Annotated in this window: 46 protein-coding genes and 1 rRNA gene (2 of these 47 only partly in view); 25 read left to right on the forward strand and 22 right to left on the reverse strand. The window is 31.2% G+C overall.

The features are described from left to right. Positions 1-1,217, reverse strand: a 16S ribosomal RNA gene (locus MED152_RS05815) (it extends 303 nt beyond the left edge of the window). Positions 1,218-2,045: 828 nt separating this feature from the next. Between MED152_RS05815 and thrS the strand changes: the two genes are divergently transcribed. The 11 genes from thrS (at position 2,046) to MED152_RS05875 (ending at position 16,904) form a co-directional block, all read left to right on the forward strand. Then, positions 2,046-3,989, forward strand: a complete 1,944-nt coding sequence (thrS, locus tag MED152_RS05820) for a threonine--tRNA ligase (RefSeq protein WP_015480929.1) — start codon at positions 2,046-2,048, stop codon at positions 3,987-3,989. 131 nt (positions 3,990-4,120) lie between these two features. Continuing rightward, positions 4,121-4,618 carry a translation initiation factor IF-3 gene (gene infC / locus MED152_RS05825; RefSeq protein ID WP_148284800.1) on the forward strand — a complete coding sequence of 166 codons (498 nt, stop codon included), beginning with the start codon at positions 4,121-4,123 and terminating at the stop codon, positions 4,616-4,618. Between the two features lie 118 nt (positions 4,619-4,736). Continuing rightward, positions 4,737-4,934 (forward strand): 50S ribosomal protein L35, encoded by a 198-nt coding sequence (gene rpmI / locus MED152_RS05830; protein ID WP_015480931.1) that lies wholly within the window; start codon positions 4,737-4,739, stop codon positions 4,932-4,934. Between the two features lie 95 nt (positions 4,935-5,029). Continuing rightward, positions 5,030-5,374, forward strand: coding sequence for a 50S ribosomal protein L20 (gene rplT, locus MED152_RS05835; protein WP_015480932.1), 345 nt, complete (start codon positions 5,030-5,032; stop codon positions 5,372-5,374). Positions 5,375-5,454: 80 nt separating this feature from the next. Continuing rightward, positions 5,455-6,036 (forward strand): hypothetical protein, encoded by a 582-nt coding sequence (locus MED152_RS05840; RefSeq protein WP_015480933.1) that lies wholly within the window; start codon positions 5,455-5,457, stop codon positions 6,034-6,036. 212 nt (positions 6,037-6,248) lie between these two features. Further along, positions 6,249-7,454 (forward strand): glycogen synthase, encoded by a 1,206-nt coding sequence (glgA, locus tag MED152_RS05845; protein ID WP_015480934.1) that lies wholly within the window; start codon positions 6,249-6,251, stop codon positions 7,452-7,454. 6 nt (positions 7,455-7,460) lie between these two features. Further along, a complete protein-coding gene (locus MED152_RS05850) occupies positions 7,461-8,729 on the forward strand; it encodes a glucose-1-phosphate adenylyltransferase (RefSeq protein WP_015480935.1) in 1,269 nt (422 codons plus the stop codon). Between the two features lie 28 nt (positions 8,730-8,757). Next, positions 8,758-10,695 (forward strand): alpha-1,4-glucan--maltose-1-phosphate maltosyltransferase, encoded by a 1,938-nt coding sequence (locus tag MED152_RS05855; protein WP_015480936.1) that lies wholly within the window; start codon positions 8,758-8,760, stop codon positions 10,693-10,695. 6 nt (positions 10,696-10,701) lie between these two features. Beyond that, the gene (locus tag MED152_RS05860) at positions 10,702-12,327 is read left to right on the forward strand and encodes a hypothetical protein (protein ID WP_015480937.1); all 1,626 of its coding nucleotides are present in this window, start codon (positions 10,702-10,704) and stop codon (positions 12,325-12,327) included. 4 nt (positions 12,328-12,331) lie between these two features. Next, the gene (gene glgB / locus MED152_RS05865; RefSeq protein WP_015480938.1) at positions 12,332-14,239 is read left to right on the forward strand and encodes a 1,4-alpha-glucan branching protein GlgB; all 1,908 of its coding nucleotides are present in this window, start codon (positions 12,332-12,334) and stop codon (positions 14,237-14,239) included. Positions 14,240-14,498: 259 nt separating this feature from the next. Next, on the forward strand, positions 14,499-16,904 hold the full coding sequence (locus MED152_RS05875) for a glycoside hydrolase family 31 protein (RefSeq protein ID WP_015480939.1): 2,406 nt from the start codon (positions 14,499-14,501) through the stop codon (positions 16,902-16,904). Between the two features lie 371 nt (positions 16,905-17,275). Here the strand turns inward: MED152_RS05875 and MED152_RS13725 are convergent, their stop codons facing one another. After that, entirely contained in the window at positions 17,276-17,425 is a 150-nt protein-coding gene (locus tag MED152_RS13725; RefSeq protein ID WP_015480940.1) for a hypothetical protein, read from the reverse strand. A gap of 153 nt (positions 17,426-17,578) precedes the next feature. Then, a complete protein-coding gene (prfA, locus tag MED152_RS05880; RefSeq protein WP_015480941.1) occupies positions 17,579-18,655 on the reverse strand; it encodes a peptide chain release factor 1 in 1,077 nt (358 codons plus the stop codon). A 216-nt stretch (positions 18,656-18,871) separates the two neighbouring features. Here prfA and MED152_RS05885 point away from each other — a divergent pair, with 216 nt between their 5' ends. Further along, complete coding sequence (locus tag MED152_RS05885) at positions 18,872-19,273, forward strand: hypothetical protein (protein ID WP_041383415.1); 402 nt, start codon at positions 18,872-18,874, stop codon at positions 19,271-19,273. Here MED152_RS05885 and MED152_RS05890 read toward each other — a convergent pair. The 3 genes from MED152_RS05890 to MED152_RS05900 all read right to left on the reverse strand — a co-directional run bounded on the left by MED152_RS05890 (position 19,251) and on the right by MED152_RS05900 (position 24,180). Continuing rightward, positions 19,251-20,540, reverse strand: a complete 1,290-nt coding sequence (locus tag MED152_RS05890) for an ATP-binding protein (protein ID WP_015480943.1) — start codon at positions 20,538-20,540, stop codon at positions 19,251-19,253. The two genes, MED152_RS05885 and MED152_RS05890, sit on opposite strands and share 23 nt — an antisense overlap. Before the next feature lie 205 nt (positions 20,541-20,745). After that, a complete protein-coding gene (locus tag MED152_RS05895) occupies positions 20,746-21,927 on the reverse strand; it encodes an AIR synthase related protein (RefSeq protein ID WP_015480944.1) in 1,182 nt (393 codons plus the stop codon). A gap of 69 nt (positions 21,928-21,996) precedes the next feature. Continuing rightward, positions 21,997-24,180, reverse strand: coding sequence for a glutamine synthetase III (locus MED152_RS05900; protein ID WP_015480945.1), 2,184 nt, complete (start codon positions 24,178-24,180; stop codon positions 21,997-21,999). A gap of 164 nt (positions 24,181-24,344) precedes the next feature. Between MED152_RS05900 and MED152_RS05905 the strand changes: the two genes are divergently transcribed. Further along, positions 24,345-25,370, forward strand: coding sequence for a glutamine synthetase beta-grasp domain-containing protein (locus MED152_RS05905; protein WP_015480946.1), 1,026 nt, complete (start codon positions 24,345-24,347; stop codon positions 25,368-25,370). 76 nt (positions 25,371-25,446) lie between these two features. Here MED152_RS05905 and MED152_RS05910 read toward each other — a convergent pair whose 3' ends face one another. Continuing rightward, positions 25,447-25,986, reverse strand: a complete 540-nt coding sequence (locus tag MED152_RS05910) for a DUF4136 domain-containing protein (protein ID WP_015480947.1) — start codon at positions 25,984-25,986, stop codon at positions 25,447-25,449. A 167-nt stretch (positions 25,987-26,153) separates the two neighbouring features. On the opposite strand from MED152_RS05910, the gene MED152_RS05915 reads away from it, so the two are divergent. The 6 genes from MED152_RS05915 (at position 26,154) to MED152_RS05940 (ending at position 33,073) form a co-directional block, all read left to right on the forward strand. After that, on the forward strand, positions 26,154-29,603 hold the full coding sequence (locus MED152_RS05915) for a methylmalonyl-CoA mutase family protein (RefSeq protein WP_015480948.1): 3,450 nt from the start codon (positions 26,154-26,156) through the stop codon (positions 29,601-29,603). 77 nt (positions 29,604-29,680) lie between these two features. Beyond that, positions 29,681-30,208 (forward strand): hypothetical protein, encoded by a 528-nt coding sequence (locus MED152_RS05920; protein ID WP_015480949.1) that lies wholly within the window; start codon positions 29,681-29,683, stop codon positions 30,206-30,208. Positions 30,209-30,250: 42 nt separating this feature from the next. Next, positions 30,251-30,604 carry a DUF3703 domain-containing protein gene (locus MED152_RS05925; protein ID WP_015480950.1) on the forward strand — a complete coding sequence of 118 codons (354 nt, stop codon included), beginning with the start codon at positions 30,251-30,253 and terminating at the stop codon, positions 30,602-30,604. Positions 30,605-30,753: 149 nt separating this feature from the next. Next, positions 30,754-31,293, forward strand: a complete 540-nt coding sequence (locus MED152_RS05930; protein ID WP_015480951.1) for a sigma-70 family RNA polymerase sigma factor — start codon at positions 30,754-30,756, stop codon at positions 31,291-31,293. Positions 31,294-31,353: 60 nt separating this feature from the next. Then, positions 31,354-32,244, forward strand: coding sequence for a dienelactone hydrolase family protein (locus tag MED152_RS05935; RefSeq protein ID WP_015480952.1), 891 nt, complete (start codon positions 31,354-31,356; stop codon positions 32,242-32,244). A gap of 7 nt (positions 32,245-32,251) precedes the next feature. Further along, a complete protein-coding gene (locus tag MED152_RS05940; RefSeq protein WP_015480953.1) occupies positions 32,252-33,073 on the forward strand; it encodes a class I SAM-dependent methyltransferase in 822 nt (273 codons plus the stop codon). 1 nt (position 33,074) lies between these two features. Here the strand turns inward: MED152_RS05940 and MED152_RS05945 are convergent, their stop codons facing one another. Continuing rightward, a complete protein-coding gene (locus MED152_RS05945) occupies positions 33,075-33,752 on the reverse strand; it encodes an NRDE family protein (RefSeq protein ID WP_041383418.1) in 678 nt (225 codons plus the stop codon). 101 nt (positions 33,753-33,853) lie between these two features. On the opposite strand from MED152_RS05945, the gene pruA reads away from it, so the two are divergent. Next, the gene (pruA, locus tag MED152_RS05950) at positions 33,854-35,479 is read left to right on the forward strand and encodes an L-glutamate gamma-semialdehyde dehydrogenase (RefSeq protein WP_015480955.1); all 1,626 of its coding nucleotides are present in this window, start codon (positions 33,854-33,856) and stop codon (positions 35,477-35,479) included. Between the two features lie 62 nt (positions 35,480-35,541). On the opposite strand, the gene MED152_RS05955 is transcribed toward pruA, so the two are convergent. After that, entirely contained in the window at positions 35,542-36,216 is a 675-nt protein-coding gene (locus MED152_RS05955) for a hypothetical protein (RefSeq protein WP_015480956.1), read from the reverse strand. Further along, positions 36,213-39,950 carry a reprolysin-like metallopeptidase gene (locus MED152_RS05960; protein WP_041383420.1) on the reverse strand — a complete coding sequence of 1,246 codons (3,738 nt, stop codon included), beginning with the start codon at positions 39,948-39,950 and terminating at the stop codon, positions 36,213-36,215. Before MED152_RS05960 ends, MED152_RS05955 begins: the two co-directional genes overlap by 4 nt. Before the next feature lie 67 nt (positions 39,951-40,017). Here MED152_RS05960 and lipB point away from each other — a divergent pair, with 67 nt between their 5' ends. Continuing rightward, positions 40,018-40,722: a lipoyl(octanoyl) transferase LipB gene (lipB, locus tag MED152_RS05965; RefSeq protein ID WP_015480958.1), complete on the forward strand. Its 705-nt coding sequence runs from the start codon at positions 40,018-40,020 to the stop codon at positions 40,720-40,722. 1 nt (position 40,723) lies between these two features. On the opposite strand, the gene MED152_RS05970 is transcribed toward lipB, so the two are convergent. After that, positions 40,724-41,776: a nucleoid-associated protein gene (locus MED152_RS05970; protein WP_015480959.1), complete on the reverse strand. Its 1,053-nt coding sequence runs from the start codon at positions 41,774-41,776 to the stop codon at positions 40,724-40,726. Positions 41,777-41,905: 129 nt separating this feature from the next. Then, a complete protein-coding gene (locus tag MED152_RS05975) occupies positions 41,906-42,505 on the reverse strand; it encodes a ribonuclease HII (RefSeq protein WP_015480960.1) in 600 nt (199 codons plus the stop codon). Between the two features lie 99 nt (positions 42,506-42,604). On the opposite strand from MED152_RS05975, the gene MED152_RS05980 reads away from it, so the two are divergent. Both MED152_RS05980 and MED152_RS05985 read left to right on the forward strand, forming a co-directional pair. Then, a complete protein-coding gene (locus tag MED152_RS05980) occupies positions 42,605-44,578 on the forward strand; it encodes a putative porin (RefSeq protein ID WP_015480961.1) in 1,974 nt (657 codons plus the stop codon). A gap of 24 nt (positions 44,579-44,602) precedes the next feature. After that, a complete protein-coding gene (locus MED152_RS05985; protein WP_015480962.1) occupies positions 44,603-44,848 on the forward strand; it encodes a hypothetical protein in 246 nt (81 codons plus the stop codon). Positions 44,849-44,850: 2 nt separating this feature from the next. On the opposite strand, the gene MED152_RS05990 is transcribed toward MED152_RS05985, so the two are convergent. From MED152_RS05990 to nhaC, 3 genes are read right to left on the reverse strand one after another with little or no spacing between them, the layout of a single operon-like run. Then, positions 44,851-45,579, reverse strand: a complete 729-nt coding sequence (locus MED152_RS05990) for a phosphatase PAP2 family protein (RefSeq protein ID WP_015480963.1) — start codon at positions 45,577-45,579, stop codon at positions 44,851-44,853. A 27-nt stretch (positions 45,580-45,606) separates the two neighbouring features. Then, positions 45,607-46,065: a GNAT family N-acetyltransferase gene (locus MED152_RS05995; protein WP_015480964.1), complete on the reverse strand. Its 459-nt coding sequence runs from the start codon at positions 46,063-46,065 to the stop codon at positions 45,607-45,609. Position 46,066: 1 nt separating this feature from the next. Further along, on the reverse strand, positions 46,067-47,536 hold the full coding sequence (nhaC, locus tag MED152_RS06000; protein ID WP_015480965.1) for a Na+/H+ antiporter NhaC: 1,470 nt from the start codon (positions 47,534-47,536) through the stop codon (positions 46,067-46,069). 78 nt (positions 47,537-47,614) lie between these two features. Here nhaC and MED152_RS06005 point away from each other — a divergent pair, with 78 nt between their 5' ends. Further along, positions 47,615-48,637: a metal-dependent hydrolase gene (locus MED152_RS06005; protein ID WP_015480966.1), complete on the forward strand. Its 1,023-nt coding sequence runs from the start codon at positions 47,615-47,617 to the stop codon at positions 48,635-48,637. A 2-nt stretch (positions 48,638-48,639) separates the two neighbouring features. Here MED152_RS06005 and MED152_RS06010 read toward each other — a convergent pair whose 3' ends face one another. After that, positions 48,640-49,839, reverse strand: coding sequence for an aminotransferase class I/II-fold pyridoxal phosphate-dependent enzyme (locus tag MED152_RS06010; RefSeq protein ID WP_015480967.1), 1,200 nt, complete (start codon positions 49,837-49,839; stop codon positions 48,640-48,642). Positions 49,840-49,998: 159 nt separating this feature from the next. Between MED152_RS06010 and MED152_RS06015 the strand changes: the two genes are divergently transcribed. Further along, positions 49,999-50,457: an Lrp/AsnC family transcriptional regulator gene (locus tag MED152_RS06015; protein WP_015480968.1), complete on the forward strand. Its 459-nt coding sequence runs from the start codon at positions 49,999-50,001 to the stop codon at positions 50,455-50,457. 53 nt (positions 50,458-50,510) lie between these two features. On the opposite strand, the gene MED152_RS06020 is transcribed toward MED152_RS06015, so the two are convergent. From MED152_RS06020 to MED152_RS06045, 6 genes are all read right to left on the reverse strand, one after another. Next, positions 50,511-52,550: a DUF3857 domain-containing protein gene (locus MED152_RS06020; protein WP_238559166.1), complete on the reverse strand. Its 2,040-nt coding sequence runs from the start codon at positions 52,548-52,550 to the stop codon at positions 50,511-50,513. Continuing rightward, positions 52,547-54,460 (reverse strand): DUF3857 domain-containing protein, encoded by a 1,914-nt coding sequence (locus tag MED152_RS06025; RefSeq protein WP_015480970.1) that lies wholly within the window; start codon positions 54,458-54,460, stop codon positions 52,547-52,549. Before MED152_RS06025 ends, MED152_RS06020 begins: the two co-directional genes overlap by 4 nt. Positions 54,461-54,541: 81 nt before the next feature. After that, positions 54,542-55,186, reverse strand: coding sequence for a YceI family protein (locus MED152_RS06030; protein ID WP_015480971.1), 645 nt, complete (start codon positions 55,184-55,186; stop codon positions 54,542-54,544). An 87-nt stretch (positions 55,187-55,273) separates the two neighbouring features. Beyond that, positions 55,274-55,729 carry a D-aminoacyl-tRNA deacylase gene (gene dtd / locus MED152_RS06035; protein WP_015480972.1) on the reverse strand — a complete coding sequence of 152 codons (456 nt, stop codon included), beginning with the start codon at positions 55,727-55,729 and terminating at the stop codon, positions 55,274-55,276. Between the two features lie 5 nt (positions 55,730-55,734). Continuing rightward, positions 55,735-56,697 carry a ribosome small subunit-dependent GTPase A gene (rsgA, locus tag MED152_RS06040; protein WP_015480973.1) on the reverse strand — a complete coding sequence of 321 codons (963 nt, stop codon included), beginning with the start codon at positions 56,695-56,697 and terminating at the stop codon, positions 55,735-55,737. A gap of 91 nt (positions 56,698-56,788) precedes the next feature. After that, positions 56,789-57,671, reverse strand: partial view of a bifunctional 3-deoxy-7-phosphoheptulonate synthase/chorismate mutase type II gene (locus MED152_RS06045; RefSeq protein ID WP_015480974.1) — the 3' portion only. It continues 200 nt past the right edge of the window; 883 of the gene's 1,083 nt are visible here — the last part of the coding sequence; its start codon lies beyond the right edge, outside the window; the stop codon is at positions 56,789-56,791.

Here is a 57,671-nt window from a genome sequence, read left to right on the forward strand (position 1 = left end):
GTGTGTGGCCCAGGACGTAAGGGCCGTGATGATTTGACGTCATCCCCACCTTCCTCTCGGTTTGCACCGGCAGTCTCGTTAGAGTCCCCATCTTTACATGCTGGCAACTAACGACAAGGGTTGCGCTCGTTATAGGACTTAACCTGACACCTCACGGCACGAGCTGACGACAACCATGCAGCACCTTGTAATATGTCCGAAGAAAAGTCTATCTCTAAACCTGTCATACTACATTTAAGCCCTGGTAAGGTTCCTCGCGTATCATCGAATTAAACCACATGCTCCACCGCTTGTGCGGGCCCCCGTCAATTCCTTTGAGTTTCAATCTTGCGATCGTACTCCCCAGGTGGGACACTTATCACTTTCGCTTAGTCACTGAGCTAATGCCCAACAACTAGTGTCCATCGTTTACGGCGTGGACTACCAGGGTATCTAATCCTGTTCGCTCCCCACGCTTTCGTCCATGAGCGTCAGTACATACGTAGTAGACTGCCTTCGCAATCGGTATTCTGTGTAATATCTATGCATTTCACCGCTACACTACACATTCTATCTACTTCCATATGACTCAAGTCAACCAGTATCAAAGGCAGTTCCATAGTTAAGCTATGGGATTTCACCTCTGACTTAATTGACCGCCTGCGGACCCTTTAAACCCAATGATTCCGGATAACGCTCGGACCCTCCGTATTACCGCGGCTGCTGGCACGGAGTTAGCCGGTCCTTATTCTTACAGTACCGTCAAGCTGCTACACGTAGCAGTGTTTCTTCCTGTATAAAAGCAGTTTACAACCCATAGGGCAGTCTTCCTGCACGCGGCATGGCTGGGTCAGAGTTACCTCCATTGCCCAATATTCCTCACTGCTGCCTCCCGTAGGAGTCTGGTCCGTGTCTCAGTACCAGTGTGGGGGATCTCCCTCTCAGGACCCCTACCTATCGAAGTCTTGGTAAGCCGTTACCTTACCAACTAACTAATAGGACGCATAGTCATCTTTTACCGATAAATCTTTAATTACAAAGTGATGCCACTTCGCAATACTATGGGATATTAATCTTCATTTCTAAAGGCTATCCCCCTGTAAAAGGTAGATTCTATACGCGTTACGCACCCGTGCGCCGGTCGTCATCTAGTGCAAGCACTAATGTTACCCCTCGACTTGCATGTGTTAAGCCTGCCGCTAGCGTTCATCCTGAGCCAGGATCAAACTCTTCATTGTATATTTTAAATAATATGAATGAATAAGTTTCAAAAGAATTACATTAATCTAAACTAATGTGGTTATTCTACTCTTTGTTTACGCTGTCAATTTCAATATTTTCAATGAACTTATTTGAACTAAAAACTAAATATCTCTCAACCTAATCTTAATATCAAACTTTGTAGAAATGATAGAATCGAACTATCTAAAATTGTTAAATCTTATTCCAAAATCTCTCTGAACTTTTTCGCTGTTTTTGTTAGCGGGTGCAAATATAGAAACTATTTTTATTCTGACAATAAAAAAATAAAAAAAATTAAATTTATTTTTTAACCCCTAAAAAACTGAACTTTTTTCCCGAAAAAATCGGACTGCAAAGATACTATTAAATAACCTTACAAACCTAATTAAAAATGAAAAAAATTCCATCCTAAATCAAAAACCAGAATCCTTTAAACTAAACCCCAAAAACAACATCTTAATGAACTAAACTAACATACTCATATTTCCGTTAGCGGGTGCAAATATACAACTCATTTCTATTCCCACAACTATTTCTTGATAAAAATTATAAATCTTTTTAAACCCAAATCACAAATCTCTCTAAACATGAAACTTACAACATCAAAAAAATTGAAAAAATTATTGAATTTTTAATCAATGATCATCATATAGAATTAAATCATCATTATATATGTAGCAAACTGAAACACACTTTTAGTATGATATTGTTGGAATTCTAAAAAATCATAATAAATGAGGAACTTGACATTAATATAAGTATACATATATATTGTAGGAAAAATTGTTTTCTAATATCTTTGCGCCTCAAACTATATATATTAAATGATTAAGATTACTTTACCAGATGGAAGTGTAAAGGAGTTCGAAAAAAACAGTACTCCTTTTGATGTAGCTAAAAGTATTAGTGAAGGTTTAGCTAGAAATATTATTTCAGCTAGTTTTAATGGTACAACACTAGAAACAACTACTCCATTAAAAACGGATGGATCTTTGGTTTTATATACTTTTAATGATGATGAAGGTAAAAAAGCATTTTGGCACTCTTCTGCTCACGTTTTAGCAGAGGCAATTTTAAGTTTTCATCCAAATGCAAAATTGACCATAGGACCTGCAATTGATAATGGTTTCTATTACGATTTAGACTTAGGTGATGAGACGATTTCTGAAAAAGACTTTTCTGCTATTGAAAAGAAGTTTTTAGAAATTGCCAGAGGAAAACATGAATTTAAAATGAGAGAAGTTTCTAAAGCTGATGCTCTTTCGTTATATAAAGCAGAAAACAATCCATATAAAGTTGAGTTAATAGAAAACTTAACTGATGGTGATATTACATTTTGCGATCATAGCAACTTTACAGATTTATGTAGAGGAGGCCACATACCAAATACAGGTATTATAAAGGCAATTAAAATAATGAATGTTGCTGGTGCTTATTGGAGAGGTGATGAAAAAAACAATCAGTTAACACGTGTTTACGGAATTAGTTTCCCAAAACAAAAAATGCTAACTGAATATCTAGAATTATTAGAGGAAGCAAAAAAACGAGACCACAGAAAACTTGGTAAAGAATTAGAATTATTTACATTCTCTCAAAAAGTTGGAGCAGGTTTACCTTTATGGTTGCCAAAAGGAGCTGCTTTGCGTGAACGTTTACAAAACTTCTTAAAAGCTGCTCAGAAAAAAGCAGGTTACGAAATGGTGATGACACCACATATTGGTCAAAAAGAACTTTATGTAACCTCAGGTCATTATGAAAAGTATGGAGAAGATAGTTTCCAGGCAATAAAAACACCTAAGATGGATGAAGAGTTTTTATTAAAACCTATGAACTGTCCTCATCACTGTGAAGTTTACAACTTTAAACCTTACTCATATAAAGATTTACCAAAACGTTTTGCAGAATTTGGTACAGTATATAGGTATGAACAAAGTGGAGAGTTGCATGGATTAACAAGAGTTAGAGGTTTTACGCAAGATGATGCTCATATTTTCTGTACACCAGAACAATTAGATCAAGAGTTTAAAGAAGTAATCGATTTAGTTCTTTATGTATTTGGTTCTTTAGGTTTTGAAGATTTTACAGCTCAGGTCTCTATAAGAGATATGGAAAATCTAGATAAATACATAGGTGATGTTGAAACTTGGGAAATTGCAGAAAATGCAATTATCTCTGCAGCAAAAGATAAAGGCTTAGACTACGTAATAGAAGAAGGTGAAGCTGCATTTTACGGTCCTAAGTTAGACTTTATGGTAAAAGATGCCTTAGGTAGAAGCTGGCAATTAGGTACTATTCAAGTAGATTACAATTTACCAAAACGTTTTGACCTAACTTATACAGGTTCTGACAACCAATCTCATAGACCAGTAATGATTCACAGAGCACCATTTGGCTCTATGGAGCGTTTTATTGCTGTTCTACTAGAACATACAGGAGGAAATTTCCCTCTTTGGTTAACTCCAGAGCAAGTTATTATACTGCCAATCAGCGATAAATATCAAAAATATACCGAAAAAGTTTTAGAATCGTTAGAAAATTCCGAAATTCGCGCCCTCGTAGACGACAGAAGTGAAAAAACCGGACGTAAAATACGAGATGCAGAAGTAAGCAAAATACCATTTATGGTAATTGTAGGTGAAAAAGAAGAACAAGATGGCACAGTTTCTGTAAGAAAACATGGAGAAGGTGATATTGGAACCTTTACTATTGAAGAATTTAAATCTTTAATAAAAGAAGAAGAAAGTAAAACATTAAAGAAATTTAAGTAAATTTGAATTTCATCATAAAAAATAAAAGACTGGAGAACAGTTATACGTTAAATTTAAAATTATAAGTCATAGCAATTAGAAGAAGCAGGTCTAGGAGACCATTAAGAGTAATCAAAGAAGATCAACACAGAATAAACGACAAAATTAAATATGTTGATGAAGTTCGTGTGGTTGGAGACAACGTAGAAGTTGGTGTATATCCTTTAGCAAAAGCTAAAGAGATGGCAAGAGAACAAGAATTAGATTTAGTAGAGATATCGCCTAAAGCTAAACCTCCTGTTTGTAAAATTATTGATTACAAGAAGTTCTTGTATGAGCAGAAAAAACGTGAAAAAGCTTTAAAATCTAAAGCAACCAAAGTTACCATTAAGGAAATACGTTTTGGACCTCAGACTGATGAGCATGATTATGAATTTAAAAAGAAACATGCCATAAAGTTCTTGCAAGATGGAGCTAAGTTAAAAGCATTCGTATTCTTTAAAGGACGTTCAATCATCTTTAAAGAACAGGGTCAAATTTTATTATTAAAATTAGCTCAAGAATTAGAAGAATATGGTAAAGTAGAGCAATTACCAAAATTAGAAGGTAAACGTATGATTATGTTTATTGCTCCTAAAAAATCAAAATAAAAGTTCTTAAAAGAACTAAAGATTTAGAGTTTAAAAGTTTAGTAAAATAAGCTTTTAAACTTTTTGAGTCTTTAAGAATTAAGAAAAACAATATTAAGCAAGTTAAAACGAAGGAGAAATGCCTAAAATGAAAACAAAATCTAGTGCCAAAAAACGATTTAAAGTTACAGGTACTGGTAAAATCAAAAGAAAGCACGCGTTTAAAAGTCACATCTTAACAAAGAAGTCTAAAAAACGTAAATTAAAGCTAACTCATGACACTTTAGTACACAAGTCTGATGAGCCTAGCATTAAGCAAATGTTAAACTTAAAATAACTAGTTTAACCAGGGAATTTAATTATTAACCATGGAGTTAGGCTTAAATAGAAGTATTCTTAACAGAATCGCCTACTACAAAACACATTGAAATTATGCCAAGATCAGTAAATTCAGTAGCCTCAAGAAATAGAAGAAAAAAAATCTTGAAGGCAGCAAAAGGTTACTTTGGACGTAGAAAAAACGTTTACACAGTAGCAAAAAATGCGGTGGAAAAAGGTATGCTTTATGCATATAGAGACCGTAAAAACAATAAGAGAAACTTCCGTTCTTTATGGATAACGCGTATTAACGCTGCAGCTCGTTTAAACGGAATGTCTTACTCACAGTTTATGGGTAAAGTTAAAGCTAATAACATTCAGCTAAATCGTAAAGTTTTAGCAGATTTAGCAGTTAACAATCCAGACGCTTTTAAGGCAGTTGTAGAGAAAATCAAATAAATAATAATACTTGCTTATAACAAAAACCCAAACGTTACGTTTGGGTTTTTTTAATACATTTACATTTTAAAGTATACCGAATGAAATCTAAAATAATAACATTACTATTATTAATTACAAGTATTACAACCTTTGCTCAGGAAGAAATCAAGGAAGATAATTCTATAAAGGGTCAGTTTGATAAAATATATAGAACTTCTACTACTTATCAAGTATACAAAGTAATTTCTAAAGATAAATATGAAACGTTAAAAGCTAATGTTTTAGATTCTTTACAAATGTCTGAAAAAGTAATTTCTCAAAAAGACATTTTACTAAAGTCTGAAAGAGATAGTATCGAAAAATTAAATGCTGAATTAGAAAAAACGAAACAAGAATTAGAGGCAGCTTTAATTAAAGAAAATTCAATTTCTCTTTTAGGGCTTCAGGTTAGTAAAGTTACTTACAACCTTGTACTTTGGCTTATTATTATCATACTTGCATTGAGCTTAGCGTTTTTTGTGTTTAAATTTACAAGAAGCCATGTATTAACAAAAGAAGCTAAAGAAAACTTAGAAACTGTAGAAGAAGATTTTGAAAATCATCGTAAAAAATCTTTAGAAAGAGAGCAAAAATTAAGAAGACAATTACAAGACGAAATTAACAAACAAAGAAATAGCTAAAGCATAGCTCTTGTTTGCTTAAAAAATTCGTTACTCATTTTTAATTTTGATGATAATTACTCACCAATTGTCATCAATTATATCACAAATTTATCAGTATCATAATTTTATTATAATCTGTTAAATGGTAAAAGTTTTTTCGTTAGTTAATTAGTATTTACCTATCTTAAGGGTCGTAAATCAGCTAACACTTAAAAAACTATTTTACCTTTATGAAAGCCCTTTTTTTTACAAGAGAATTTCCACCTTATGTCTATGGTGGTGCAGGTGTTCATGTAGAATATTTAGCAGAAGAATTAGCAAAATTGATGCAAGTTGATGTGCGTTGTTTTGGAGATCAAGATGAGCATCAAACTAACTTAAATGTAAAGGGTTTTCCTTACGAAAATCCACTTTTCGATAATTCAGACCCAAAATTAAAAGCAGTTTTTCAAACGCTTAGCACCAATTTAAAAATGAACGCTAATGCAATAAATGCAGATGTTGTGCATTGCCATACTTGGTATGCTCATTTTGCAGGTATTGTTGCTAAACTTTGTTATGGCATTCCATTAGTAATTACAACGCATTCTTTAGAGCCACTTCGTCCTTGGAAAAGAGAACAGTTAGGCAATGGTTATGATGCATCTTCTTGGATAGAAAAAACGGCAATTGAAATGGCAGATGCATTAATAGCAGTTTCAGAAGAAACTAAAGAAGATGTGCTAAAACATTTTAATGTTGATGAAGACAAGGTAAAAGTAATTTATAATGGTATCAATTTACAAGAATATGTTACTACTTCAGCAACAGATACCTTAGACGAATATCAAATAGACAAAACAAAACCTTATGTGCTTTTTGTGGGAAGAATTACTAGACAAAAAGGAATTATACATTTGGTTAATGCCATAAAATATATAGATCCAGATACTCAAATTGTACTTTGTGCTGGTGCTCCAGACACAAAAGAAATTGGAGAAGAAATGGAGATTGCTGTTAATGAAGTTCAGAAAACTCGTAAAAATGTTATTTGGATAGATAAAATGGTTACCAAAAAAGAGATCATACAATTGTATTCTCATGCATCAGTATTCTGTTGTCCATCAATCTATGAACCTTTTGGAATTATAAATATTGAAGCAATGGCTTGCAATACAGCAGTAGTTGCAAGTGCTGTTGGTGGTATAAAAGAAGTGGTTGTGCATAATGAAACTGGATTATTGATTCCTGTTGAGCAGCAAACTTCTGCACCTTTTGAACCCGTGAATCCAGATAAATTCTCTAAAGATTTGGCAGAAGGCATTAATTCGCTTATTAACAACGAAGCGTTAAGAGAATCTATGGCTACAAATGGTAGGCAAAGAGTAGAACAATATTTTGACTGGATAGCAATAGCAAAACAAGTAGAAGCATTATATAAAACATTAAAAAAATAAATTGAAATGATAAACAATAAAGTACTTGGTATTATTTTAGGAGGAGGACAAGGCTCTAGATTGTATCCTTTAACAAAAGACAGATCTAAACCTGCAGTACCAATTGCTGGTAAATACAGATTAGTAGATATCCCAATATCTAATTGTATCAATTCAGATATAAAAAGAATGTACGTTTTAACTCAATTTAATTCGGCTTCATTAAATAAACATATCACAAATACCTTTCATTTTAGTTTTTTTAGTTCTGCTTTTGTAGATGTTTTAGCTGCTGAACAAACTATAATGAGTGATAAATGGTTTCAAGGTACAGCAGATGCTGTAAGGCAAAGTATGCATCATTTTTTATCTAATGATTTTGAATATGCATTAATACTTTCTGGAGATCAATTGTATCAAATGGATTTTAACGATATGATCAAGAAACACGAAGAAAGTGGCTCAGAAATAACCATTGCAACCTATCCAGTAAACGCAAAAGATGCTACCTCTTTTGGTATTTTAAAAACAAATGACGATAATATAATTACCTCGTTTATAGAAAAACCAGATGCAAAACTACTTCCTGATTGGACTTCAGATGTAGGTGATGCCATGAAAGCAGAAGGCAGAGATTACTTAGCATCTATGGGTATTTACATTTTTAATAGAGACTTGTTAAAAAAGTTGATGGACAACCCAGACACCAATGATTTTGGTAAAGAAATTATACCACAAGCCATTCAAGAACATAAAACGCTTAGTTATCAATATGAAGGATATTGGACGGATATTGGAAACATCGATTCTTTCTTTGAAGCCAACTTGGGTTTAACAGATGATGTACCAAAATTCAATTTATATGATGATAAAAAAAGCATTTATACAAGAGCCAGAATTTTACCTACATCAAAATTATCGGGTACAATTTTAAATAAAGCATTAGTTGCAGATGGCTGTATTATTCATGCTGAAAAAATTGAACGCTCAGTAATTGGAATTAGATCTAGAATTGGTAAAAATTCGCTGATTTCTAATACATATATGATGGGTAATGACTTCTACGAATCTTTAGAAGATATAGAAAAAAATAAGGTAGATATCATGATGGGTATTGGAGATCGATGCTACATTCATAATTGTATTGTAGATAGAAACAGTAGAATTGGAGATGATGTTCGCATCAATGGAGGTAGCCATATTAAAGATGTAGAAACAGATACATACATGGTTAAAGAAGGTATTGTTGTCATCAAAAAAGATGCAACCATTCCTAAAGGAACAATCATAGGTTAAAAAATTAAATAACTGAATTAGCTTTTTCATGCAAAATCAAAGTAGAATTGTCATAGAAAATATTGCACCACAGTTAAATTGTGGTACTATTTATATAAAACGAGTTGTAAACGAAATTGTAAACATTACTGCAGATGTCTTAGTAGATGGCCATGATGTGTTACAAGCAAGTGTTATGTACAAACATGAGTCAGAAAAGAAGTGGTCTGAAACTAGAATGCAAGATTTAGGAAATGATGGCTATTCAGCGAGTTTCATCACTTCAAAACAAGGATTTTATTCATACAAATTACAAGGTTGGGTAGACTATGCATTAAATTGGCAACATGGAATTGAACGCAAAATTGATGATCATCAACACGTAAGTTCAGAATTATTAGAAGGTGCTGAATTATTAGATAATTTAAAAGGCAAGCTGAGTAAAGATGAAAAAGAGTACATAAATCACCTTAAAAAAATCTTTGGAAATAATGAAGATTATAATGAGGCAATACAAGAAGCTACCTCAGATAAATTGAAAGCTATTTTTATAGCATTTCCAGAAAAGTTTTTAACTCACACTTCAAAAGAATTAAAGGTTTATGTAGATAGAGAGAAAGCTCGATTTTCTACTTGGTATGAGTTTTTTCCTCGATCTTCATCAGAAATTGAAGGTAAACATGGTACATTCTCAGACTGCCACAGATTGCTTCCAAGAATTGCAAATATGGGCTTTGATACGTTGTACTTTCCTCCTATCCACCCCATAGGCGAAGTAAACAGAAAAGGTAAAAACAATACTACCAACGCTTTAGAAGGCGATGTTGGCTCCACTTGGGGAATTGGTTCTAAACATGGAGGTCATAAAGACATTCATCCAGAATTAGGTTCTTTAGAAGACTTTAAAAAATTAGTTACAGAAGCAAAATCGTTAGGTATTGAAATAGCTATGGACTATGCTTTGCAAGCTGCACCAGATCATCCTTGGGTAAAAGAACATCCAGATTGGTTTAAGTGGAGACCAGATGGTACTGTACAATATGCAGAAAATCCACCTAAAAAATACCAAGATATTTTACCAATTTATTGGGAAAGTAAAGATTTTAAAAACCTATGGAAAGAGTGTTTAGACACGCTTTTCTATTGGATAGATTGTGGTATAAACGTATTTAGAGTAGATAATCCTCATACAAAACCATATTATTTCTGGGGCTGGATTATTGATCAAGTAAAAGCAAAACATCCAGATGTAATCTTTTTAGCGGAAGCATTTACGAAACCAAAAGTTATGCATCAATTGGCCAAACGAGGTTACACACAATCTTACACCTATTTTACTTGGAGAGATTCTAAACATGAACTTATAGAGTACATGAACGAATTAACCCAAACAGATCAAAAAGAATATATGAGGCCTAACTTTTGGCCAAATACTCCAGATATTAATCCTTTTCATTTACAGGGTGCAACAGAATCTAAATACATTCAAAGGTATGCTTTGGCTGCAACTTTAAGTTCCAACATCGGAATTTATGGACCTGTATTTGAACAAATGATAGATACACCAATTGTGGGTAAAGAAGAATATTACATGTCAGAGAAATTTCAACTTTGTCATTACGATTGGTCTATAGAAAATAACGTAACAACAATTATTTCTAAAGTTAATCACATTCGTAAAGAACAATCTTCTTTACAACAAACGAATAATATTAAATTTCTTGAGACTGGAAATGATCAATTAATTGCATTTTACAAATGGGATTTAGAGAAAACTAACGAAACAATTACAGTAATTAGTTTAGATGCACATCATTCACAAACTGGTTCTGTACAATTACCAATGCAAGATTTAGGCATTCATCATGGTCAGAAAATTGAAGTAAAAGATTTGGTGACTGGTAATTCTTACAATTGGTACAATGAATGGAATTATATAGAATTACATCCAAATTTACCATTTCACATCTTTAAAATCAACAAATAAAAACATATGAGTAAAACAGCTGCTAAAACAAAAACTTCCTTATTCTCCTCTACAAATACATGGGAAGAACTTATTGAGGATAAAGATTTTGTTGCTGTTTTCTTGTCTGATGTTTTAGAAGATTACATCCAAAAACAACGTTGGTATGGAGGTAAATCTAGTAGGTTAAAATATATAGAATTAAGTGAATACTTTAGAATTCAACAAAATGATGAAGTCTATTTTGGTTTAATTATCGAGGTAAATTTTGTTGAAGCATTTTATCATCATTACTTCTTACCAATATCTTTTGTTTCTGATGAAAAGTTTGCCACTGAAAGTAAAATTTTACCTATTCAATTAAAAAATCAAAAAGGATTTATTATTGATGCTATGCATTTAGAATCCTTTAGAAAAGTGGTTTACCAAAGAATTAAAAACGCTTTACCTATAGATAAAACTCCAGTTCAATACCATAAAACTGAAGGTTTTGAATTTCCTGAATACAAGTCATCAAAATTTTTAGGGGCAGAACAAAGCAATACTTCTATAATTTATAATGACAATTATATTTTAAAATTCTTTAGAAGAATTTATGCAGATAAAAATCCTGATTATGAAATGAGCCGATTTTTATCACACAGAAAAGAATTTAGACATACTCCAAAATATTTAGGCAGTATAAATATTATTGATTCTGAAAATACTAATATTACTATTGGTCTAATGCAAGAAATGGTTCCTAATAAAGGTGATGCTTGGGAGTATTTTTTAAAAGAAATTCATAAAATTTATAAAACCATAGATTATAAAGAAATTTCTTTTAAAGATTTACCAGATATTGAAATGTTTAGCAGAACTAAAATTTCTGATGTTGCTCCAGAAATCATAGATTGGATTGGTCTAAAACTACTATCTAAGGTTAAACTTCTTGCGCAAAGAACTGCAGAAATGCATATTGCTTTGGGCTCAGAGTTTGAAGACACCTCCTTTACTCCTACTCGTTTTAATGGCGATTACACAGTTTGGTTAAAAAATAGATTGACGTATCAATTTCAAAATAGACTAAACTTAACAGAAAATAACCTACATAAATTAGAAGGCTATTCTTTAGAATTGGCTAAAGAGTTTCTAGAAAATAAGAACAATATTAGAAAACGATTGGTCAATTTTGATTGGACCAAGTTAAAGGGAGAACGTATTCGAATTCATGGAGATTATCACTTAGGGCAAATTCTTGTTCAAGATGATGATTTTTGTATTCTAGATTTTGAAGGTGAACCAGAAAGTACTATTAGAGATCGAAAAGTAAAACAACCACCATTAAAAGATGTTGCAGGTTTATTTCGTTCTTTTCATTATGCAATTTATTCTACAATATTTAATCATCAAGATGAATATAAATTAGAAAAAGAAACACTTTTTAAATTTGCAGAATTACTTTATAAATATTTTGTAGCTGTATTTTTAGAAACCTATAGAGCTGTCACACAAGAAAATAACCTTTCTATTGGCTACAGACACGAACGCAGATTTTTATTAGAATATTGTTTATTAGAAAAAGCAATTTACGAGTTAGGTTATGAACTCAATTCAAGACCAAAATGGACTATAATTCCGTTAAAAGGTATTGCAAACATTATGAATTCATAAAATTATGGCAAAAACAAAAGTACACAGTCTTTTCACAGAATTTGATATAGATCTTTTTAAGGCTGGTAAACATTATAGATTATACGAAAAATTTGGATCGCACATTATCACTGTTGATAATGAAGTAGGTACTTATTTTGCTGTTTGGGCTCCAAGTGCAAAAATGGTTTCTGTTATTGGTGATTTCAACTATTGGTTGGGAGATGAGCATCAATTAAATGTAAGATGGGATGGTAGTGGAATTTGGGAAGGCTTTATACCAGGTGTACAAAAAGGTGCTACTTATAAATATAGAATAGAAAATTCTGACAACAATACAAGAACAGAAAAAGCAGATCCATTTGCAAGAAGATGTGAACATCCTCCTAAAACTGCATCGCAAGTTTGGGATGATAATTACCAATGGAAAGATAAAAATTGGATGCAGAACAGAAAGAAAAACAATGCATTAGACGCACCATTTTCTGTTTATGAAGTTCACTTAGGCTCTTGGAAAAAACAAGTAGAAGAGAATAGATTTTTAAGTTATATAGAGCTAGCAGATGAACTAGTTGCCTATGTAAAAGAGATGAATTTTACTCATGTAGAATTTATGCCAATTATGGAATATCCTTACGATCCAAGTTGGGGATATCAACTCACAGGTTATTTTGCACCCACTTCACGTTTTGGATATCCAGATGAATTTAAACAATTGGTAGACACTTTTCACGAAAATGGAATTGGAGTATTATTGGATTGGGTTCCCTCTCACTTTCCTTCAGATGATCATGGTTTAGGCTTTTTTGATGGGTCTCATTTATACGAACATCCAGATAGAAGAAAAGGCTATCATCAAGATTGGAAAAGTTTAATTTTTAATTATGGTAGAAATGAAATAAAGGCTTTTTTAATTAGTAATGCTATCTTTTGGTTAGATCATTATCATGCAGATGGTTTAAGAGTAGATGCAGTAGCATCAATGTTATTTTTAGATTATTCTAGAGAAGAGGGCCAATGGGAACCAAATATTTATGGAGGAAGAGAATATTTAGAGGCTATAGATTTTATAAAGGATATGAATGCTGCAGTCTATGAAGCTTTTCCAGATGTACAAACCATTGCAGAAGAATCTACTTCTTTTCCAAAAGTTTCCAGACCAATTTATGATGGTGGATTAGGCTTTGGTATGAAATGGATGATGGGTTGGATGCACGATACTTTAGGCTACTTTCAGAAAGAACCTATTTACAGAAAACATCATCAAAATGAATTAACTTTTGGGTTAAATTATGCCTTCTCAGAAAATTTTATGCTTCCTCTTTCACATGATGAAGTAGTATATGGTAAAAATTCTATTGTAGATAAAATGCCAGGAGATGAATGGCAAAAGTTTGCAAATCTTCGTTTACTTTATAGTTTTATGTACACACATCCTGGAACCAAATTATTATTTCAAGGGGGTGAATTTGGTCAAACTTCAGAATGGAATTTTGAAGGTAGTTTAGACTGGCATTTACTAAATTATGAGGTGCATAAAGGTGCTCAAACCCTAGTAAAAGATTTAAACAAGCTATACAAAACAGAACCTGCCTTATTCGAAAAACAATTCAGTCATGAAGGTTTTGAGTGGATAGATCATTCAGATCATCAAAACTCTGTTATGACTTATGTTAGAAAAGGTAATAAAGAAAAAGATAATCTACTAGTTATTTTAAACTTTACACCAATTCCTAGAAATGACTATAGAATAGGTTTGCCAAAAAAGGGGACTCTTATAGAGGTCTTTAATAGTGATGCAAAAAAATACAATGGTACAGGAGATTTTGAAACAAGTAATTTAACTTCAGACGCTAAAGAATGGAATGGTAGAGAAAACTCAATTGCCATTAACTTGCCTCCTCTAGCTATGCTTGCATTTAAATACAAATAAAATAGTCCACTTTTTTATTGAAATAGTTTTAGAACAATATCAATTAAAAGTGGTTTTATTGCATTCTTCATAACCAAAACAAGTTATAATTGCGACTTCAAAAAAACTCTCATTTTTAAGGAAAAGAAATGCTATTCTATTTATTTTTAAATAAATAAGCAATATTTTTACAACCAACAATGGTTTATTTATTGGTGCATTTCTACATTTAATAATGTTTTTTTTCACGTAAATACCATCAACATAATCCAAACATATTATGATTGTAAATACAGAACTAGAACAAAAAGGAAATTTATTTCCAAACGAAATTATAAAATACAAAAAAGACGTAGACACACTTTATTTCACTACAAAAAACAATGTGGTACTACAAGTTACAGTGGTTAGAGATAGTGTTATTCGTTTTAGATACTCAACAACAGGTAAATTCGAAAAGGATTTTTCTTATGGAGTAACAATTCACGCATCTAGAGGATATAATTTTTTAAATGTTTCTGAAGATGAAACACATTATATTATAGTAACTTCTAAATTAGTGTGTAAAGTAGAAAAAGAAAGTTTACAAGTAAGCTTATTTGATGCTTTAGATATGAGTTTAATCAATGAAGATGAAATTGGTTTTCATTGGGAAGAAAGCTATGAATTTGGTGGTGATATCGTAAAAATGAGTAAGACTTGCCAAAAAGCAGAAAGTTTTTATGGTTTGGGTGATAAGCCTGTAGAAGTAAACATGAAAGGTAAGCGTTTTGAGAACTGGGCTACAGATTCTTACGCGTTTGGCAAACACACAGACCCTATTTATAAAGCCATTCCTTTTTATACAGCTATTCAAAATAATAAAGCTTATGGTATTTTCTTTGACAATACCTTTAAAACTCATTTTGATTTTGCACAAGAAAGAAGAAACGTAACAAGTTTCTGGGCTCAAGGAGGTGAAATGAATTATTATTTCATTTACGGGCCAAAAATGGAAGATGTTGTTGCAAATTATACAGATTTAACTGGTAAACCTCATGCAATGCCACCTTTATGGGCATTAGGTTTCCATCAATGTAAATGGAGTTATTATCCTGAAAGTAATGTAAAACAAATTACCAAGACATTTAGAGATTTACAAATACCATGTGATGCTATCTATTTAGATATTGATTATATGGATGGCTTTAGATGTTTTACTTGGGATAAAAATCATTTTCCAGATCCTAAAAGAATGGTGAAAGAATTAGAGGATGATGGTTTTAAAACTGTAGTAATTATAGATCCAGGCATTAAAATTGATTTAGAATATGATGTTTTTAAAGAAGCTTTAGATAAAGATTATTTCTGTAAAAGAGCAGATGGCCCATACATGAAAGGTAAAGTTTGGCCTGGAGAATGTTATTTTCCAGATTATACCAAACCAGAAGTTAGAGAATGGTGGTCTGGTTTGTTTAAAGAACTAATAGAAGATATTGGTGTAAAAGGTGTTTGGAATGATATGAATGAGCCAGCTGTAATGGATGTACCTAACAAATCTTTTCCAAATGATGTAAGACATGATTATGATGGTAATCCTTGTTCTCACAGAAAAGCACACAATATTTATGGAACGCAAATGGCACGTGCAACCTATCATGGTTTAAAGAAATATGCATATCCAAAAAGACCATTTGTTATTACAAGATCTGCTTATTCTGGCGCTCAAAGATATACCTCAACTTGGATGGGTGATAATGTTGCAACTTGGGAGCATTTATCTATTGCCAATAACCAAGCACAAAGAATGGCAATGTCTGGTTTTTCTTTTGCAGGTTCTGATATTGGTGGTTTTGCAGAACAACCACAAGGCGAATTATTTGCAAGATGGATTCAATTAGGAGTATTCCATGCCTTTTGTAGAGTACATTCTTCAGGAGATCATGGAGATCAAGAACCTTGGGTTTTTGGTGATGAGATTACAGATATTGTAAGAAAGTTCGTTGAATTAAGATATCAACTATTACCTTATTTATATACTGCTTTTTGGAATCATATTAATAATGGAACTCCAATTTTAAAATCTTTAGTATTATTTGATCAAGAAGATGTACATACCCATTACAGAAGTGATGAGTTTATTTATGGAGAACACATTTTAGTATGCCCTATTCAAGAGCCAAATGCCAAAGGTAGACGCATGTATATACCAAGAGGTAAATGGTATAATTTCTGGAACGATGAAGTTATAGAAGGTGGAAAAGAGTCTTGGGTAGATGCAGATCTAGATAGTATGCCAATTTTTATCAAAGAAGGAGCTGTAATACCTAAATATCCTGTTCAACAATATGTAGGTGAAAAGAAGTTCGATGCAATTACTTTAGATGTTTATTACAAAGTTGGTAAAGAAAAATCTAAATTATATGATGATGCACATGATGGTTACGATTATAAGAAAGGTAGATACAGTTTAAGAACGTTTAAAGTTACTGGTAAAAAGAACGATTTTATACTAAATCAGCACAAAGAAGGTAAATTTGATGCCCCTTATAAAAACTTTAACATAGTAATTCACAACTTACCATTTAGAGTAACTTCTGTACAAATTGATAATGTAGAAGTTGATTTAACTAAAATTTCACAAGATAAAAACCTAACAATCAGCATAGATAAAACGTTTACAGAATTGCATTTATTTGGTGAATAAATATTAGAAAAAATAAGTAAAAAGAGAGGCCTCCCTATTTATGGGGAGGCCTCTCCCTATTTATGGGGATTTTTCAAAATCACTATAAATAGGGATTGTTTCGTATGTTATAAAACTATACCTTTGATGTATAATTAGTAAATACCCCAATTTACTATTGTGTAATTTTTTTGGCGAAAAAAAAGCGGATAAAGTTTTCTTTATTCGCTTTTTTCATTTTTAAACCTGTTTGGTAGTTTACTTCTTTTTTCTAGCAATTTTTAATTTTCATAGCAAAGTATTTTCTTTTTCATAGCCTAAATACTTTTCATAGCCTTCCTTTTTCTCTTTATTCTTTATTCTTTTTTCTTTTTTTTTTCTAACAATCAACTTTAAGAAATTTGCTTTTTCTTATTCTTAATATCTTTGTCTTTATTAAATGCTAAGGCAATTAATGCTACCTCTGTTAATAATAAAGCAATTTTTAATTTTTTACTCTTACTTACTGCAGCTGTTAAGCCTAATATTTTTGTTGCAATCATGCTAATCGTTTTTAGTGGTTGTTTCTTTTTCTTGATTCAAAGATACCACTGCAATACAATTTGTATTAATGCAAACGAATTAAAAAGTAACTCAAATAAAAAACCTCGAAAATAAATTTCGAGGTTTTTCAATATCATTTTGGTTAATAAATTTTAAATACCATCACCTAATTCCTTCAATTTCTCTGTGTTTTCAGCTAACATTAATTCATCAATAATTTTTTGAATATCACCATTCATAATATTTGGCAAATCATATAAAGATAAACCAATTCTATGGTCTGTAACTCTACCTTGTGCATAATTGTACGTTCTAATTTTTGCACTTCTATCTCCAGAAGAAACCATAGAACCACGTTTCAAAGCATCTTCTGCTTGTTTCTTAGCCAACTCCATATCGTATAAACGAGACCTTAAAACTTTAAAAGCTTTCTCTTTATTTTTATGCTGCGACTTCTGATCTTGACATTGAGCCACCAACCCTGTTGGAATGTGAGTTAAACGTACTGCTGAGTATGTTGTATTTACAGACTGACCTCCAGGACCTGATGAACAGAAAAAATCTATTCTTACATCTTTTGGATTTATCTCTACATCAAATTCTTCTGCTTCTGGAAAAACCATACAAGTTGCTGCAGAAGTATGCACTCTACCTTGTGTTTCTGTTTGTGGCACCCTTTGTACACGATGCACACCAGCTTCGAACTTTAATATTCCATACACATCATCGCCATTAACCTCGAACTGAATTTCTTTAAAACCACCATTTGTACCTTCTGAATAATCTACAGTAGAAACTTTCCAACCTTTGCTTTCGCAATATTTGGTATACATTCTAAATAAATCTCCTGCAAAAATACTTGCCTCATCTCCTCCTGTTCCTGCACGTAATTCTACAACTGCATTTTTTGCATCTTCAGGATCTTTTGGTATCAGTAAAAATTTAATTTCTTCTTCTAATTCAGGTATTCTAGTATTGGCTTCTTCCATTTGCATCTTTGCCATTTCTGTCATTTCTGCATCAGAGCCATCAGCAATAATTTCTTTTGCTTCTTCAATATTGTTCATTAAGGTTTGATATTCATCACCCTTTTTTACAACATCTCCTAAATCTTTATATTCTTTCATCAATTGCGCATAACGCTTTTGATCCATGATAATTTCTGGTTGTATAATTAAATCAGAAACCTCATCATAACGTTGCTTAACAATTCTTAACTTATCTACCATCTTCTACTCTTTTCTTGGTTTGCGAATTTACAATTTTTATAGGAATTATTTTTTATTATCATTTAACTATATTTGATTGTCCATGGATTATAATTATGCTTGCTTTCGTTTTTGAAGAGGATAAAATGGTTGCATATATTCTTTTGTAAATCTAAACCGATAACTAAATATACAACCTTAATGTATAAAAGATGTTTGCTTTTTTATGTGATACTCATGAGTTTTAGTTTTTGCACTGACAATAAAAACCATGAATACCCAAATTTTTTAATTGGAAAATGGAAGCGTGTTAATGACAAACCCAATCAGCAAACCTTTGAAATTTGGAATAGCGACCTAAAAGGAACTGGTTATACCATTTCTGAAGGCAATAAAATATTTGAGGAACAATTAGAATTTGAGCAAATACAAGATACTTTGCATTTAAAAGTGACTGGTGTTAATGAAGTTGCAACTTATTTTAAATTCACAAATCAAACAGACTCCTCATTTACCTGCGAAAACCAGAAAAATGATTTTCCGAAAAAAATTAAATACTGGTTAAAAAATGACACACTTAAAGCACTAATTTCTTCTGAAGAATTTGCAATAAATTTTAGCTTTGTTTCAGTACAGTAAAATTAATTGTAGTTCCAATATTTTCTTCACTTTCAATCCAGATATTTCCTTTATAATAAGTAATAATTTTCTTTACAATAGATAAGCCAATTCCTGGTGAAGAACTGTTATTGTCTAACTTAGAAAATACTTTAAATACCTTATCAAAATACCCTGGTTTTATACCTATACCATTATCTTTAATGCTAAATTTATAATAATCATCTAAGTCTTCGAAACCTATTTCTACTATTGGGTTCTCTTTGTTATTATAGATAATGGCATTCTGAATTAGGTTTTTAAATACCAACTTATACCTCCAAGAATTACCAGTAATAGAAGGCAAATTTTCCTGAACATTTACAACAACATTATCAGGTATAGAAATACCAATTACAATATTTTGAACCAATTCATTCAGATCTATAATTTTATCTTTAGCATGTACTTTATCTACTGTAGAGTAATCTAAAATTCCATCAATTAGAGAATCCATTTTTTCTACGTTAAACAAAATTTCATCTAAATGATTTAAATTTTGACTTTCTAAACTTTCTTTTAAATCGGTTTTACACCAAGATATTAAGGTATGAATATTAAGTAATGGCGATTTTAAATCATGAGACACCATTTGGGTATACTCATTAATTTGCTGGTTTTGTTTTGCTATATTTTTTAAAAGAGCTTCCTCGCTTTTTTTCTGATTTTCTATGAGTGTTTCTTGCTCTTTTCTTTGAATAATATTCACTAACATACTTGCAAAAACAAAAAGCAAATTCTTTTCATCTTCAGAATATTTATGAATTTTCTCAACAGAATCGAACCCTACAAAACCTATAAGTTCATTATTTTTAATTTTAGGGATGGCAATTAAACTCTGTATGCCTTGTGGTTCTAAAATAGCTCTTAAACCAAATTCTCCATCTTCAGGCAATTTACTTACATCCTCTATATAAAAAGCTTCTCCTTTTTTATGCGATTCTAGCCATTGGTGAATAAAATCAATAGGAATATTTTGTAAATTATCTATTTCTGGCTCTATACCTTCTTTACACCATTCAAAAGTATTAGATGTGGTATTATTTACTAAATCATAAGAAAATACATAACTTCTATCTGCGCCTACAAAGTTACCAATTTGCTCTAATGAACTCTCTATTAAAGAAGTAACATTGCTTAAATCTGCATTAATATATTTTGTTGAAATACTAATTAATAATTTCTGAAATCTTAATTGGTAATCAATAATTTGGTCTTTTTCTGCTTGAGAGGTATTTTTTTGAGCCATTAAAAATGATCTATTTGTAATTCTATTTTAACAATGAATTGATAACAATTTTATTATACTTAACACATAAAACAGCTATAGCTAGTTTGTACGATTAAACTTTAAATTTGATAATACTTCTAAGTTATAAAAAATTGTACAATCTTGAATTTTATTCGATAAAACTTATGTTAAGGTTAAAAAGCTAGTAGATTGTAACTTGTACTTAGTTGTACTCAAAATTACCAAATTCGCTTTTAATAGTAAGTTTTTTGGTTGATGCGTCTTCTACTCTACCAACAATTTTAGCATCCACATTAAATGATTTAGAGATAGCAATAATGTCTTCTGCAATTTCTGGTTTTACATAAACCTCCATTCTATGTCCGCAGTTAAATACTTGATACATCTCTTTCCAATCAGTTTTTGATTGTTCTTGTATCAATTTAAACAAGGGTGGAATTTCGAACATATTATCTTTTATAATATGTAAGTTATCTACAAAATGTAAAATTTTAGTTTGTGCTCCTCCAGAACAATGAATCATTCCATGAACTTCATTAGAGGAGAATTTAGATAAAATCTCTTTAATTATTGGTGCATAAGTTCTAGTTGGCGATAATACTAATTTACCAGCATCTATTGGCGAGTTTTTGACTTCATCTGTTAGTTTTGTGTTTCCTGAATATACCAAATCAGAGGGTACAGCAGCATCAAAACTTTCAGGATATTTATCTGCTAAATACTTATGAAAAACATCGTGTCTTGCAGAAGTTAAGCCATTAGAACCCATACCTCCATTATATTCTGTTTCGTAAGTTGCTTGGCCAAAAGATTCTAAACCAACAATTACATCACCTGCTTTTATATTTGCATTATCAATAACGTCATTACGTTTCATTCTTGCTGTAACAGTTGAATCTACAATTATTGTACGTACTAAATCACCTACATCTGCAGTTTCACCTCCTGTTGAATGAATAGTTACACCGAACTTCTTTAAGTCTTCAATAAGCTCTTCTGTTCCGTTTATAATTGCTGATAAAACTTCACCAGGTATTTTACTTTTGTTTCTACCAATGGTAGAAGAAAGCATAATATTATCTGTAGCTCCAACACATAATAAATCGTCTATATTCATGATTAAAGCATCTTGTGCAATGCCTTTCCATACAGAAATATCACCAGTTTCTTTCCAATACATATATGCCAAAGAAGATTTTGTTCCTGCACCATCTGCGTGCATTATTAAACAGTAATCATCATCATTTGTTAAATAATCTGGAACTATTTTACAAAACGCTTTAGGAAACAAACCTTTGTCTATATTCTTTATAGCATTATGAACATCCTCTTTAGAGGCAGATACTCCTCTTTGTGCATATCGTTTTGAAACTTCTTGACTCATATTGTAGTATTATGCTGCAAATTTAGTGTTTTACAAAAAAAATCCCACTTAAAAGTGGGATGATTTCTATTATCTTGTAAACAATAATTCTCTATATTTTGTTAATGGCCAAAGATTATCATCTACCATTGTTTCTAATTTGTCACAATGCATTCTAATTTGGGCAAAATAAGGCTTCACTTTCTTACTATAGGCTTGTGCAGATTTTAAACCTTTTAAACCTTTGGCATTTCTTCGTTCTTCTATCATTTTTAAGGTTAAAGCATTTATTTCTGTGATGTGATTAGAAATAATCATAATCAATTCTATCTGCTCTTTGGCTATCTTTTTAAATTCATCCCCAAAAATTTCTTTTAAATTCTTAGTATTCTCTAGTAAAGTATTTTGATAAATTATAGCAGTTGGCACAACATGATTTCTAGCTATATCTCCTAAAACCCTACTTTCTATTTGAAGTCTTTTAGTATACTGCTCTATATCTATTTCATACCTTGCTTCTAACTCAACTTTATTCATTACCTCCATTTCTTCAAATAACGAAACAGTTTGTTTTGCCGTTTTTATCTGAAGAGCTTCAGGCGTTGTTTTATTATTACTTAAGCCTCTCTTTTTGGCTTCTTTCTCCCAAGCATCTCCATAACCATCACCTTCAAACCTAATATCTTTTGAGTCTTTAATATATTCTCTTAAAACATTAAATATAGCCTCATCTTTTTTCAAGTTTTTATCATCGATTAAAGCATCAACTTCAGTTTTAAATTCTTTTAGTTGCTTGGCAACAATTGTATTTAAAACAGTCATAGGTATTGCTGAATTTGCAGAAGAACCAACAGCTCTAAACTCAAACTTATTGCCTGTAAACGCAAATGCTGATGTTCTATTTCTATCTGTATTATCTAGTAAGATTTCAGGTATTTTACCAATAATATTTAATTTTAAATCGGTTTTTTCTTCTGGTGACAATTTACCTTTGGTTACATTTTCTAATTCATTTAAAACATTAGATAATTGGCTACCTATAAAAACGGATATAATTGCAGGTGGTGCTTCGTTTGCTCCTAATCTATGATCATTACTTGCAGAAGCAATTGAGGCTCTTAATAATTCTTCATTTTCATAAACTGCCTTTATAGTGTTTATAAAAAAGGTTAAGAACTGTAAATTTTTCATTGGTGTTTTTCCAGGGCTCAATAAATTCGTGCCATCTGGAGTAGATAAAGACCAATTGTTATGTTTACCTGAACCATTGATTTCTGCAAAAGGTTTTTCATGAAACAATACTTTAAAGTGATGACGCTTAGAAACTTTTTCCATAACATCCATCAACAAAGAGTTATGATCTACTGCTAAATTAGCTTCCTCAAAAATTGGTGCTAGCTCAAATTGATTTGGAGCTACTTCATTATGTCTGGTTTTAACTGGTATACCTAACAACATACATTCTTGCTCTAAATCTTGCATAAAACTCATAGCCCTTGCAGGTATTGTACCAAAATAATGATCATCTAATTGCTGACCTTTTGCTGGTATATGACCTAATAAAGTTCTACCTGTTAATATTAAGTCTGGCCTTGAATTGGCCAAAGCATCATCTATCAAAAAATACTCTTGCTCCCAACCTAAAGTAGCATTTACTTTAGTTGCATTTTTATCAAAGTATTTACAAACTGCAGTAGCATGGGTATCTATAGCTTGCAGTGCTCTTAATAATGGTGTTTTGTTATCTAAAGCTTCACCTGTGTACGAAACAAAAATTGTTGGGATACATAATGTAGTTTCATATATGAAGGCTGGAGATGTTGGGTCCCAAGCTGTATACCCTCTTGCCTCAAAAGTATTTCTAATGCCTCCATTAGGAAAACTAGAAGCATCTGGCTCTTGCTGTACTAATTGTTTTCCATCAAACTTCTCCATAGCCAAACCACCGTTAATAGATTCAAAAAATGCATCGTGTTTTTCTGCTGTAGCTCCTGTTAAAGGTTGAAACCAATGTGTATAATGAGTTGCGCCTTTAGAAATTGCCCAGTCTTTCATGCTAACTGCAACCTGATCTGCAATTTTTCGATCTATCCTTGTTCCTTTCTCAATTGCGTTACTCACACTATCATAGGCAGCTCTAGTTAAATATTGTTGCATGGCATGTTTATTAAAAACATTCTGACCAAACAATACAGATCTTCTTTCTTTTTCTATAATTGAAACTGGCTTTCTATTTAAAGTTTCTTGTAATGCAGCAAATCTAATTGTTGACATAATCTAAATTTTTAAGGTCTATTTTAATTATAAAGCAAAGATACCCCTTAAAAATTAGGGATAAAGTTTTTTTTATATCATTTTTTAATTTTTACCCCCTTTTTTTTTGATATCAATTTAAAATATTTGATTTTTGTACCATTAACATCTTACACTCAAGAATTATGGCAAAAATTAAATTAGAATACATTTGGTTAGATGGATATTTTCCAACTCAGAACATGAGAAGTAAAACCAAAGTAGAAGAACATGAAGATTTTCAAGGAACAGTTGAAGAATTAGGTATGTGGTCTTTTGATGGATCATCTACAAAACAAGCTTCAGGAGGTTCTTCAGATTGTTTATTAAAACCAGTTGCAATCTATCCAGATCCTGCAAGAATTAACGGTTATTTAGTAATGACTGAGGTTTTAAATGCAGATGGTACTCCACATGTTTCTAATGGTAGAGCTACAATTGAAGATGAAGATAACGATTTCTGGTTCGGTTTTGAACAAGAATACTTTATAATGGATACAAAAACGCAATTACCTCTTGGTTTCCCAATTGGTGGTTATCCTGCACCTCAAGGAATGTACTATTGTTCTGTAGGTGGTAAAAATACACATGGTAGATTATTAGTTGAGAAACATGCAGATTTATGTATCGAAGCTGGTTTAAACTTTGAAGGTATTAACCAAGAAGTTGCTTCAGGTCAGTGGGAATTTCAATTATTTGCTAAAGGAGCTAAAAAAGCCGGAGACGAAATTTGGATTGCTCGTTATTTATTAGACAGATTAACTGAGCAATATGGTTACTATATAGACTATCATCCAAAACCATTAGGTAAAGATATGGACTGGAATGGTTCTGGTATGCATGCAAACTTCTCTAACACAACTTTAAGAACTTGTGGTTCTCAAGAAACTTATGAGAAAATTTGTGAAGCGTTTAGACCAGTTGTAAAAGAGCACATTGCTGTTTATGGTGAGTTTAACGACCAGCGTTTAACAGGTGATCATGAAACAGCTTCGATCAATGATTTCTCTTATGGAATTTCTGATAGAGGTGCATCAATTAGAATACCAATTATTACCGTAGAAAAAGGTTGGAAAGGTTGGTTAGAAGACAGAAGACCTGCTTCTAATGGTGACCCATACAAAATTGCTGGTAGAATTATTAAAACTGTAAAATCTGCTAACATTAGCTAGATTGTAATAGTATTTTATACAAATGAAAAACTCCGAAATTAAAATTTCGGAGTTTTTTTATATAGAATAATTACTATTATTCTTGACTTGGAGGATATCTAGAAATAATTTCTTTAACAAATAGCTGAATTCTCTCTTCCTTCTTTTCTACATTTTGCATTTTTAAAGCTCCAGTTCCAATTCCTTGCCAAATCAACTCTTTTTTATCTTTATCTATAAAATCTACGAATAGTGTGCCTTCTGTGTATTCAGATACACTTACATTATTGTTCATTCCACCCCACATCCAAGGGTTCCAACCCCATCCAAAACCATAACCCATATTAGTTTGGTTTACATTCACTTTTCTACGAGATTTTGTAAAAATACTAACCAACATATCTGGATTATCCGATTTCGTAAAACCCTTTGCTAAAAGTTCAGTTTCAATTGCTCTTAAAACACGTTTTTTATCCAAGCTAGAAATATCAGCTTTATCTATACCTGTTTTGTAAAAAGCAAAAGTTTTGTATTTGTTAAAATCTGCTTTGGTATCATAATCTGTTACCACCTTTACAGTATTACAAGAACTGAATACAATAACTAAAGCAAACAGAAGAGGTTTTAAATTTTTCATAGAGATATCATTTAATAAGTTATTTACTCTAAGATACAAGCAATAAGTATGCCAAAAAAAACCTAACCTTTAAACTTAAGTTAAAGCTATTTTAAAACTCATAAAGAATCGTGTAATTTTTTAAGATTTTCGTAAATTGCAGCACTAAATTCAAAGTTTTATTACGAATGGAACAAATACCTGCTTACAAACCTAAACATAAAGTAAGAATTGTAACTGCTGCTGCCCTTTTTGATGGGCATGATGCTGCCATAAATATTATGCGTAGAATTATTCAATCTACAGGTGTAGAAGTAATTCATTTAGGGCATGATAGATCTGTAGAAGAAGTGGTCAATTGCGCCATACAAGAAGATGTAAATGCCATTGCAATTACATCATATCAAGGAGGTCATAATGAGTATTTTAAATATATGTATGATCTTTTAAAAGAAAAAGGAGCAGGCCATATTAAAATATTTGGTGGTGGAGGTGGAGTAATTCTACCAGAAGAAATCAAAGAATTGATGGATTATGGAATTACTAGAATTTATTCTCCTGATGATGGACGAGAGTTAGGTTTACAGGGAATGATTAATGACTTGGTTCAAAAATCTGACTATGCAATTGGTAATGAACTTGATGTAGAATTATCAGATTTAGCGAAAAAAGAAATCGGTGCCATTGCTAGAGTAATTTCTTCAGCAGAAAATTTTCCTGAAATTGCAAAAGATACCTTAGACAAAATACACACTAAAAATGAAAACTCAAAAACACCAGTATTAGGAATTACTGGTACAGGTGGTGCAGGTAAATCATCTTTAGTAGATGAATTAGTAAGACGCTTTTTAATCGATTTTCCTGAAAAAAGAATTGGTTTAATTTCTGTTGATCCTTCAAAAAGAAAAACTGGTGGTGCACTTTTAGGAGATAGAATTCGTATGAACGCGATAAATAATGAGCGTGTTTATATGCGTTCTTTAGCAACTCGTCAATCTAATTTAGCATTATCAAAATATGTGAATGAAGCTGTTCAAGTTTTAAAAGCAGCTGAATTTGATTTAATTATTTTAGAAACTTCTGGAATTGGGCAATCTGATACAGAAATTATAGAGCATTCAGATACTTCTTTATATGTAATGACTCCTGAATTTGGAGCTGCAACTCAATTAGAGAAAATAGATATGTTAGATTTTGCTGATTTAGTTGCCATAAATAAGTTTGATAAAAGAGGTGCCCTAGATGCAATTCGCGATGTAAAAAAACAATACATGCGAAACAACAATTTATGGGACGTTCATATGGATGATATGCCTGTTTTTGGAACAATTGCATCTCAATTTAATGACCCAGGAATGAATACGTTATACAAACGTATTATGGATAAGCTAGTTGAAAAAACTGATGCTGACCTACATTCTAAAATAGAAATTACAACAGCAATGTCTGAAAAGATATTTGTAATTCCACCTGCTAGAGTTCGTTATTTATCAGAAATTGCAGAGAACAATAGGGCTTATGATAACAAAGTAGATGAACAAGTAATTGTTGCTCAAAAATTATATGGAATTTATCAAACGATTTTATCTTTAACAGATGTCATTTCGACTGAAATGGAGAAATCTCTATTAAGTAAATCTGGACTTGAAAATGATGAGATCCTGAAACAAGTTCAGGAGGATGACAAAGAATTTGTAAAGTTACTTTTAGCACAATTCGAAAAAGTAAAAATGAACTTAAATCCATACAATTGGGAAATCATTCTGAATTGGGACACCAAAGTTCAAAAATATAAAGACCCTATTTACTCTTTTAAAGTAAGAGATAGAGAAATAAAAATTGAAACGCACAGCGAATCACTTTCACACACTCAAATACCAAAAGTAGCTTTACCTAAATACCAAGCTTGGGGAGATTTGTTACGTTGGAATTTACAAGAAAACGTTCCTGGAGAATTCCCATATACAGCAGGTTTATATCCTTTTAAAAGAACAGGTGAAGACCCAACAAGAATGTTTGCTGGTGAAGGTGGACCTGAAAGAACCAACAGACGTTTTCATTATGTAAGTTTAGGAATGGATGCGAAAAGGCTTTCAACAGCTTTTGATTCTGTAACTTTATATGGTAATGATCCTGGTCATAGACCTGATATTTATGGTAAAATTGGTAATGCAGGTGTATCTATTTGTTGTTTAGATGATGCCAAGAAATTGTATTCTGGTTTCGATTTAAGTCATAATATGACTTCTGTTTCTATGACCATTAACGGTCCTGCACCTATGCTATTAGGTTTTTTTATGAATGCAGCCATTGATCAAAACTGTGAAAAATACATTATAGAACATAATCTTGAAGCTGATGTTGAAGCAAAATTCAAGGAAATTTATGATGACAATGGAATTGAAAGACCTAAATACCAAGGTGAATTACCAGAAGGAAACAATGGTTTAGGATTGATGCTTTTAGGTTTAACAGGTGATTTAGTTTTACCAACGGATGTTTATCAACAAATTAAAAAAGATACCCTAGCACAAGTTAGAGGTACTGTACAAGCAGATATTTTAAAAGAAGATCAAGCACAAAATACTTGTATATTTTCTACAGAATTTGCCTTGCGCCTAATGGGAGATGTGCAAGAATATTTTATAGAAAAGCAAGTTAGAAATTTTTATTCGGTTTCTATTTCTGGATATCATATTGCAGAAGCTGGTGCAAATCCAATTACACAATTAGCACTTACACTTTCTAATGGATTTACTTATGTAGAGTACTATTTAAGTCGTGGAATGGATATCAATAAATTCGGACCAAACTTATCTTTTTTCTTCTCTAATGGAATAGATCCAGAATATTCAGTTATTGGTAGAGTGGCTCGTAAAATTTGGGCGAAAGCCATGAAAAATAAATATGGTGCTAATCCTAGAGCACAAATGTTAAAATATCATATTCAAACTTCTGGGCGTTCTTTACACGCTCAAGAAATTGATTTTAATGATATTAGAACTACACTTCAGGCTTTATACGCTATTAATGACAACTGTAATTCATTGCATACAAATGCATATGATGAAGCAATTACAACACCTACAGAAGAATCTGTAAGAAGAGCAATGGCTATACAGTTAATTATTAATAAAGAATTAGGTTTATCTAAAAACGAAAATCCTATTCAAGGTGCTTTTATCATTGAAGAACTTACAGATTTAGTAGAAGAAGCTGTGTTATTAGAGTTTGATAGAATTACAGAAAGAGGTGGTGTTTTAGGTGCTATGGAAACCATGTATCAGCGTTCTAAAATTCAAGAAGAAAGTTTGTATTATGAAACTTTAAAGCATACTGGAGAATTCCCAATTATTGGTGTAAATACTTTCTTAAGTTCTAAAGGATCTCCTACAGTGCAACCTGCAGAAGTGATTAGAGCTACTGAAGAAGAAAAGCAACAGCAAATTAAAACGAAGGAATTATTGAATAAAGCAAATCCGAAAAAGGTGGCAGAGCAAATTAACATATTACAAAATGCTGCTATTAATAACGAAAATCTTTTTGATAAACTGATGGAAGCTACTAAAGTTTGTTCTTTAGGGCAAATTACTGAAGCCTTATTTAAAGTAGGTGGACAATATAGGAGAAATATGTAGAAGGAAATACTTTTAGATAATTTAAAAAATCCGTACAATTTGTGCGGATTTTTTATCTTTAATGAAAAATTTAAAAAATGAAAATATTAGGCATTGGCTCAAGAATTGAGCATTCTATATATGGTGCAGGAGTTGTTACTAATGTTACCAGCAAACATTATTGGGTAACCTTCATAAAGCAAGGCTTAGAAACCATAGAAATTGACAGCGACTTTGAAATAATTGAAGCTGTAGAAGATGAAGTGGATACCATTAGCCTTTATGAAGTTGAAAAATCACTTAAAAATTTATTGCAAAAATGGTCTGATGTTACTGAGATTGCACCTATTGCAGACAGATGGAAAAACGGAACTTTAATTTTTAGACCTGCAGACTCTAATTTAGCTGATAAAGAAATACCCATTGACACCTTTTTTCATAAGATAGTAATGGTTAGAGATCGAATTCGTGTGATGGAACAAAAAATAAATTCGAGTAAGACTTTAGATGATCAAGATAAAATTGATTTGCAGCAATACATTACCAGAATTTATGGAAGCTTAACAACATTTAATGTGCTTTTTAAATTAAAGTCAGATAATTTTGTGGGGGCTCGTTCAAAATAATGCATCTTTTTAGTACAATTCACGTCTACTCTAAAAAGTATCATGAATTCATCAAAGTTAAAAAGAGGGTTTTATCAAGAAATAGAATTAGGTAAAAGAGCATTAAATTTTAAAGATTATAAAATAGCCTTTTATCATTTTGAAAATGCGCATATATTAGGACAAAAACATTTATACAGACATACAGTTAGTCATTATTGGATGTTTATTTTTGGTATTAAAACAAAGAACAATAAAGAAATAGTTGGCCAAACTTTTAGAATTTTGGCATCTTTACTATTTACTTTAGTTTGGGTTCCTAAAGGTAATACAGGTGGTACAAACATATCACCAATCAAAAAATTACCTATTAGAGAAGAACTAAAAAAATATTTTAAGTTTAATGCATCTTTTTAAACAATTTATGGTCTATTAATTGAACATTAAAATTTGATATTATGACACTTAAAAATGATTGTATTTGTAATTGTACACCTTGCATGAACAAAGATTGTAAAAACTGTACATGTACTAATTGTACTTGTGCCAATTGTAATTGTTAGTAAATGACAACAAAACAAGTTTGGACATCCTATTCTAGGGATTTAAAACGATTTATCATCAGCAAAGTAAAAGACAAAACTGTTGCTGATGATATTTTGCAGGATACTTTTATCAAAATTCACACAAAACTTCACACGTTAAAAGATATTAAAAAGCTCAAACCTTGGATTTTTACAATCGCCAGAAATTCAATTTTAGATCATTGGAAAAACACTAATCAAACAATAGAAATCGAAAACTTTAAATTAGAAAGCCAAGTTCAAGAAAACCTGCATACAGAGCAAGATTGTTTGCGAGGCATACTTAAAAATTTACCAAAAAAATATAGAGACCCTTTATTTTTATCTGATATTAAAGGATTAAAACAACAAGAAATAGCAGCCCAACTAAATCAACCATTATCTACTACAAAATCACAAATTCAAAGAGCTCGAAAACTAATAGCTAAAGGTTTTATGGATTGTTGTGGCTTTACATTAAATGAGCAAGGTAATTTAGTAGGCGAAATTCAAGAAAAAGAAGATTGTAAGGTTTGTAAATAATTTAAGAATAAACTTGTTTCTTTTTTATTTACCTTAGATGCAATTCTAAACTCAATTAAAATGGCATCACTAAAGAAAGAAGATATTAGTCAAGAAGTTTTTGATTTATATGATGATTATGCACACAACAAATTAACCAGAAAACAATTTTTAGAGAAACTTTCTTTATATGCAGTAGGTGCAATTACATTGCCAGCCTTGCTTAGCTTTATATCTCCAAATTATATTGATAGTATTTTGGTACAGCCTAATGACCCAAGGTTAGATTCAAAAATGATTAATTACGAATCTCCAAAAGGAGGTCAAAAAATGAAAGGCTTACTTTCTATTCCAAAAAATAGTACAGAAAAATTACCTGGAATTTTAGTGGTTCATGAAAACAGAGGCTTAAACCCTTATATAAAAGATGTTGGCAGAAGAGCAGCTTTAGATGGTTATATCACATTAGCTCCAGACGCTTTAGCGCCTTTAGGTGGTTATCCTGGAAATGATGACGAAGGACGTGCAATGCAAAGAAAAAGAGATAGAAATGAAATGATAGAAGATTTTATTGCAGGTTATCATTATTTAAAGAATCATAAAAATTGTAATGGAAAAATAGGTGTAGTTGGCTTTTGTTTTGGAGGTTATATTTCAAATATTTTAGCGGTTAGAATTCCAGAATTAGCAGCTTCTGTTCCTTATTATGGCAGACAGCCTTCTGCTGAAGATGCTGCAAAAGTTAAAGCGCCTTTATTATTGCAATATGCTGGTTTAGATAAAAGAGTAAATGCTGGCTGGCCTGATTATGAAAAAATATTAAAAGAAAATAACGTTACTTATACTGCACATTTTTATCCTGATGTAAATCATGGTTTTCACAACAATACCACACCAAGATATGATGAAGAAGCTGCAGATTTATCTTGGGCCAGAACTATGGACTTTTTTAAAACACATTTAAAAGGCTAAATATATAGTGAGCAAAAAACAATTAATTAGCAAAGAGCTCGAAAATTTTTACAACAAAGCTTCAGAAGAAACTCGTCTAGAAAAAGGCATGGGTATTTTTGAATTTGAGCGCATTAAAGAATTATTAACAAGACATATTTCAAAACCAAATTGTACTATTGTTGATGTTGGTGGAGGAACAGGAAAATATAGTGAATGGCTTGCAAAAGAAGGGCATGATGTACATTTAATAGAGCCTGTAGCTAAACACATAAAATTAGCTCAAAAAAGAGCTTACAAACTAAAAAATAAATTTACTGTTACATTAGGTGAAGCTAGAAATTTACCTTTAAAACCAGAATTAGCAGATATTGTTATTCTACATGGACCTTTATATCATTTACAAAAAAGAGAAGATAGAATTATTGCTATTAAAGAAGCAAAACGTGTCTTAAAAAAAGGTGGAATAGTTTTAGCTTTTGCCATTAATGCTACAGCTTCTACAGTTGTTGGTTTAATGAACGGAATGATACATGCAAACTCATTTTTTGAGATGTGTAAAGAAGAATTAACGTCTGGCATTCATAACGCACCCAAAGACTTTCCGTTTTTATTAACAGACGCATATTATCATAAACCAACCGATTTAAAATCTGAATTTTTAGAAAATGATTTCGAAATTCTAAATCTTTTTGCGGTTGAAGGAATGATTTGGTTAGACAATGAATATTTTGCAAATATGCTAGATAAAAAGAAATCCAAAACGTTAAAAGCTTTGCAAAAACTTACTGAAAATGATGAATACTTGCTACCTTTTAGCCCTCACATGATGATTGCTGCTCGTAAATAATTTATAAAAAATCTAAATATTTCATATCTACAATTTCTTCTATTTTACTAATAGATGTGATACTAACTGTTTCAATTAATTTTCGCTTCATTCTGGTTGTAACTTCAGGCTCGCCCAAATCTGTATTGTTATGGAATTCTAAAACATTTGCTACAGAAAATTTGTCATTTTCTTTCAGCCAGTTTTGAAACCATTCTTGTCTTTTCTCTTTCATATCATCAGTATACAAAGTAGATGATGACCAAATTCTGGGAGTTTTATCTAACTGATGAAAGTGTTTTGTTTCTCCATCCCAAACTAATTCAAATAATTTAAGATCTACACTATAATCTAACAATAGCAGCGTAAAAGGCTCAATATTACGTAAACCTAATCTATTGATATAAATTTCTGCATCATCTGCAGTTAAAACATTTTTTACAATAACACCTCTACTTAAAGCATAAGGCAAAGTACGTTTATGATTTTTGTAGGCCCCATTTAACAAACAAACTGCTCTATCTTTTTCACTTGTACCAATCCAAGTGCCTCCTGCTACAACATCTTTGGGGTACACAACCTCTACCCCATTTTCTAAATATCCTTTAGGTGGAATTGTTTTTCTTAAAGGAGTTTCATCCCTGTTCGAAGTAAGTATAAAACCATTATTGGGTAAAGGCAAAAAAGTAACTGTACACATTTTTAATTGGCTAAAATCTAGTGGCAAGTTACGAAATCGTTTGATTTAAAATTGGTAACTTTGTAGTATAAAATAATCGAATAAAATTTAAATTTATACAAATGGCAAGAGGATTTTTTAATGTTCCAGTTGCAGTAAACGAACCTGTTAAAGGGTATGCACCTGGCTCTCCAGAAAGAGAAGAGTTATTAGCAACTTATAAAGAAATGTTTAATGGCAATGTAGATGTGCCAATGCATATTAATGGTAAAGAAGTAAGAACAGGTAATACTAAAAACATTACACCTCCTCATGATCATCAACATGTTGTTGGGCAATATCATACAGCAGATAAAAATCATGTAGATGAAGCAATTGCTACTGCATTAGCAGCAAGAGAGGCTTGGTCTTCTGTTTCTTGGATGGAGAGAGCATCAATTTTTCTTAAAGCCGCAGAATTATTAGCTGGGCCTTATAGAGCTAGAATGAATGCTTCTACCATGATTGCACAATCTAAAAATGTACATCAAGCAGAAATTGATGCTGCTTGTGAAATGATAGATTTCTTTAGATTTAATGTACAATACATGACTGATATTTTTAAAGATCAGCCACAATCTGCTCCTGGAATTTGGAATAGAGTTGAGTACAGACCATTAGAAGGTTTTGTATACGCAATTTCACCTTTTAACTTTACATCTATTGCAGCAAACTTGCCTGCAGCTGCAGCTTTAATGGGTAATGTTGTAGTTTGGAAACCATCTGATCATCAAGCATATTCTGCACAAGTTATTGTAGATTTATTTAAAGAAGCTGGTTTACCTGATGGTGTAATAAATGTTGTTTACGGAGATCCTGTTATGATTTCTGATGCATGTTTATCTTCTAAAGATTTTTCTGGGTTACACTTTACAGGTTCTACACATGTATTTAAAGACCTTTGGAAACAAATTGGTAATAATATTCATACCTACAAAACATACCCAAGAATAGTTGGAGAAACTGGAGGTAAAGATTTTATTTGGGCTCACAATTCAGCTAATCCTTTACAAGTAGCTACAGCAATTACTAGAGGATCTTTTGAATATCAAGGTCAGAAATGTTCTGCTGCTTCACGTGCTTACATTCCTGCTTCTATTTGGGATGATGTATTAAAACACCTAAAACAACAAACATCAGAATTAAAAATGGGTTCACCAGAAAATCCAGATAATTTTGTAAATGCAGTGATACATGAAGGTTCTTTCGATAAAATTGCAAAATATATTGATGCAGCTAAAGAAAATGAAAATGCAGAAATTATTATTGGTGGTGGTCATGACAAATCTAAAGGATATTTCATTGAGCCAACTGTAATTTTAGCTAAAAATGCAACCTACGAAACTATGACAACTGAGTTATTTGGCCCAGTTATGACAGTTTACATTTATGAGGATGATAAATGGGAAGCTTCTTTAGAATTGGTAGATCAATCTACAGAATATGCATTAACAGGTGCTATCTTTTCTACTGATAGATATATTGTTGAAAAAGCCTCTAAGGCATTAGAAAATGCTGCAGGTAATTTCTACATTAATGATAAACCAACAGGAGCTGTGGTAGGTCAGCAACCATTTGGAGGAGCAAGAGCTTCTGGTACAAATGACAAAGCTGGATCTGCACAAAACTTGTTAAGATGGACGTCTGTTAGATTAATAAAAGAAACTTTTGTTACTCCACAAGATTACAAATATCCGTTTTTAGGATAGAAAATAAGTATTAAAAAAAAAGCCTCATCAATTGATGAGGCTTTTTTAATTATTCTATTTTTTTAATTTGCTGTAAAAGACCAGATTTGGCCAATTGATTTTGCTCCAGCTTCATCTTTCACATTCACTTTCCAATAATAGGTTGCACCAGCTGCTGCATTCACACTAAAACTTTTTGTACTGACAGCATCATCTACTAAAGCAGGATCTGCATTCTCACCAAAATACACCTCATAAGTTAATACATCATCTAAGTTAGGATCTCCAGCTTTCCAAGTTAATTCTAAAGCACCACTAGCAACAATGGCATTATTATTAGGTGTTAATAGTTGCGAAGTAAACGGAACGTAATTCTGTTCTCCATCACCTTTTGTATAAAATGCAAATATTTCTGAAGAGCTACCTAAATTGTTATTCACATCAAGCGCATCTACTTTCCAATAATAAGCAGTTTCTTTTTCTAAGGTAATTTCAATTTGACTTTCAGTTAAAGTTCTATTTTCTACAACATCTGTTAACGCTCTATCTTTTGCAATAATAATATTGTATTCTACATCATTATTTTCTGGATCTATAGCCTCTGTCCAATTAAAAGTAATAGTGTTTTCTATACACAGTAAATCTGCAGAAGGAAAGACCAAGTCTACTTCACTAGGTGCCTGATTTGCCTTTTTAGAACAGTTTATTAGTAAACCACAACAAACTATTAGTACTAATTTTATATATGCTTTTTTCATCGTTTTAAAATTTTGATAGGTCTTGAGTTTGCAACAGACAATTTCAAAATATAAAGTCCGTTTGAATACTCTTGAAAAGGAATTCGTAAAACATCATTTTCTGGTGTAAACTCTTTTCTAAAAATAAGTTTGCCATTAATATCAAACACTGTAGTTTCTATCGAGGAATCTGAAGTACCTATTGGTAATTGCAACTCAATAAAATCTTTAACAGGATTTTGTTTTAAAATTACATCTCCTATACTCTTTTGAAATAAACCTTCACAATCTTTTGCTGTTTTAACCTCTAACTTTCCTGTTTCATTTATCTCTAAATCAAAAATCTTTTCGCTGGTAACAGCAATAAGTTTACTATTCAAATACACATTAAAAGGTGCTGTGCCTTCTTGAATGTTAAACGAATATGTGTTCGTTGATTTTGCGGAAGTAAGTTTTAAACTTATTGGCTGTGCTTCTTCTATTGTTACTTCAAAACAATTAGTAGTATTCAAAGCAGTTGTAGTTATGCAAATTTCATAATCTCCAGGAGCTGCATCAAACAAAATAAAGTTACTTGAATTAAACGTTTGATTGATATTTGTTGATGGACCAGTAATTTGTAGTTGCCTAGAGAAACCATCAGATTTGTTATCAATTTGTATAATTCCATCATTCTCATCTACACAACTTTCTGCTGTTGTTAAAATAGAAAAGCCATCAATTTCTGCAACAGTAACTGAATAATCTTCAGTTTCACCCCATTCTGTAAGATGATCAGCATCACAAGCACCTAAACCAAAACCATTGGATGGATCATCATATTCGATAATTACTCTCATTCTGGTTTGCCCAAATCTTGCATCACTTGGTACAGTGATATCAAAAGTTCTTGTACCCACATCATTTAGCTCTGTACCTAAATCGTATCTTTCTGTATCATTATCAAACACAAAATCTTGATTCCAGTCTATAAAAACATAGCAATGATCTTGAAAGCCTGCTGTATCGAAAGTTACGCTCACTGTTCTTGTATCTCCTCTTAAAACATTGGTATTTAAACTTGTAAAATCTTGATAACCATCTTCCATATCATTACCAGAATCGTTATTTATACTGCCAAAAGTTACATTGGTTATATGTTCTGAACCTCCTGGTTCGTCTGTAAAAGTTGAGGCACAATAAGCTGCATTTAGCGTTGTAAAAGTAAACGGATTAGAAAAATTACCTTCTCCACAATCGTTCTTTGGCTTTACTCTCCAAAAATACGTTGTAACTCCATCTAAATTAGTAGTTGTGTATGAATTTGTATCGACATTTCCAGATGATACCACATTTGTAAAATTGGTATCTGTAGCTATTTCAACATCATAAGTTATTGCATTTGCATCAGCCTCCCAAGTTAATTCGCTTGTTAAAAGAATATCTGTTGCATTGTTTGCAGGTGATGATAATGTGATGTCATTAAAAGTATTTGTTGTTAATTTAAAATCAACATCTATACTTTGATTTACTGATGCTGAAGTTCCGAGAACACTTACTACATAATCTCCTGCAGTTTTACCATCTAAATTTGAAATTGTTAAAACTACATCACCATCAGCACTAATTGTAGCAGGTGTAAAAGTAGTAGTTGCGCCTGTTGGTTCACCAGTAGTTGTTAAACTTACAGTATCTGAAAAACCATTTACAAAATCGAAATTTAATGTATAACTTACTGTTTCATTATTAATGTTACAAGCTGTTTGTAAACCACTTGTATTATTAATTACAAATGTTGGATCTACAGAGTTAATAACAAAATTAGTACTATTAACATTGTAAAAAATATTATCTACGGCCTCTACCATAATTCTTGCAGTACTTGTTGCATTGTCTGGAACTATAATAGTTTCTGTACCATCATTTGTAGTATTACTTTTTAATAAAATAGGAAAAGTAGCCCCACCATCTGTAGACAATCTAATATTTACCAAAGTACAATTTATAGGAGCTGCATCTGTATTGCCTTTATTCCAAGTGATGGTTTGTGTAGAACCTACATTCCAAGTTATATTTGTAGAAGGTGCATCTACAGTAAAAGGTGTTTCATCTACTACTGTTATTTCTACATCATCTCTAGCTGTACTTCCTCCACCAGCATTATTGTCTCTTACTGTAAAAGAAAAATTAAAGCTTCTAGCCACATCTGGCAAAACCTCCCAAGTTGTGGCATTATTGCCTGCAACTATCGTTGTTAAATCTGGCATGTAACGAATTGGAGTTACTTTAGATGGCAAAGACCTAAACATTGGCCCAACTGTGTTCGTTGCTGCAGGTGGCATAGCACCTACTTCATTATCAATTTGTTCCCAGTTATAAGTAAGAGAATTTAAACCATCTGCATCATTTGCTGTACCCACTAATTTAAAAGGAGTAGATTTTGGAATTGTATAATCTAAGCCTGCATCTGCAGTTGGTGCTGCATTATTGGTGTCTGTAACTGTAGCACAACCACCTGAAGTTTGAATATGATTCCACATTTGTGCAATACTTACTGAATGAAAATAATCATCACTATTTCCATTTACATTTCCTGATTGAACATTAGGCGAACAAATACCTGCATAACCCATAATTGTAGAACCACTTCCTGGTTCTACAGCAGTTGCCAAAGTTCTATTACAATTGTTATTTTGTGTGTGAGTTGCACCAAATTGATGTCCAATTTCATGGGCTACAAAATCAATGTCATAAGGATCTCCAACAGGTTGTGATCTACCAGTAACACCTCTAGCTTTTTGGCCTGTTACACAAGCAACACCCAAACCAGCTAAACCATCTCCACCCACACTAAAAATATGCCCAATATCGTAATTTGCATTACCGATAACATTATCACAAATAGTTTGAACTTCGTCAATCATAGCATCTGGATCACCATCTGTTATATTATCTGTATTCTCATCTAGGAAAATTATTTCATCATTATTGCCAACAATCTCTAATTTTACAGATAAGTCCTTTTCAAAAATTCCATTTAACCTTGTTACAGAAGTATTCATCGCTGATAATACTGCAGCTTTTTTTACAGCATCTGTAGCAGTTGTTGGTATGTTTTGCTGACCTGCACCCAAATGAAATTGAGCATATTCACCACTACAAACTAAAGCCAATCTGTATGTTCTTAACTTGCCATCATCTGCATTTTTAAAACCATTTGTAAATGAAAAATCATTTTTAGCAGAATCTTCTACTTGGCATTTAAAATCTTCATCACCTTTATTTAAACTATTTCTATTGTAAGTAATATATGCTTGATTGTCTTTTGAATAAGGATCTACATACACTGTTTCTTGCAAAGCAGAAAAAATAACAGCATGAAAACCATCTGTACCAAAACTTAATTTGGCAACAGCTGTTGCATCATCTATACCTTGAGCTGTATATGATTTAATAAAAGGAAATTTCTGTTGTAATTCTTTACTAAAATTGGAAGTTTCCTTCACCATAAAACGCTGCATAACACCCTCACTATTAGGTAAAAGAATTAAGATTGCTTTTTCTGAAGTAGACTTATTTAAAGTTTGTTGAAAACCTGAAGTTTCTAAATTTAGTAATTGATATTTGTTAGGAAAATTTTCTTTCTGATAAACTTCCTTTTTTTGTTGTGCAAACTCTGTTGGATTTAAAGAAGTCCAAAATTGTTGCGCTTTTGTTTGTGTAACACTAAATAGTATTACTGCTAAAAGCATAAAATGAGCTATTTTCCTCTTCATATACTGTATTTAAAACACGATTATATCTTTCAAATATAAACATTTATTTACCTTTGTAGTCGTAATTATGAATAGAAACATACTACTTAAAGACCTTTCTTTAAAAGACTATAAAGAAACCTGGGACTACCAAACTGAGTTATTGCAAGAGATTGTTGATACAAAAATTTCTAATCGAAGAAATTCAGAGTCTGAAATAACCAAAAACCATTTTTTGTTCGTAGAGCATCCTCATGTATATACGTTAGGTAAAAGTGGTGATTTAAGTAACCTATTATTAAACGAAACACAACTTAAAGAAAAAGGAGCTACATTCTACAAAATTAATAGAGGTGGTGATATCACCTATCATGGACCAGGACAAATTGTGGGCTATCCAATTTTAGATTTAGAGAATTTTTTTACAGATATTCATAAGTATTTGCGCTTGTTAGAAGAAACCATAATTTTAACAATTGCTGAATATGGGATTAAAGGTACTAGAAGCGAGGGTGAGACTGGAGTTTGGCTAGATGTTGGAACGCCTTTTGCTCGTAAAATTTGTGCAATGGGAATACGTTCTTCAAGATGGGTTACTATGCATGGTTTTGCACTAAATGCAAATGCAGATCTCGGTTATTTTGATAACATTATTCCATGTGGAATTCGAGGCAAGGCTGTAACTTCTATGGAAGCTGAATTAGACAGAAAAGTAGATATTGAAGAAGTTAAAAAGAAAATTTTAAAACACTTTAAAACACTATTTGAAGTGGAAAATTTTATAACATCTTAACTTATTTTTCTTCGTTAAAATATACCTTATAGTATTTCATTTTTTTCTCTTCATCATAACCCCTTTCTAGGTATTCAGAAGCAGCATCTGGTGCATCTACATCTAATTTTATACTAATATTAGTATCTAATTTTATTTCTGTTTTTAGCTTACTTTTCTCTTTCTTTAAAACTACACCAGAAACATCAAAATTATTTCTAATTAAAACATCATTCAAGTTTTCATAATGCTTTTTGTAATCTTCAAATAAATCTTTGTGCTTGTCTTCTTCAAAGATTTCATCTTTAAAATTATGATAATCTACAGTTTCATGTTCTTTAAAATAATCTACTGTATTTGCTAAAAAATTACCTTGTTCGTGTTTGCCAAATTCTGGTTTAATTACTTCTTCCGAAAATTCTTTACAAAGCTCTAAATAATTTTGAGTATGTGAATTGTAATCGTCTGCTAGCTTAACACCAAGAAAATTTTTGATCCAATATTGAGCATCATAATTGTTATTATCTACAGAAAAAACGACTGTACCTTCTGTATCTGAAGTATTTAAAATTAAACAACCTTTATCTATTTTTCTAGTTGATATTCCTTTTTGAACTACAACATCAAAACTCTCATTATCATCTAAATACGTCTGGAAAAAATCGACTTTATTTTCTATTTTGAAAACACCAACTGCTTCTGTTAGCACATCTTTATATTCAATACCTTCTATAAAAACAACAATAACATCACCTGTTTTTATTTGAGCAGAATTAGACTGTTCATACAAATGATTAACCATATTTTTAGAAAACTCTACAAACGCGTTTTCATCTTTAAAAATTTCTGTAGCGTAATTGTTTAACTCATTTAAACGAACATCTGCATGATGTGAAAAGCGATAACTTTGCGTTAGAGAACCAAAAGGTTTAAGAAGAAAGTTTTTCATTAAATCATAACTTTCTTGATCAAAACGAATTAAATCTTCAGAAAAAACATTTTGCCCACTATTAAATTTATTGGCAACCTTATGTAATATACACTTTGTAATTTCTGCTCTCGTTTTTTTAATCATCTTTAAAAATTTGGAGGGTAAAAATAGAAAAAGTTTGTGGCTAAAAATCTAATTATCCATAAAAATCTTGCCTTAAACTTTTATTTTTTTTTGAATGGAAATCATAAGGTTTATACTTGAACTTAACAATTACAACTTTAATTTAAGTTGTTCAGGTAATAATTTAAACGATTTTCTATGATGAATAGTGGCTCCAAATTTACGAATGGCATCTCTGTGCTCTTTGGTTGGGTAGCCTTTATTTTTTTGCCAATTATACATGCTAAATTCTTGATGAATCTTCTCCATATAATCATCTCTATAGGTTTTAGCCAAAACTGAAGCTGCAGCAATACTTAGAAATTTTGCATCACCTTTTACAATGGTTTCATGAGGAATTTCTTTATAATTTCTAAACTTATTACCATCAACAATAATAAATTCTGGAGTAACATCTAATGCTTCAATTGCTCTGTGCATACCTGTAATTGAAGCTTGGAGCACATTTATTTTATCTACCTCTTCTTGATACACAAAAGATACAGCATGTGCAATTGCATTTTCCTCGATAATTGGTTTTAAAATTTGTCTATTTTTTTCTGACAATTGCTTGGAATCGTTTAAAAGTGGATGAGAAAAATTCTTAGGTAATATAACAGCAGCTGCCACAACTGGCCCAGACAAACAACCTCTACCTGCTTCATCTGTACCTGCTTCTAAAAGGCAACCACTATAATTTGATTTTAACATAACACAAAGAAAATAAAATTATAATTAACAGATATACATATAATTATTAACAACAATTTTCGTTTAATTATTTTACATTTGCCCTTGTTGATTTTTAGAATGAAAAAAACATTTGTCCTTTCTTTTTTACTATTTATACTTTCACTTAGTAGCTTGCATAGCCAGAGAAAATTAGGTGCTGGCGCTAAAAGAGAAAAAACAACTACCATTGGCTTAGATGGTAAAGTAGATACTTTAAACACAACTGGATCTACAAAAGTTATTTTATCTGGAAAAACAAAATGGAAAGATTATAAAATAATTTCTCATCATAGAGATACCACTTATATTGATACTACTCTAAGCATTAAAAAAGATTACAAATTTAATTATTTGAGAACCGATAATTTTGAGTTGCTCCCTTTTCATAATCAAGGGCAAACTTTTAATAATTTAGGATATAGTTATAATAATATTTTAAGGCTACCAGATTTTGGTTTTAGTGCAAAACAAGTTAGCTATTTAGAAGTTGACGATATTAAGTACTTTGATGTGCCTACACCTACCACAGAAATTATGTACAGAACAGGTTTGCAGCAAGGTCAAGTTGTAGATGCTATTTTTACACTAAATTTTTCTAAACGATTAAACGTTTCGCTTTCTTACAAAGGTTTAAGGTCTTTAGGAGCTTACAGAAACTCTTTAGTAAGTAATGGAAATTTTAGAGGTACGTTCAGGTATAGAACTAAGAATAATCAATATGAAATTAGAGGGCATTTAACTACTCAAGATTTCTATCATCAAGAAAATGGAGGTTTAACTGCAGATGCTTTAGATAATTTTATAAACGAAGATCCAAATTTTGACCAACGTTCTAGACTAGATGTTAATTTAAATGATACAGAAAGTCAATTTGATGCCACAAGAATTTATTTAGAACATAGTTATAAACTATTGGCGAACAAAGATACTTTATCTGATAAAGACTTTAGTAATTTAAAGATTGGCCATGTTTTTACTAATGAAAATAAAAGTTATGGCTTTAATCAAACCACAAATACTACTGCAATTTTTGGTGATGTAAATGCAACTGAAGCTACAAATACAGATGCTGATAGCAAGTTAACAAACAACGAATTCAATTTAGAATTCAATTCTAAATATGTACTTGGTCAATTTAAAGCTAAAGTAAATTTAACCAATTACAATTATGGGTATGATACTATTTTAAATCAAAATAGTACCATAAATAAATTAAGACTCGAGAGTAATGCCATTTCTTTTGGGGCAGATTGGAATGCCAGAATTAAAAACTTTAATCTAAATGCTGATGCCTCTATAACTCCAGGATCTGGAAGGTTATCTGGTAATTATTTAAGAGGAACAGCTGTGTATGAAAAGGATAGCTTATTTGCAATTAAAGGTTCTCTTTTAATCAGTTCTAAATCTCCAAATTTTAATACGTTATTGCATCAAAGTAGCTATGATGATTACAATTGGCAAAATGAATTTAGTAATGTAAATACAAGAGATTTAGGTTTTGCTTTTAGCTCTAAATGGTTAAATGGTTCTGTGAATTTTACCAACATTGATAACTATACCTATTTTGATGAAGATAGCAAACCTCAACAATTTGCAGATCAAATCACGTACTTGAAAGTAAAAGCGAATCGTGAATTTAAATTCTGGAAACTGGCTTTAGATAACACAGTAATGTATCAAAATGTTAGTAATGGAAACTCAGTATTTAGAGTACCAGAATTTGTTACCAGAAACACGTTTTATTATGCTGATAATTGGTTTAAAGGAGATGCCATGTTTGTTAATATTGGTGTAACTTTTAAATACTTTACAGCTTATAATGTAAATGCTTATAACCCATTATTAGCTGAATTTAGACTTCAGAATGATGAGGAAATAGGTTTTCCAACTATAGATGTATTCTTTAATGCCAGGGTTAGAAGAACACGCTTGTATTTAAAGGTAGATAATGTTACTTCTGGTTTTACCAAAAAGAATTATTTCTCTGCACCTAATTATCCTTACAGAGATTTTACAGTTCGTTTTGGTTTGGTTTGGAATTGGTTTATATAACCAAACAAAAGCGAATTATGTTCTATGAAGAATCAACTTAAAAATAACTGGAAATTATTTCTAATTGCAAGCTTAACTTTGGGCTTAGCTCCATTTAATCCTCCTCACTTATTAGGCAAAATTCAATGGATTTTAGGTGGGAATGCTTTTGATTCTGAAAAAGGTATGCATGCTGCAGATTGGTTTGATGTTCTTTTACATGGGTTACCTTGGCTATTGCTTATTATTTCTGCAATACTCAATCTTTTCAACTTCAAAAAAACTAAATAATTTTAAGTATTTGGGTCTTCTTTAAAGACTTTAAAAATATTTAAAATCAAGATACAGAAAACTACCCAAATAAACCCTGCTACAAATCCACCAACAATATCGGAAGGAAAATGTACACCTAGATAAATTCTACTTACTCCTATACTTAAAATAAGCAGCAATAAAACTGTGACTAAAGCAAATTTTAATAATTTACTAATTTTAAATGTTAAGATTAAATAAATTAGAAAACCATAAAAGGCCATTGCTGTCATTGCATGACCACTAGGATAACTTAAAGTTTTAACCGTAACTAAATGCTCTAACGTTGGTCTTTCTCTATTAATAATTTCCTTTAAAATTAAATTAGAACTTAATGCTAAAACTAAGATCGATGACAATTGTAACACATACTTCCAGTTTTTAAAAAATAAGTAAAACAAAAAAGAACAAACAGAAAACACTATTAAATACCCTAAAGCATCACCAACATCTGTAACAAATTTAAAATAAGTTGTTAGAGCATCTGTTCTAAAACTAGTTACATATTCGCTTACAACTGCATCAAAATCAGACAATAAATCTGTATGTAAATTACGAGTTAGTTTCAAGAAAAACTTAATACCTAAAACAACTACTAAAAGTGTAACAACAACTGTAATTATATATGGAATTTTACCATCGTATTTTTTAAATTTCTGAGATAGAAATTCCTTAAATTTTGATATAAATAATTTAAGTTGTTTGTACATAAAAATAAATTGTTTTTAGCAATGTCATCAAAAATGGTCTGTTAAATCTAACTTCATAACTGGTAAAAATCTGTTTTTCACTGAGCTTTCTTTTTGATTTATTACCACAAATCCTTTCGATTCATAAAATGCTTCTGCATTAGGATCTGCCAACAAAGTTATTGTTTTTACATTTAAGGTAATAGACTTTGAAATAGCATGCTGAAGTAACTGATTCCCAAATCCTTTACCAATAAAGTTTGGTTTTACAAATAAAAATTCGAGTTCAACACTCTTGTTTTTGGGTTTATTTAAGATATAGAAACCTAGCATTTCTTCATGATTTAAAACTTTAAAGCAATGCAGGTTTTTAATCATAGTTTTGGTTACAGTTAAATCTGCTTTCCAACTCCTCAATAATTCTGATGAATACCCCCAAAATGATTTAGATTCTATTGCAATACTTGTAAGTAATTGCGCATCTAAAGCAGTTGCTTTCACAATCATTCTACTTACCTCTAAGCATTCTAATTTTTAAATTTAATGCTGCAAAAAGCAAGGTGGTAAAAGGACTTAACCAATTAAAAATCGCATACACGAAATACTCTCCTACTCCAACTCCTAAAACTCCAGATTGATAAGCTCCACAGGTATTCCAAGGAATTAGAACAGAGGTTACAGTACCAGAATCTTCTAAAGTTCTACTTAAGTTTTCAGGTGCTAAGCCTTTATCTTCGTACGCTTGTTTAAACATTTTACCTGGTATTACTAATGCTAAATATTGATCTGAAGCAACAATATTTAAACCCAAACAACTAACTACTGTACTTGCAAACAATCCAAAAACAGAAGAGGCAATTGAAAGTAAACTTTTGGTGATTTTTGCTAAAGCACCAATAGCATCCATAATACCACCAAAAACCATTGCACAAACAATCAGAAAAATTGTCCAAAGCATTCCATTCATTCCACCTGCTGCAAATAGCTCTGTAAGTTTTTCATCATCCGTTTCAATTTGAGTATCAGTTAAAATAGAGTTTATAATGGTTTGAAACTTTGAGTCAGACAGACTCTCTAAAACATCTCCCTGAAAAATAAATGCAAAAATTGCAGCTAAAATAACTCCAACCCCTAAAGCAACTAAAGGTTTTGTTTTCATTAAAATCATAGCAATTACAGCCACAGGTACAATAAATAATAGTGGAGTAATATTAAATGTATTGTCTATAGAAACTAATAAATTACTTATATCTGCGCTACCTGAAGTATCTATAGTACCACTTAATATGGCAAAAACGACTAAGGTTATAACAATTGTTGGCACAGTTGTATACCCCATATATTTAATATGAGTAAATAAATCTGTACCAGCCATAGCCGGCGCCAAATTCGTTGTATCTGACAAAGGAGACATTTTATCTCCAAAATAGGCCCCAGATATTACAGCTCCAGCAATCATTCCTGGAGGTATACCCAATGCACTACCAATACCAATTAATGCAATACCAACAGTTGCAGAGGTAGTCCAAGAGCTACCTGTTGCTATGGAAATTATTGCAGCAATAATTACTGAAGCAGGCAAAAATACTGCAGGACTTAATACTTGCAAACCATAATAAACCATTGCTGGAATAATACCACTTACCAACCAAGAGCCTGCTAAAGCACCTACTAAAAATAAAATTAATATTGGTACAAAAACACTTTTCCAATTTTCCCAAACTTCTGCTGCCATTCTAGAAATGGTTACTTTATTAAAGAAACCAACTATTGCAGATACGAAACCTCCTATTAATAAAATATATTGATTGGTATATGCTCCAAACCATTCTTGCCCTTCTACAAAAAAGATATTATAAGCCAATAAGCCCATTAAAATTACAACCGGAATTAAAGATTCAAATAAACTTAATTCTTTGTTTTCAACAATTTTCTGACCATTAATTTCTATATCAGAAAGGTTTTTATTCTCTTGCATATAATATAAATTCTACTGTAATGTTACGATTTTACAGAATGCTATGCAAATCAAATTGGTTCACGTATTTTTGTAAATATGGATTCATTAACTCAGATTATTTTAGGCGCTGCTTGTGGTGAAGCTGTACTTGGCAAAAGAATTGGGAACAAAGCACTTTTATTTGGTGCAATTGGAGGTACCATACCAGATTTAGACGTTTTTATCGGAAAATGGATTTACAGCAATGAAATTCAAGCTATGGCATTTCATAGAGGATTTATGCATAGTATTCTCTTTGCCATTGTTGGCTGTTTCTTTTTTGGATGGCTTACCTATAAACTCTACAATACTTCAAAAAGAAAAGGAACAACTGAGCTTAAAGATTGGGTTCTACTTTTCTTCTGGGCAATATTAACACATCCTTTTTTAGATTGTTTTACACCTTATGGTACACAATTATTTGCGCCATTTTCTAATTATCGAGTTGCATTTAATACTATTTCTGTGGCAGATCCTTTATACACAGTGCCGTTTTTGATTTGTATGATCATCCTTATGTTTTATAACAGAACAAAGACCAAAAGAAAATGGTGGTTAAAGGCTGGGGTTTTTATTAGTTCTTTGTATTTAGTCTTCTCTGTATTTAATAAGTTTTATATAGAGAGTGTTTTTAAAAACTCTTTTGATAAACAAGGTATAGACATCACTAGATTTTCTGCACAACCCACAATTCTAAATAATATTTTATGGTATGCAGTAGCTGAAACGAAAGAGCAATACCACTTAACTTTTTATTCTTTATTAGATAAAAAATCAATTAGTGATAAGTTTATTACCGTAGATAAAAAACCATCACTAATTGACATGACCGATAAAAATTTACAAACCTTAGCTTGGTTTAGCAATCAATATTATCACATTAGTAAAAAAGATAAAATTGGTACTTATAAATATGTCGATTTACGTTACCCAATGTTAAATCCTGATGATTTGAATTCATCAATTTTTAATTTTACTCTATATAATGAAAATAACGAATGGGATATTTTACCTTTTGATGGAAATCCGCCAAATAAGGAAGATTTTGCAAGTTTTATTGAACGCCTAAAAGGAATTTAATATTACAAAACACCCACTTCTTTCATACAATTTTTCATCATTTCATAAGTACGTTCAATGTTATTATCTAAACCAATTGAAAAACGAATTAAACCATCTGAAAGCCCCATTTCTTTTTGCTCATCTTCAGGTATTTCTGAAGATGTAGAACTACCTGGAGCTGAAAATAACGTTTTGTAAAAACCAAGACTTACTGCCAAATACCCAAGGTTTCTTTCTTGCATTAACTCCATTAAAGTATTTGCTTTTTCTAATGATCCAACATCAATAGTTAGCATACCTCCAAAACCATATTCTTTGTTCATCATTGTTTTAAATAAGTCATGTGAAGAATGTGATGCTAAACCAGGATACACCGTTTTTAAACCATCATCTTGAAACTTTTCTGCTAAATAGTGAGCGTTTTTACTATGTTGTTTCATTCTAATATGAAGAGTTCTCATATTTTTTAATATAGAAGAAGCTCGCAAACTATCCATAGTAGAACCTAATAACATACAAGCGCCATCGTTTACATTTCGTAAATCATTAATAAATTCTTGCGTACCACAAACTACACCACCAACAGTATCTGAAGAGCCATTAATGAATTTTGTTAAACTATGTATTACAATATCTGCGCCTAATTTTACTGGTGAAATTGATAATGGAGAAAATGTATTATCTACCACCAATTTTAAATTGTATTTTTTAGCTAAACCTGACAATCCTTTAATATCTGCAACCTCAAGCAGCGGATTACTTACAGATTCGCAATACAAAACTTTGGTGTTTTTAGTGATTGCAGCCTCTACAACATCTAGCTTTGTAATATCTACGAAAGTAGTATCAATGCCTAATTTCGGAGTAAAGTTTTTTAGAAATGCATAAGTACCTCCATAAATAGTTCTACTAGAAATAATATGATCATTTGCGCCACACAATTGTAATAAAACAGGTGTAATTGCACCCATTCCTGAAGCAGTAACATTTGCTGTTTCTGTACCTTCCATAGCCGCTAAAGCTTCACCCAAATATAAATTAGATGGTGTTGAATGACGTGAGTATAAATAACAGCCATCTGCATTACCTTCAAAAGTATCGAACATAGTCTTTGCTGATAAAAAAGTGTAAGTAGATGAATCTGAAATAGAAGGATTTACACCTCCAAATTCTCCAAAATATTGTAAATCTTGTATCTTATCTGCTGGATTATAGCTCATAATTGTATTCTTTAATTTTACACAAATTAACCTATAAGCAGAATAATAATCAACAAATACTTTTATTTATAGTTTATTTTACTATTAATTATAATTAAAATAGTTTTAATATCTTTCAAACTTATTAAAACCATCCATTTTCGGAAAAAATTACTACTCATGCAATTAGATGTTATCGATAAAAAACTAATAAACCTGTTACAAAACAATAGCAAACAAACAACCAAACAGTTATCTATTGCTTTAAATTTATCTGTAACTGCTGTTTATGAACGAATTAAAAAACTTGAAAAAGAAGGTGTTATAGAGAAATATGTAGCAATTATAGACAAGAACAAAATAGAAAAGTCCTTTTTAGTTTTTTGTCACGTAAAATTGATACAGCACACCAAAGAAAATGTAACCACCTTTGAAAGAGAAATTCTGAAACTAGAAGAAGTGTCTGAATGTTTTCATGTAAGTGGAGAATATGACTATATTTTAAAAGTGTATGTAAAAGATATGGAACAATACAGAACATTTATGGTTACCAAATTAACTGCCATTAAATATATTGGTAGCACTCATAGTACATTTGCCATAGCAAAAGTTAAAAATACAACAGCAATTTCGTTATAAACAAAAAACCCAAAACATTACGTTTTGGGTTTTAATTTACTCTTGAATTGTACCTAAGATTTTACAAGTACAATTTTCTCTGTTTCTTTTTTTACAAGTTTGCTATAAAATTCTTTTAATGCTTGGTAATATTGAGGTGGAACCATTGCACTATTTACTTGCAATAAAGACACCAACTTAATTTTGTTGCCCCCATTTATTACTTGATACTTAAAAAAACCTAAATTGTCTGGTAATGCAATTGCCAATTGTTCAGGCACAGTTTCTATTGCATATCCATTAGGAATTTGTATAGTTACTTTGTTCGTTTCTTTAAATGCAGAAGTAAAATCTACAGGATATTTTCTTTCCTCTAACTTAAATGGATTACTACGTTTTGTTAAAAATAAAGAAGGCTCTATATATAATTTATTACCTATAGTTTCTAATAAATCTTCTGAAGTGAACTTTACGTTTCTAACAACTGGTTTGGCTAAATTACCTTGATTTACCAATTTAAAATCATCAACTTCTAGGTTATTGTTTTCTTCAAACCTTTCTATTAAATCTTCATCTTTAATATGATTGTATCTAATTCTAAATCTCTGAGCGTCAAAATTATCGAAAATAGTTCTTGTAAATCCAGTTACTTCTAATTCATCAGAAATTTTAACCATAATCATATTTTCTTCTGCAGCGTGTTTAGATGAATTTAAATTTACCCAAGTAGATTCACCTGTTTTTGTAACCAATCTACCATTCCAATTTAAAGCTCTAGCAGGTAATTGATTTGGCATGCTATAAGGCTCTGTTGCATCTAATAACACCATAGAATTATCTGCTAATTTTATTCCAGAAACTACATAATCAAATCCCTTAATAGTAGGAAAAAGTGGTACACCATTTCCTTTAGAACTTACTAACACAGGATTTGCGTTTAAACCTGCATAACGCAACATAGAAGTAAGCATCAAATTTATTTCTGCAGAATTACCTGTTTTATCTAGGTAAGCTTTTCTAACACCATCATTTGTATATTTACTGGTGTAACCATTCCATTTAATATTAGATTTCACATATTGAAATATCATTGCCAGTTTTTCTAGATTTACATTAGAATTAGCAATTAAAGCATCTATATCTTTCTTATAATAATTGGTTTTTTCTAACTCTTTACCAAAAGCGTCAGATTTATAAATTTGCTTTGTAACATCATCCCAAGATTTAGAAAAACTTTTAGGAATAGAGTTTGGAAACTTCGTACCAACTAACTCATATTTAACTCCTCCTCTATATGCATATGCACTACCTACATAAGGTTCGTTATCTTTTAAAGCTGGAATATTTTCAGCTTTGTATGTAGAACTATTAAAAGCCATATCTATTTCATTATTGTCATATGTACTACCAACAGTTGTTCCTCCAGGACCAGCTTCTCTAGTTATGGTTCTTACTTTATTTCTAATTGTAATACTCCCATTTCTTACAGTTTCGACTGGTGTAATTAAATAATAACCTTTGTTCTTTTTCGCAAAAATTAACCATTCAGGAGTTTCTACTTCTATAGCCAATTTTTTTACTGGTATTCCATACTGAAACTGTAAATCATCTACAATTTCTGTATAAGGAGATGTCATTGTATATTTCAATTCAATTACAGAACCTTCTTTCAAATTTGGAAATGTAATACGTTTTACATGCCTAAATTTACTGGTAGTTTCATCGAAGATGTACTTTTTAGACACCTTATCTTCAACTATTTTACCTTTTTCATTTAAGTTGTAAGTAACTGCTTTGATAGATGAAATTCTTTCTGATTTTCCACTCTCTGGTCTTACATAAGGCAATTTAAATGTTGCAAAATCAAAACCTTCTTTTGTATATAATTTTACTCTTAGATAAACTTCATTTATAACTTCAAAACCAGTATTGTTGCCATAATTAAAGTAAGTTTTTCTTTTTTTATATAAATAGGCTGCATCAGCAGTTGAGTCTAATGGATAAAATTCTTCTTGAAGTTCGTCTTTAGAGACCTTACCAAATTCATAATTTTGGGCATGAAAAGAAACCTGACTTATTAAAATAAGTCCGAATATTATTTTTTTAATCATCATTGTTTTTTGGTTAATATAATTCTTAAATTTTCTGATTTTGCAATTTTTTTTCTAAAAGCACGATAAGCCTTATAGTCTTCTTTAGGGTATACACCCTCCCTAATTTCTATTTCCTTTATATAAGTCAAAGTATTTTTATCTATAACTTTAAAAGTGATTTTATAACTACCAAACTTAGAATTAACCTCAATGTTTGCAGGCTCATAATTGAGTGTAAAATTCGATGGTAATTTAAAGGTAATAGAATCTAAATCTTTGTAACCTCTATCAATTTCTAGAGGCATTTTACGATTTCTGTATCTTTTAGGCACAAAGCTTTCTCTGTTTAAAATATTAACCCTGAAAATGTAATCGTTGTTATTTATTGTTGCAAAATCGTTGATAGTTATTTTAAGTGCCTCAACAAATTCAACTTTTTCTTTATTATTTTCGAGCTCTGCTTTATCGATTTGAAGATTGTTGTTATAGTTCCAAACTCTGGTTTTATAATGTTTCTTTAATTCGTTTTCAGTTAGGTTATCATAGTAACTTTTATCATCATACTGCAAACCTTGAGATGTTCTTGTAAAATCCGCCTTTATAGTACCATTTTTTTGCAAATCTATTTGACCAGTAATGGTTTGTAGATTATTCTGATTTTTATAAACAGCTGTTTTTTTGATAATGCCTCCTTCAGGTGTTATCACCAAAACATTTCTGTCGTTCGTAAAATCTCCTAAGAAACCAAAAGGTATGGTTTGATTTGTACATTCTAACCAAATATCTTTGCCATTAATAGGTATATTTAGAATGGCATGATTACCTTGTAAAGAAGAAAAGTCTTTATCTATATTTCTTTTATCTTTGGCATAAACCAAGGTATAATAAGATTTTACACCAACAACATCTAACAACGCTTTTGTGTAATTTGTAAGACCTTTACAATCACCATAACCAACCTCATCTACTTTATTAGCGGCTATAGGTTCCCAACCACCTATACCAACCTGAACACTTATATAGCGCGTTTTATCTTGCATGTATTGGTATACAATTTTTGCCTTTTCTAATGGCGATGTTGCCTTTTTAGTCAGTTCTAAAATTTTTGCTTTGGTAGTTTCATTTATAAAATCTCTACCGTCAATTAAAGAACTATACATCCACTTGCCAAATTCTTGCCAATTTGTAGCTTCTCCAAAAACACCTTTTAAATAAAATTTATCTAGAGCAACCTTTGCTATGGGTAAAATTTTTAGGGAGGAAATAGAATTGCGTTCGTAGTCTAGCGCTTTTTGATTTTGAAGTGAAAAACGTATTTCTGTTTCAGTTTTGTTTTTATCTATCTCAAAGTTATCAAAGTTAGCTTCTTTTACCCTCCAAGGAATTTGAGTAGGATTTTTAATGGTATAACTACTATTTTCTACTGATAAATAATACCCATTTACAGGAACCCACCAAGGAATAAAACCTGTTGTTGAAGTTCTATATTCTGTTTCAAAAACTAAGGTGTAAGGATAAGAAATTGGTGTATGCCTAACGTATTTTACTTTAGAGTCTGAATATAAAGAACCACCATCTACAGCACTTACATCTGTAAAATCTCTTTCTTTATATTTCTTAATTTCATTACCAAAAGCATCATAAATAATGGCTGACAGGTTTGTAATTTTAGTATCCTCATCATAACTTTCAGAAATTCTAGCATCTGAATCTCCTAACTTATTTAAAACTGTAACAACATATTTTTTTGAGTAAACCAACTCATTGATGCTTTCAATATTAATGCTTGTGCTACTGTTTCTAACAACAGCGTTTGCATCTTCTCTTAGTTCAATAGGAATTGAATAAGCAGTATATAATTGGTTTTGAGAAAAACTAATAAAAGACCATACCAACAAGAGGCATGTAATTTTAGGGGATTTTGAAATCATTAAAGCAATTTATTGATGCCAAAATAAACAAAAAACCCAAAACATTACGTTTTGGGTTAAAAAAAATTATTTTTTTCTGTTTTATGCTTTTGTTTTTACCACAAAAGACATTTCCATATCGTCATTGATAAACTTATCTTTTAAATCGTCAAAGAAAGATTTAGAACCATACTTTACATTAAATTCAGCTCTGTCAATCATAAATGTTTCACTCTCTAAAGTAGTAACGCCATTTGCTGTAGACATCATTGCTGGTATAGTAACGCTTTTAGTTACATCTTTAATTGTTAAGTTACCAGTAACATGTACTTTGTTACCTTCTTTCTTTTCAACATTCGTAATTACAAATTTAGAAGTAGGATATGTTGCAACATCAAAGAAATCTGCACTAGTTAAATGCCCTCTTAATTTTGCATTACCTTCATTATCTGCAGGAATGTCTTCTACTTTAATAGTGTTCATGTCTATCGTAAATTCACCAGCTTTAAGAGATCCATCCTCAATTAATAAATCTGCATCTTGCATAGCTACAGTTCCATTATGAGAACCTGTTGGCTTATAACCTTTCCAAGTAATCATAGATGTTGATAAATCTACATTATTAAGCTCTGCTACATTTACTTCTACTTCTTTAGCTTCTTTTGTTTCTACAACTTCTTTTTTTTCATTTTTACAAGCAGTTAATACTGACGCAATAACTACTAATGATACTACTAATTTTTTCATGGTTTTTTGTTTTGAAATTATTTTCCATGGCAAATATATAACAATTTATTTTCCTTGGAAACTATTTTTAATAAAATTAATTGATTTTTAGAAATCTCTGCTGTTAGAATCAATGATTATAGTAACAGGCCCATCATTTAGCAAACGGACTTTCATGTCTGCGCCAAACACACCCGTTTGTACTTTTTTGGAAATCTCTTTCTCTAAATTTGCTACAAATTTTTCATAAAGTGGTACTGCAATTTCTGGTTTAGAAGCTTTAATATAACTAGGTCTATTGCCTTTTTTTGTATTGGCATACAAAGTAAATTGACTAACAACAATAACCTCTGCATTGATGTCTTTAAGCGATAAATTCATGACTTGATTTTCATCGTTAAAGATTCTTAAGTTAGCTGTTTTTCTTACTAAATACTCAATATCTTCTATGGTATCGTCATCTGTAATACCCAAAAGAATAAGTAAGCCTTTTTCAATTTCTGCTACCTTATTTTGATTGATGGTAACACTTGCCTGAGAAACTCTTTGAACGACTACTCTCATAGCACCTAATCATCTTCTTCGTTCCAAACATCCGTTCTAAAATGTTCTGTTTCTTCTTCTCCTTCTAAAATTTGCAAATAACTTCTGTACCTAGACCAAGAAATTTCTTCTTCTTCTAAGGCTTCTTTTACAGCACAATGTGGTTCTTTTAAATGAAGGCAATCATTAAATTTACAATATTGCTTTAGCGCAAAAAATTCTGGAAAGTAATCTCCAAGTTCATACTTATCCATATCAACAACGCCAAAACCTTTAATACCAGGTGTATCTATTATTTTTGCATCGAAACTTAAATCGAACATTTCTGCAAAAGTTGTAGTATGTTGCCCTTGTTTATGCTGATCTGAAATTTCTTGAGTTTTTAGATCTAAATTAGGCTCTATTGCATTTACTAAAGTTGATTTACCTACTCCTGAATGGCCAACAAACATCGAGGTTTTACCTACCATTAAATCTTTTAATACATCAACATTTATATTTTCTGTTGCAGAAACTTCTAAACAAGTATAACCTATGGCTTCATATATATCTTTAAGATATAGTATTTCTGCCCGTTCTTCAATTTCGTAAGAATCAATCTTATTAAAAATTAAAACCGTTTCAATTCTATAAGCTCTTGTAGTTACTAAGAAACGATCTATAAATGCGGTTAAAGTTGGTGGATTATTAATAGTGATCAGTAAAAAAACCAAATCAATATTTGCAGCAATGATATGAGTTTGCTTGGATAGATTTACAGATTTACGAACAATAAAATTTTCTCTATCTAAAATTTTCTTTATGACTCCTATTTCTTCATCACCCTTCTTTTCAAGGTCAAAAACTACTTTATCTCCAACAGCAATTGGATTAGTACTCTTTATACCTTTAATTCTAAATTTACCTTTAATTCTACATTGATGAAATTGGCAATCATCAGACTTTACAAAATACCAACTTCCTGTAGATTTATATACAATACCTGTCATTACTACAAAGATGCAGAATTAAAATCGATTTAAAAAAATAAGCCACAAATCCTTAAAGAATTTGTGGCTAATTAAAATTAAATTCTAAATATTATCCTTTGATAATACTTTCTTGATGATTGATCGATTCTTGATGAATTGCTTTAAACATTCTTAAAACAAACTCTTCACTTAATCCTTTTTCTTGACCTTCTAAAATCATGTTCCCTAAAATCTCATTCCATCTTCTAGATTGTAAAACAGCCACATTTTGCTCTTTCTTTAACTCACCAATTTGATCTGCAACTTTCATACGTTTACCTAACAAATCTATTAATTGACCATCTACCACATTAATTTGAGCACGCAAATTTTCTAATGAATCTCTGTACGTAGAATCTGTTTCTGTTTGCTTTCTAATTTTTAGATCTTGCATAATCTGCTTTAATTTAGTTGGTGTTACTTGTTGTGCAGCATCTGACCAAGCATTTTCTGGATCCCAGTGTGTTTCTATCATTAAACCGTCAAAATTTAAATCTAAAGCAGTTTGAGATACGTCAAAAATCATTTCTCTGTTCCCTGTAATATGAGAAGGATCGCAAATTAATGGTAAATCTGGAAATCTATTTTTAAATTCAATTGCTATTTGCCATTCAGGAACATTTCTATATTTAGATTTTTCATATGTAGAAAAACCTCTATGAATTGCACCTAAATTTTTAATATCTGCAGTGTATAATCTTTCAATTCCACCTAACCATAAAGCTAAGTCTGGGTTAATTGGGTTTTTTACCAAAACAATTTTATCAGTTCCATGTAAAGCATCTGCTAGTTCTTGCATGATAAAAGGAGAAACTGCTGTTCTTGCACCAATCCATAATAAATCTACATCATTCTCTAAAGCCAACTTAACATGAGCTGCATTTGCAACTTCTGTACAGGTTTTCATACCTGTTTCCTCTTTTACTTTCTTTAACCATTTTAAACCTAAAGCT

It is taken from the genome of Polaribacter sp. MED152 (genome assembly GCF_000152945.2).
Classification (GTDB): domain Bacteria; phylum Bacteroidota; class Bacteroidia; order Flavobacteriales; family Flavobacteriaceae; genus Polaribacter.

Coding starts and splice junctions, on each gene's coding strand:
- MED152_RS05995 (WP_015480964.1), bottom strand. CDS start 46,065: ATGATTGTGAAAGCAACTGCTTTAGATGCGCAATTACTTACAAGTATT.
- MED152_RS05905 (WP_015480946.1), top strand. CDS start 24,345: ATGGCAAAAATTAAATTAGAATACATTTGGTTAGATGGATATTTTCCA.
- MED152_RS05875 (WP_015480939.1), top strand. CDS start 14,499: ATGATTGTAAATACAGAACTAGAACAAAAAGGAAATTTATTTCCAAAC.
- MED152_RS05955 (WP_015480956.1), bottom strand. CDS start 36,216: ATGAAAAAAGCATATATAAAATTAGTACTAATAGTTTGTTGTGGTTTA.
- MED152_RS05970 (WP_015480959.1), bottom strand. CDS start 41,776: ATGATTAAAAAAACGAGAGCAGAAATTACAAAGTGTATATTACATAAG.
- MED152_RS05990 (WP_015480963.1), bottom strand. CDS start 45,579: ATGTACAAACAACTTAAATTATTTATATCAAAATTTAAGGAATTTCTA.
- MED152_RS05945 (WP_041383418.1), bottom strand. CDS start 33,752: ATGTGTACAGTTACTTTTTTGCCTTTACCCAATAATGGTTTTATACTT.
- MED152_RS06005 (WP_015480966.1), top strand. CDS start 47,615: ATGGATTCATTAACTCAGATTATTTTAGGCGCTGCTTGTGGTGAAGCT.
- MED152_RS05840 (WP_015480933.1), top strand. CDS start 5,455: ATGAAATCTAAAATAATAACATTACTATTATTAATTACAAGTATTACA.
- MED152_RS05910 (WP_015480947.1), bottom strand. CDS start 25,986: ATGAAAAATTTAAAACCTCTTCTGTTTGCTTTAGTTATTGTATTCAGT.
- MED152_RS05890 (WP_015480943.1), bottom strand. CDS start 20,540: ATGGCTCAAAAAAATACCTCTCAAGCAGAAAAAGACCAAATTATTGAT.
- MED152_RS05860 (WP_015480937.1), top strand. CDS start 10,702: ATGAGTAAAACAGCTGCTAAAACAAAAACTTCCTTATTCTCCTCTACA.
- prfA (WP_015480941.1), bottom strand. CDS start 18,655: ATGGTAGATAAGTTAAGAATTGTTAAGCAACGTTATGATGAGGTTTCT.
- MED152_RS06020 (WP_238559166.1), bottom strand. CDS start 52,550: ATGATGATTAAAAAAATAATATTCGGACTTATTTTAATAAGTCAGGTT.
- MED152_RS05855 (WP_015480936.1), top strand. CDS start 8,758: ATGCAAAATCAAAGTAGAATTGTCATAGAAAATATTGCACCACAGTTA.
- MED152_RS05960 (WP_041383420.1), bottom strand. CDS start 39,950: ATGAAGAGGAAAATAGCTCATTTTATGCTTTTAGCAGTAATACTATTT.
- thrS (WP_015480929.1), top strand. CDS start 2,046: ATGATTAAGATTACTTTACCAGATGGAAGTGTAAAGGAGTTCGAAAAA.
- MED152_RS06025 (WP_015480970.1), bottom strand. CDS start 54,460: ATGATTTCAAAATCCCCTAAAATTACATGCCTCTTGTTGGTATGGTCT.
- lipB (WP_015480958.1), top strand. CDS start 40,018: ATGAATAGAAACATACTACTTAAAGACCTTTCTTTAAAAGACTATAAA.
- MED152_RS05920 (WP_015480949.1), top strand. CDS start 29,681: ATGAAAATATTAGGCATTGGCTCAAGAATTGAGCATTCTATATATGGT.
- dtd (WP_015480972.1), bottom strand. CDS start 55,729: ATGAGAGTAGTCGTTCAAAGAGTTTCTCAGGCAAGTGTTACCATCAAT.
- MED152_RS05850 (WP_015480935.1), top strand. CDS start 7,461: ATGATAAACAATAAAGTACTTGGTATTATTTTAGGAGGAGGACAAGGC.
- rpmI (WP_015480931.1), top strand. CDS start 4,737: ATGCCTAAAATGAAAACAAAATCTAGTGCCAAAAAACGATTTAAAGTT.
- MED152_RS05900 (WP_015480945.1), bottom strand. CDS start 24,180: ATGTCAACAATTAGATTTGCTGCATTACAAGAAACTTTAAATAGAAAG.
- MED152_RS05985 (WP_015480962.1), top strand. CDS start 44,603: ATGAAGAATCAACTTAAAAATAACTGGAAATTATTTCTAATTGCAAGC.
- MED152_RS05895 (WP_015480944.1), bottom strand. CDS start 21,927: ATGAGTCAAGAAGTTTCAAAACGATATGCACAAAGAGGAGTATCTGCC.
- MED152_RS06010 (WP_015480967.1), bottom strand. CDS start 49,839: ATGAGCTATAATCCAGCAGATAAGATACAAGATTTACAATATTTTGGA.
- MED152_RS05885 (WP_041383415.1), top strand. CDS start 18,872: ATGAGTTTTAGTTTTTGCACTGACAATAAAAACCATGAATACCCAAAT.
- MED152_RS05930 (WP_015480951.1), top strand. CDS start 30,754: ATGACAACAAAACAAGTTTGGACATCCTATTCTAGGGATTTAAAACGA.
- glgA (WP_015480934.1), top strand. CDS start 6,249: ATGAAAGCCCTTTTTTTTACAAGAGAATTTCCACCTTATGTCTATGGT.
- glgB (WP_015480938.1), top strand. CDS start 12,332: ATGGCAAAAACAAAAGTACACAGTCTTTTCACAGAATTTGATATAGAT.
- nhaC (WP_015480965.1), bottom strand. CDS start 47,536: ATGCAAGAGAATAAAAACCTTTCTGATATAGAAATTAATGGTCAGAAA.
- pruA (WP_015480955.1), top strand. CDS start 33,854: ATGGCAAGAGGATTTTTTAATGTTCCAGTTGCAGTAAACGAACCTGTT.
- MED152_RS05975 (WP_015480960.1), bottom strand. CDS start 42,505: ATGTTAAAATCAAATTATAGTGGTTGCCTTTTAGAAGCAGGTACAGAT.
- rplT (WP_015480932.1), top strand. CDS start 5,030: ATGCCAAGATCAGTAAATTCAGTAGCCTCAAGAAATAGAAGAAAAAAA.
- MED152_RS05915 (WP_015480948.1), top strand. CDS start 26,154: ATGGAACAAATACCTGCTTACAAACCTAAACATAAAGTAAGAATTGTA.
- MED152_RS13725 (WP_015480940.1), bottom strand. CDS start 17,425: ATGATTGCAACAAAAATATTAGGCTTAACAGCTGCAGTAAGTAAGAGT.
- MED152_RS05980 (WP_015480961.1), top strand. CDS start 42,605: ATGAAAAAAACATTTGTCCTTTCTTTTTTACTATTTATACTTTCACTT.
- MED152_RS05925 (WP_015480950.1), top strand. CDS start 30,251: ATGAATTCATCAAAGTTAAAAAGAGGGTTTTATCAAGAAATAGAATTA.
- MED152_RS06015 (WP_015480968.1), top strand. CDS start 49,999: ATGCAATTAGATGTTATCGATAAAAAACTAATAAACCTGTTACAAAAC.
- MED152_RS05935 (WP_015480952.1), top strand. CDS start 31,354: ATGGCATCACTAAAGAAAGAAGATATTAGTCAAGAAGTTTTTGATTTA.
- rsgA (WP_015480973.1), bottom strand. CDS start 56,697: ATGACAGGTATTGTATATAAATCTACAGGAAGTTGGTATTTTGTAAAG.
- MED152_RS06030 (WP_015480971.1), bottom strand. CDS start 55,186: ATGAAAAAATTAGTAGTATCATTAGTAGTTATTGCGTCAGTATTAACT.